The following is a 55,771-nucleotide window of genomic DNA, read 5'->3' on the forward strand; positions in this document are numbered from 1 at the left end:
CTCCCCCAGGGCGCGGATCTGTGCCCCACGGGGCCCGAGATCCACCCCTTCGGCGAAGGCGCCGGCCAGGGCCGCCGTGAGACCCTGAACCTCGCCGAACGGAACGATGGAATGGGGTCCCACAGTGCTCATCGTCGCCTCACGCTGCGCGCACGGTTGCGAGGAAGCGCCCGACCTCGGCCGCGAGGTGCTCGGACTGGCGCGACAGCTCCGAGGCCGCCCCCAGCACCTGGCTGGCCGCCGCGCCGGTCTCCTCGGCTGCGCCCGCCACCCCGGCGATGTTGTGCGTCACCTCGCCGGTGCCCTGCGCCGCTTGGCTGACGTTCCTGACGATCTCCTGGGTCGCCGCACCCTGCTCCTCCACCGCGGCCGCGATTGATGCCGCCACCCCGTTGATCTCGCGGATGCGTCCGGTGATGCCGCCGATCGATGTGACGGCCTGGCCGGTCGAGGCCTGGATCTGCGCGATCTGCCCGGAGATCTCGCTCGTGGCCTTCGCCGTCTGTTCGGCCAACGCCTTCACTTCGGACGCGACGACCGCGAAGCCCTTACCGGCCGCTCCAGCCCGGGCCGCCTCGATGGTAGCATTCAGCGCCAGCAGGTTGGTCTGCCCGGCGATGGTCGAGATCAGCCCGACCACGTCGCCGATCCGGGACACGGCGGCGCTCAGCTCCTGAACGAGTCTACCGGTCTGGTCAGCCTCGTGCACGGCACGCTGCGCTAGCTCGGCCGAGCCGGCGACCTGCCGGCTGATCTCCTGCACCGACGAGCCCAGTTCCTCGGCCGCCGCGGCGACCGTATTGACGTTGGAGGCGGCCTCCTCGGCCGCTGCCGCGACCGTGGTCGACTGGCTGGCGGTTTCCGTCGCCGTAGCGGTCATGGTCTGGGCGGTGGCCTGCAGCTCGGTGGCGGAGGACGACACCATGCCGATGATGCCGCCGACTGCGGCCTCGAACCCATCGGCCATTTGGCGCATCCCAGCCTTGCGCTGCTCCTCGGCGGCCAGGCGCGCCTGAGCGGTCTCGGTCTCCAGCTGCCGGGTGTGGATTAGGTTGTCCTTGAACACCTGGACGGCCGCCGCCATCGCGCCGATCTCGTCGCGACGTTCAGTCTCCGACACTTCAACCGCCGCATCGCCGGATGCGAGATGGCGCATGACGGCTTCGAGCCGTTTCAGCGGCTTGAGGCTCCGACGCACGAGGAACCAGAACGCAGCACTACAGACGCCGGCCAACAGGATGCTAATCAGGGTAGCTTCCGCCCGCATCCGGCTGACGACTGAGAGGTAGTCTTCCTGCTTCACCCCGGTGTAGAGTACGCCGATCGTGCTTCCGTCGGCCGCGGCGATCGGGTCGTAGGCGGTGAAATAGGGAACACCCAGAACCTCCGCCTTGCCTCGGAAAGGGCGCCCCTGCTTGACGACGGTGTCGTAGACGGGCCCAGCAGCCAAGCGAGTTCCTACGGCGCGTGTGCCGTCCGGCTTGGTAACGTTGGTGGCGATGCGTGTGTCGCCGAGGAAGACTGTGGCAGTCCCGCCGATGATAGCCTGGACGCGATCGACGGCTGGGTCATTCTGGCTGATGCGGTGGGATCCGACCTGCAGCTGCCCGTTCACGAGGCTGAAATGTTCAGAGCCGCCCTCGTCCACCAGGTTCTGGCGCAGCAGACGCATGTTGCTCTCCAGCACGGCAGACGCGTGCTGGGTCATATCGGTCTCGACGTCACGCAGGATGAGGCCGACCGTGCAAATGGAGGCTAGGCTCAGCAGAGTGGTTCCGACGAGACTCAGGCGGACCGGCAGCGAGAAGCTGGGCCAAGCAAGGCGGTAAGGCATTCAACGGCTCTCATGGCGTGAGGCCGATCTCATCGTGACAGACCGAAGCGTCATCCTCGTTTAGTGAACGAGATGAGCCGGCTGTGACAAAGGATCGCGGGACGAAACTAAATTGAGCGCTGGGAGCCGAACCTGCCCCAGTCATTTTGAAGTCGCTATTATCTAGCTTCGGGTTAAATACCTATTAAGTCCGCATCCTGTGGACACGTTACTGAGTAAGGTGCCCATTCTCGGTTGCATGCCAACTGGAAATTGTATAATCTATATCAAGTCTGGTTGGCATAATTCAGATTTGTAGAGAAGCATCGTGTGGGGGGGGGCATGCGCCTCGCGGCTGCTGCGCTGGCGGCCAAAACCCACGATAGAAATCAGGTGTTGCGCCTTGCACGGTCAACTTCCTCGGCCGCTACCGCCTCAACGGCCGCGATGACGTTCTCCAGTTCGGAGACCTGACGCAGTGCGCTCCCGGCCGGTAATCCAGCGTGCTCGGCCATCGCTAGAATGAGCATACGCTGCTGCGTCTTGAGGCGCTCAAGGAGGTCGTTCAGCTTGTCGGACATGGGCGGGCTGTAGCGGCGAGAGCTAGACCGGACAACTGAGGCATCTCGACAGCCGCCTAATCCGCGCCCATCTTGCCGCGATGCGCTACGTTCTCGCCGCCATGATCCTCGCCGCCGCCACCGTGGCGAACGCCGCCGGATCGGTGCCGAAGCTTCCGAAGGGCGCTTTCTACTACAACGTCCGGGACAGCCTGACGGCGCTAGGCTGGCAGCCGGCGCCACTCCCGGCGAACAAGCGCGGATGCACGGGCGGGCGTGAAGATGTCTGCGACCGCTACCCCGAGGCCGCGTCATGCTCGGGGACCGGGTTGGCGCTCTGCACCTTCCTGTGGAGGCGGGGCGACACCCTGGCCGAGGTGACAACCTACGGCGAGGAAGTCGACATGATCCGCGTCCGCTCCGTCGAGTGCCGAGCAGGGTGCTAGATTACCGCCGTCTGCGCATTCTCCAGCGCGAGACCATGCATCCGGTCGAAGACATCCGTCATCGTGCGCCCGGCCTCTTTAGCGTTCCTCGCCTCATGGATCGTGGTGTTGTTGTTGAAGGTCTGATGCACGGCCTTATTGCTGCTCGACGTGGTGTTGTTCGTCACAGGGCTGGCACCAACCGGCGCCGGCTGCATCACGTTACTTGGATCAATGCGGTTCGGATCGAACCCGCCCGGCGTCATGTTCGGCAGGCCACGCATCGTTGAGCTTGGCGGGACCGTGATTGAGGAACTTGCAGCCTCGGCCGGCGCAACCCCGGCCCCAGACCGCCGGAGCGCGTGCAGATTTGGCAAGCGGAAGTCATAAGCCTTCTGCTTAAACTTGGGATTTTCGTAGCCGTCGATCCCAGCGCGAAGCTTATCCTCTCCGGTCGCAGCTCCCTTAATCTGGTTCCACACGCCCCGATACCGGCCGCGTAGAAATTCGTCACGCAAGAACTGCTGCTGCGCGCCCACGTCAGTCCAATCTGTCCCCATACGGGCCGCGAAAGCCTTAAGCTGGGTGAACCGCTCGGCGTGCCACTGCGCGGTGCCGAAGCTTGTCGGCCGGCCGCTCGGGTCAAGATCGCCCTTGATCGTCGGATCAAGGTTCGCGGTGGACTCGCCCTGCATCATTGCGACCATGGCCCGCGAGGTTTCGAGATCGGCACCCATGCCGCCATCAGACACGGGGGCCTGAAAGAACTTCAGCCAGGACGCGACCCGCTCCTTGCCGCCCGCAGAATTGGCGCCGGGTTTCCAGCGGTGTCCGTGTGTCGTGATCGTGCCGTCATCCTCCGCAGGCAGTCCGCCATCGCCACCGTGCGCGTCCGCCGAGCCGCCCGAGAATGCCCGCTTCACCGCACGGGCCGCCCTCCTGAACATGCCGGGCTGATCCTCGGCGGCACGCTCGCGCTGTTCATCAAACGAGACGCCATTGCGCACGCCGCCCGAGCTACCCGCCGGCATCAGGCCCATCTTCTCAAGCAACCACGTTGAGAGCGAGCCAGCGCCGGAGACCTCTACGCTGTTGAATTTATCCAAGAGGCTAGACACCTGAGATGAGGCTTTGGCGATACGCTCAACCGCCGTCGCCAACCGCTCAGCGCGCTCGCTGAATGCATCCCACTTCTTAATAAACTCGTCACCGTTGCTGCCGGTAACGCTCTCAATCAGGGCGCCGATCTTATCCACCACCCACACAAGGGCTTTGGAGATCCCGTCCATGATATGCTCGACCTTCTGAGGGTTTGAGCGGATCCAATCCTGAAACCGATCAACGATGCGCTGAATGGCCGGCGCGAGACTGACAATCAGCTTGTCGCCGAGGGCCGAGGCTGTCGCCTGCAACCGGGTCAATGAACGCTGGAACGCCATAGAGGCTTCGGTCGCCTCTTTGCTGTTGACCCCTAGCGATTTGGTGAGGTTGTCGTATTCCGCACGGTAGCGGTCGATCTGGTCAATGTACTTCACCAAAAGCGCATAGGTTTCCTCAGAGATGCCAGCGAGACCGGCCTCACGAGACCCCGAGTCATAGCCGTGCGTCTGTAGGATCCGCACCGTGTCTAAAAGCTGATCTACCTTATCCTTGTCCATGTCGACGCCGAGTCCGGCCACGAAGCCTTTGACGCCGCTGTTCTCGCGCATTGCCTTGGTGAAGCTTTCGACCGCCGAGACGGCCTGCTCTGCCGTGCCGCCGGTCTGCTTGAAGGCGTAGCCCAAGCTGTTGAGGCTCTGCACGCTGGCACCGGTTCGCGCCGAGACAAAGCCGAGATGATCGAACGCACCGGCGACGCGGGTCACGGCATAGGTGATGGCCGTCGCCGCAGCGGTCGCGGCCAAGGCCATTTTCTCGACGCCCGCGACGAACGCCTTGTTGCGCTCATCCCGCTTGTGAGCGGCTTCCTTCTCAAGCTTCTCCCGGGCCTGCGCGTCGGAAAGGGCTTGCTTGGCCTCCTTTAGGGCGGTCTCGCGACTGAGCTTAGCGATTTGCTCCTCAGTCTTGGCCTCTTCCCATAGCGCATCATCAATCCGCTTCTGAGCGGCTTTTACAGCGTTTTCATAGTCGTCAAGGGTCTTTTTACCATCGTTGAATGAAGCCTTATCGATATCGAACCCGAGGGCGATGGCAAAAGACTTGATCGTATCGCCCATGCTCATGGCCGCCCCCTCAATGCAGCTTCGACATCGCGGCGCGGATCTCGGCGGGGACAGTATCGCCGCCGCCGTCGATCCACCGCTTGACCACGAACCCGAGCGCTCGGCCCAATAGGAGGCTCATCACGGCCCCGTCGATGTCGGGGAATGCGGGCTCGGCTTCGCCCTTCGGCCATACCGAGTGCCAGTCGGGGCCGACTTCGCGCAACAGGGCGCCGAGGCTCGCGCGCTCGATCATATCGAGATCGTCGTCGGACAGCTTGCCCCAGCCGGCAAAGACGGTCTGTCCGACCTTCACCACGTCGATATTCTGGCGAAGGGCGAGCCTAGGGCCGGGCATCAGCACGAGCGGCACCGCCTCGCCGATCAACGGCGCGAACCGGCGCAGGATCCGGGTTTCCGTCTGCGCGGGCATCCCCTCGAAACGATAGCGGCTGCCTGCGATCTCAAAGTCTGCCGCCATCTCAGTTCCTCCGGATCTCGCTGGCCCGCACAACGATGTCGCGCAGTCGTTCCAAGCTTTCCGGCTCAAGACCGCCTGAGAGCGCAAAAGCCGTCAGGACTGATATGGCAACTTGAGAACAAATCTCGTCATCGGCTTCGATCCCGAACACGCCAAGTCCAGCCCTTGCCCCAAGCATCGCACCCCGGAAAATACCTTCGTCTAGGTTATCTTGATCCGTCACGCCTTGCATCCTCTAATAGTTCGGTAGCGAGACGCCGCGCGAAGCATATTGCGGGGGGACTACGCCGACCGCCGCCGAGACCGCGACAAAGCTGGTATAGAACGGGTTACCGCGGGTCTCTCCCTCATGCGAGGCGTAGAACACCTTATACGTGCCATCGCTCGACAATGCGCCATACTGCGCGAGAAGCTGATTATTCGGCTCGCCCGCGATGCTAGGATCTATCTCGGCCCGTTGGATTGAGCCGTTGTCGATCTGCACGGTTGATGTCGGCACGATTAGTCCGTTGAGAAGGCTTTTCCCCTCAATGCCGCCGATCGTCTGCACCGCCTGTCCGATAAGACCAGTTCTGCCATTCAAGGCGATCGTGCTGCCGGGTTTTAGCTTGTCGTTGGCGACGACCTGAAACACTCCGTTTTGAATGCTCCAAGATGTTTTCGTTGCATTACAGACTTCGCGCAGCAGTGATTTTGCCATACCGTGAGCGGCATAACCACGAGAAAACTGCGTTTTGGTCAAACGGTCTTTGTCGATATATCCGACCTCAACGCCTAGTTCTTTCAAGGCATCTGCGCAGACCATCACTTGGTCATAATAGGTATGACCAGCCGAAAGCGATTTATTCACTACGGCAAAATTGCGCGCCTGGCTGCTGTCAGTGGCGAGGATCGCCAAATAACTATCGGGATCCATCGTGTCATCGCGGACATTCGCTCGCGCCTGCCGAATTTGTCCCTTGAACAGGATATGCGCAGGACCGTCACCGTAACCGGCCGAGAGCGTGACCTGTTTCCCCGTCATCAGCGTAGCCGCGACACTACTCGGCGACACGTTGTAAATGTCGATCCTCGCCACATTCGGCGTGCTGGCGTCCTTTTGCTGAGTACGGAACCGGATATGCAGGCCGGGGACTTGGGTTCGCCCGTCCGCATTGCTCTCCGGCAACGTGCCGTCATAGGTCCAGGTGCGGCCACCCTCGACCGCGACTTGGACCTTGCGGAGATACAATTCGGTCACGAGCCCGACCCCTCGCCGTCAATGGAATACGTGACAGCCCTGCGCATTTGCGCGGAGTCGATGAGGGGGCGCTCGCCCGTCCGGCCGCGGGCACGGCGGGCCGCCAGGGTGCGCGCGTTCAGCGGGGCGAAGGTGCCATCCGTCATCCGCTCTTGCACCGCGGCCACGCCGATTAGGCCCACTTGATTGAGGGCCTTCACGGGTGCGGACAGATCGCCGGAGAAGGCCGCTACCGCCCCCTGCTTCAACCGCTCGGCCGCTTGCTTGGTGATGCTCTCGATACCCGGCACGAGGAACGGGCGGGCCGGGATGTTCTGATCCGGCGCACCGTACTCGTTGAGGTACGCCAGCATGGCGTTCGTCGGCGGGTTGGGCTCGCCGGGCTCGGGCTGGCGGCCGGCCCCGTCTGCCGGGAAGCCGATGGCGACGCGCTTGCCCAGCTCGCGCAGGACGCTCTGCGAGAAGGGAGAGAGCTTGGCGGGCGTGGCCGTGAACTTCGATTTCATCGCCATGGCGAACCTGCGGTGGTGGTGGCCGGCGCCAGCCTCCGAGAGGGAGCCGCGCCGGCATGCGGGGTTAGGTTTTCGAAGCACTCGCCGCATTGCCTCGCCCGGCCACGGAAAGCCGGGAACCGCACCGGGGAGGACTCACCCGAGCGCGGCGTCTGCATCCGCTTCAAGTGCCCGGTGGAACGCCTGCCACGTCGCCGAGGCACGTGAGAGTGAGTCGGGCGGTTCGTTGCGACCGTGGGGGACGAAGGCGTTGGCAAGCGCAGCCGTGTCGGGCTTGAGCCGATAGAGAGGCGCCGCCGCCAGGCCGGCCTGCATGCGCTGCAGAGCGACCGCCGCCAGTTCGGCGCGCCGATGGATCTCACCGGCCTTCCGACCCTCGCTGGCGATATCCTCGGCTACCATCTCGACCACGCCGCGGGCGGCAGCCTGAACCCGCGTCTCGGCCTCGGCCAGGGCGGCACGCTTAGCCTCGACCACCTCGCCGATCGCCGCGACGGCCTGTCGAGCATGGGCAGCCTTCACCCTGGCGCGGTCACGCTCATGGCGGGCATCGAGGCTCGCGGCGTCGGGGGCGAGATCCGGTTCATCGCCACCCTTCTCAGCCCACTCGACCACCCGCCGGGCGAAGTCATCTCCACCGTCCAGTTCGGCGAGGCGCGACTGGCTCTCCGCGATGATGGCCGCGTGCTCCACGGCCTGAGCCTTCGCCATGGCCGCTTCCTTCGCGGCTAGAGCCTCACGGGCGCCAGCGCGAACGTTCTGGGCATCGCGGAGCCTGCTGCGGGCCTCGGCCACGAGGGGCGTGATTTCGGCCACCGGACGGGCGGCATGCTGATGCGCGTCGAGTACCGTGAGGGCAGAGCCGGTTTGAGCCGCTGGCGAGAGTGCAGCGGGCCGGCGAGCAAGGTCGGCATCCGCCTTGGCCCGCTCGGCGATGAAGGCGTTCAGTTCGGCGTGATTGCGGGGCGCTTCACGCAGCACGGACGCCGAGGCCGGCCGGGAAGGCAGGGCCGTGACGGTATGGCCGCCCGGCTGATGCAACGTGCGATCGACCGCAGGCACGGGCGCGGCGACCGGCTCGGGGCCGGCCTGGCGCGAATGGCCCCGGCGGTCCACCTCGGCGACAGACACGGCACCGTCACGCCGCGGAACCTGAGGGGCGAAATCGTGGATGGCGCTGCTCATCGGCCGGTCCTCCCGTAAAACTCAGCGGCCCGCTTGTTCATGTCCCGAAGCTGCTGGCGCTGATGCTCGGCACGATCGGCCCAAGCCTGATCGAAGGCGGCCCGGTCGCACTGAGCCTGAGCCACGGCATCCCGGGCGGCACGGTCGCGAGCGGCGGCGCGGTCTCGCGCGAGCTTCACCTCGGCCAGCTTCTCGCCGACCTCATCCATCATCTCCATGATGCCGGACCGGTCGATGGCATCCCGCATCAACTCGCCAAAGCGCTTTGTCGTGATGTGGACCGGAGTTGCCGAGTCCTTGAACTTGATGCTGATCGTATCGTTCGAGGCCGGCCTGCGTGCGGGACGCGCAAGAGACCTACGTGGTGCGCTGTCTCGCGTTGGAATATCGAAAACTAAACTCTGCGGCATTGCTATTGCTCACTTTCAGGATGTGGGCGGAGCCGTCCAAGACGGGGCTATAGTTCCAAGGCTTCGATAATCTTCAATGGATCCGCCGTTATCAGCAAAAGTCGCGACCACGACCAAAGCGAGATAGCTGGCAATGTCTGTGTTGGTGTGGCCCATGGTCGGGAAAGTCATCCCACAGTCCCCAAGAACGGCCAGGACGGCCCGGCCGGCCGCGAACAGAGCCTTGTCCGATGCAAAGTCCGCCGGGGTGAAGTGCCGGGACTGGTCAGTCATCGCGGCGGCCTCCGGAGGTGCGCTCGCCGACCGGGAGCGACGCGGCGGGCGATTGCCGCGCGCTCGACCGGCTGGCTCGCACCGGACGCAAGGTCGGGAAGGAACCCACGTCCGATCCGGGGATGGCGTCGGCCGTGGCTCGGCCGGTGGTAGCGGCGCTAGTCATCCAGCAGCCTCGCCCACATGTCGGGGTCGTAGTCGCCGGGCTGCTTCTGCAAGGCGACCAGCACTCCTGCCGCGGCGTTTGCCACGTCATCATGACCGCCCGGCGCGTGATCGATGCTGTCTCGCCCGCCGCGGGCCGTCCGACGCTCCAGCGTGATGAGCTGCGTCGCCAGCACCGGCACGTCGAGTAGCTCAACCTGGCCGGAGTTCAGCCGCGGCAGCAGGTCGACGTAGATCTGGCTCTTCGACTTGTCGGCCGGCGTGTAGGTGATCCCGTGCCGCTGGAAGCTCTCGGAAGGCCAAGAGCCGGCATAGCGGTCGCCGGCGACCTGAGAGATCCGATAGCGTTTCAGCAGGTCGGAGAACTCGCTCACCACCGATTCGGGCGAGAACGGCGCTTTGCGCTCCCGCACCGCATCGAGAACAATACGCTCGTCTTCCCGGTGGCCGATCGCCAGCGTCATCGAGTCCGATGCACCACCGGACGGATCGCAGAACGCGCTGTAGGTGACGCTGGTGATCGGTGCCTTCTCGACCACACCGGGCGGGGTGGCGGCCTCAACCACCTCCCGGGCGACGAAACTCTCCACATCGCTGCGGAACTGAGCGAGGTACTCGGCCGAGGCGCTCGGGAGATCACGCTCCAGCGCCTCGTCGACCACCGATTGCGGCACGCTGGGGTTCATGGTGCGGGTCGCAGCACGCCACACCAGCACTTGGGCATCGTCCCGCCCGTGATACCGCTGGAAGGCATCGTAGAGGGCACCACGCCGCGCGTAGGGCGAGGAGGCGCACAGCATCATCCCGTTCGGGATCGTGGCCATGGCCGGGCGCAGGGCGTCCAGGATCTCGTAGTCGGGGCTGGCCGAGGTATCGGAGGGCCAGAACGCCAGCTCGTCGCACAGGGCAGCAGCCAGGGTGCGCCCGCGGACGGCACGGTAGGAGGAGGTACCGACCTCGATGGTCACCCGATTGGTGAGGTCGAATTCGTCCGCCGTCTCCCGCTCGACCATGCGCGCCAGCATCGGCACCTCGGTGAGCAGACCCTTGATGTACCGGAAGATTGTCCGGGCCTGCCGTCGGTCGGTGGCGATGATCAGGATCGTCGCCCGCTCTCCCGGGGCGAGGTACCGCCGGTAATCGCGGAAGCAGGCGAGGTAGACGGCGATCAGAGCCAGCACGAAGGACTTACCGGCCCGGCGCCCGCAGATCAGCCACGCCTCGCTGTAGGCCTCTGCTGGGGCCTCAAAACGGCCCGTACAGGCTCGGTAGGTGTCAGCCTCGGTCACGTAAAGCGGCAGGCCGAACAGGGCGCCCACGAAGCCCCTCCAGGCTGCCCAGGTGTCGGCATCCTTGAACCAGGGCCCGAACAGCTTCGGGTCGGACATGGCCTGAAGCAGGTTCATGCGGCCGGCCTCGCATCGATGTGCTCGCGCAGGTCGGGTGTGACGTCGCGTGGGCGCCGCCGCAGGCCGAGCCCTTCAAGGATGCGTTTGAGCGTGCCAGCCTGCCGACCGTAGAGGTCCAGGGTCTCGGGATCGGCGGCTCCGGCAGCGGCGAACTGCGCCTCCAGCCGTTCCAGCTCAGTGGCCAAGGTGGCGGCCCGACGCACGAGGCTGCGCTCGGCTTCGGACATCTCGCTATCCCCGCCGAGGTCGGCCGTGTGCGCCTGGATGAGGTCGCGCATCCGCCTCGCCCAGACCGTCCGTCCGTCGACCTCGGGCAGGAGCCTGTTGCCGTTGGTAACCTTGCTGCGTCCCCGCGCCTTCATGGCACTGAGCCCACCCATTCCCGTGCTATCGGCTAACTAATATAGCACAAGCTATATGTTATTCCAGAGGCATGGATTGGATGGCGTTTGGGGATCACTAAGCCGTGGCGTTCGCCGTCAGGGCGCGGTGAACGGACCCGACACCAATCCCAAGCTCCTTGGCGATCTTGGCCATGCTGAGCCCCTGTGCGGACAGCGCCTTAATCTTGGTGGTCTTGGCTCTGGCGGTCGGCTTGCGTCCTTTGTAGCGACCTTCCTCCTTGGCCTTTGCGATGCCTTCCCGCTGGCGCTCCAGCATCATCTCCCGCTCGAACTGAGCCACCCCGCCGAGCACGTTCAGCATCAGCTTGCCGGTAGGGGTCGAGGTATCCACACCGAGGTTCTCAATGCGCATAGCGACGCCCTTCGCCTCCAGCCCCTCGATGATCTTGCCGAGGTGGGTGACGCTGCGGGCGAGCCTATCGAGCTTCGTCACCACCAAGGTGTCACCGGACCGGCAGAAGTCGACGGCAGCCTCCAGCTGCTTGCGTGTCGCCACAGAGGATACCTGCTCCTGGAAGACCTTCTCGCAGCCGAGCACCTTCAGATCGCGAAGCTGTACCTCTAGGCCGGCCTCCTGCTCCAGCGTGCTGGTTCTGGCGTAACCGACGAGCATGGCCGCAACCTCATTCCACTAGAGTCTATGAGGTTAGACCACGGACCATTCCAAAACGCAATGGCACATTGTGGAACAAGGATGGTCGTTCCAGCGACGGCACTCCACATGAGCCTGCCCTATTGGAATGACGGCGGGGTTCGGCATCCGTTGGATAGGCGGCCGGCGAAAGCATTCTGACGCCACGGTGCACGGGCAGTCGTAGTTATGCTGGCAGCCAACAGGTGCTCGAATCCCGCGCCAGAATTTTTCAGCAGATCGGGATATGCGAGCGCGTGCCCTTCCGCCCCCTCAGTCGACCAATCGCCCGGAGGTGCACTGCCAGTTCCGTCTGTCGATGATGCTCGACGGCCGTTCACCCGGTTCCGTTGCATCCCCTTCCGCAACTGACGCCGAAGCGATGCACCCCATGAGTTCCGAGGCTCGGGGCTTGGGTGGGGATCGGGGACACTCTCCGGCAACATGCAAGGCAGAAGAGTAGGGCAACCGCGCCACCGGCGAGATTGGGTTTCGATCTCCCAAGGTCGATGGGCTTACGCAAAAGGTTGATCATGCGTTCGATTAAGATCGCACTGCTTAGCGCCATTGCTGCTACCGGGGTCGGTACGGCGGTGTCCGCGCCCGCTCAAGCTCAAGAAGACTACGTTCCCGGCGCGGCCTATGTCAGCCGGCCTCTGCCGATCCGGGTTCGTCCACGTAGTTGGCTCGACAATGGTCACGTGCCGATCACGTCCAACGTCCCGGGTGCGGGCGGCTCAGGGAATCCTGCCTTGAACCCCTACCTGATCGCTGCCTCAAACCAGCTGAACCCGGTCTATGGCCCTAGTGACCGCTACGGCCGCGGCGTCCTGCCCGACCCGATCACCAACGGTCCATTCATCGGCGCACAGTCCTCCGCGATTCGCAACGTGGACCTCTCGTTCATAGACCGGCTGGACGCGACGTCGCCGCTCTACGGCCATTAGTCATCGCTGTGCAGGGTTCTAAGCCGAACCATCATTCAGCACTCAATGCGCTGGACTGGGATCGGCGATACCATGCGACTGCAATGTAAGCTGTAGCTGGTGATGCACCGGCCAGAGGGCATTGAGGGCAACGTAGATTGCCGGAGCCCTTATAGAATGACTGACAGGGATTGCTGGATCCACGAAAGCTGTGCAGTTCGACGGCAGTACGTCGCTTGATAAGAAGTGATCTGGCTCCACCCTTGCCCGCCAGCGTTGGGTCTGCATGGTGCGTCTCAACCCGAATCAGTGGAGCCACACCATGTCGAACGCGCATCAGCACGCCGATCTGTCGCCTCAGGGCATCGAGGACGTAATCGTGATGAGGTCACGCGCACCGATTGATTGGGCTGATCGCCTCTACGCAGGCGAGAAGCCCGTTCGAAAAGAGCCGATGCATCCGGTCGATCCCGATCTGGCTCAGGCTATGCGGATGACATGGCGCGGCCAGTCCGGCTCGGCTGTGACCTGGTAGTCTCGCTTACATTGGAAGCGGTTTTAGGGACCTGCATAACTCGACCATGACGACCGATGTACCACACCCTTATTCGATCACCGTCGAGCCGCTGAAGAAGCCGGAAGGCCAGTTCGGCTGGGCGCTGCGGAAGCATGGCAAGCTGGCTGAGCGATCGGACCGAGCGTTCCTCACGGAGGAGAAGGCCTTCGAGAACGCCTTGCGAGCGATTGAGAACGACGCGAAGCCGAGTGGTGGCGGCCGGCGCTAAAGCCCCGGCGCGGGCCGGTGCCTGCTAGCTGGGGTACAAGTCTCGGTTGCTGCAGTGCTCGGTCCGCAAGCATTTGTTTACCATGACGGTCTCCTGTGTATGGGCACGACCCAATTGAGATGTGGTCGGTTGATCTATCGCGACGGAGATCAGCGATGGACCAGCAGGCCGGGGACGATCACGAAGATCGCAGGCAGATGGAAGGATAGTGTATGACGTTACGGTGCCGTTCTCGCCCGTGACGTCGCCCACTCCTGATCGCGCTCAGCCTGCATGGCTCGTTGCTCCGCCTCGTAGGCGGCTTGCTCGGCCAACTCTTTCAACAGCCTGCGGTCCGCCGCGGCGGTAGCCCTACGCCTTTCTGCTTCAGCTTCCGCTCTCTGCCGGAGAACTTCCTCCAGAGTTGGCGGCTTCACAGGCCGCTTCGGTTTAGCCCTCGGCGGGGTCCGACGTGCCGCGCGGGGCGATGGGTACGGCCAATCCATTCTTGGCGGGGCTGGCCGTGAGCGCCCGACGGTAGCTTTCGCGTTCGCTAGCGTCATGCCGGCGGAGGCGGCGACACGCTCTGCGGCGGCAAGACCGGCGGCGCGCTCGCCAGCTGTAGCACCACGCTTGGCCAGGGCGAGGCACTTCTCGAAGCGATCGCGTTCGGCAGCCGTCACGACAGAGCCCTTTCTGCCCGGCGCTTCCGCTCCTCCTGCGCGTCGCCGAGGGCGATCGCGATATCGCTGGCCGGAACGTGCTTCAGTCTTGGGATGAGTTCGAGCAGCTTGGCGCGCGGGATCGCCTCGACAATCATCTCGGCGGCGCGTCTGCCAGCTTCCTTCCGGTCCGCGTCGGTCAGGTGAGCATAGTGCTTCGCCCAGACGCCGCGGATGATGTCGTTCCGCTGCGGCTTGGTGATGTAGCCGATGCGGAATAGCTCGCGGGCCGCCCCTTCCTGCCAATCGGGATTATCCTTCGCTTCATCCCAAACCTGCTTCAACTCGGTGAAGTCGTGCTCGGCTTCGGGTGTTGGCGGCTTCCGAGATGCAGTAGCCCGCTTCAGGCCCGTCGCCTCGGCCGCCGCCTCGCGCACGCTCAAACCCGCAACGCGTTGCGCTTTTGCCGGGTCGCCTTCGACGTGCCGGGCGATCCGCATGTAGAGCTGCGCCGTCCTAGGCGAGACGGTGGTGTTCAGCCGAAGCCAGGCGTCCCAGCCGCCGTGCGGGACGGTGTCCTTGGCTTGGGCCAGCAACCGGCCGCATTCGACGGCGTAGCGGGCGCCCTCCCGCTTGGCTGCCTCCACACCGGCATGAGCCGCGTTGATCGCCCCGGCGATATTCGACTTCGTCAAGATGACCTCCTTCATCGGCATGGACCGGCCGGACCAATCTGAGATCGCCCGGCCCTCGGGGTTCAATCACGGCGTGTCAGACTGACCTGCTGAATGTTGATGCACTTCACGACTGTGATGCCGCCACCGAGCATCTTGGCGGCCTGCTCCAGCACGTTGTCGACCTCCACGAGATGGACCATCGCGTGCTGAGCTGCGGGTGATGGCGCGTCGTGCCTGCGCTCATCGGTGGTCAGGGCCTCTTCTGCCTCGCCGAGCGCGCCCTGCGCCTGCTCGATGAAATTCAGTGCCTTGGCCTTCAGGGCCTCGGCCCGGCCCATGGCGGTCGGCAGCTTGGTGACGTTGGTCAAGGTCGATTCCTTTTCCTGGGTAAGGCCGTAGGTCCGCACGGCAGGCGGTCAGGGAGGCGACGGCGAGCACCGCCACCGTGATCTCAGTGGAGAGTGGCCGGCCGCGGCCCGAACGCGGCTAACGTCTCGTCCAGCGCCAACCGCTCAGCCTCGGCGCGGGCGATGCCGCCCTCGAATTCCCGTATCGCGGCGCGTTCCTCGAAGTGGGCGAGCCAATCCGCCTGATTGCTGCCCGAGGCTGTCACACGTTCTGTCACCACCGCCGTCACACCCGGTGACGTGTGACGGAAATCTCTACCTCCCGGTTTTGTAGGTGTGACACGTGTGACAAGTGTGACACGTTGATTTTGTTGATCTTTCTCGGGCGCCAAACGTGTGACGGCGACGTGTGACGGTGTGTGGCCGACGGGGTCTGCGGTGCGTGTCACACGTGTCACGCGTTTTTCGGTGGTAGAGAGGGACTTCGTGATTTCACGAAGCCGGAGTCGAAGGTCAGGGCGCATCAGAGCCTCCGTCGAACACTGATGCCGTGATCACATAAACTCTGAGAGTGGCACCGCCCGGGGTACGCTCTGACCGCTGCAGCCTGCTGTTCGGATCGCGCTTCAGCATCCCACGCTCGGCCAGGATCTTCGCGGTGGCTACCGGATCCAAACCGGTGCAGACCTCCGACTTCCACATCTCGGGTAGGACGAGCCAGACACGACCGTCGCCGTGACCGCGGCGCCAGCCGGCGCGGTTCGGGACCGGACGGGCGTCGGTATCGTCCACCGATTCGAAGCGGCTCTCGCCGTGCGCCTCGAAGAACCGGCGGACTTGGGCGATGGCTTCACGAACCTCAGCAGGCTCTGTACCGCCGCGCGAACCGATCCAGTCTGCCAGCGCCCGCGCCGCGGAGGCCTCAGCCTCACCCTCCTCCCACGGCACAACGTTGAAGGTGCGGGCCAACTCGCCCGCCGCAGCGATCATGCCGAGCCGCGCGGCAGCCCGCCGAATCTGTCCATCTGCGTCGGCCGGCGCGTGCTCCAAGACGAAGCTATCCACGAGGTCGACGACGAGGGTCCGAGCTTCTTCCTGGCCCATGTCCATCAGGGCGCGGACGAAGGCCGGTCCGGCCTCGCCGTAAGCCGACAGGGCGGCCTTCTGCAGGGATTCGGCAAGCCGGGCAGGATCCCCCTCTGGCCCGGCGTGGTCGAACAGGCCGAAGCCGCGTCCAGCATCGGCGGGGACATCGAGCAGACGCACCGCCTGACCCGCGTAGGCCTTGCGCTGTTTGTCCTCGGCGATCTTCGCCGCCATCGGTAGCTCGCCGGTCGAGAGCGTCAGCACCCGCCATGTCATCGGCGCGCGCATTGAGCCGTCCCGGGCGGAGCGGCCCTTACCGACACCGGAGGCCAACTGGTAGACGGCCGCCGCCGCATCCCGACCTTCCGCTACCCCGATCTCGTCGAGGCACAACAGGGTGTCGGTGACGATCGCCGCGGTGGCCTCCTGCGCGTTGGCCGTCGCCCGCCAGGACCGAACGAACCCGGGATCGGAAGCGCCACGGCCCCAGACGCTCGCCGCCGCCTTCAAAGCTGTGGTTTTTCCGCGGCTGGACTGGCCGTAGAGATTCACCCCACCGCCCTCGCCGCCGACGAGATCGACGAGCGGCCCCGCAAAGGCGGTCGCCAACGCCAGGATGAGGCGACCGTGCCCAGCAGTCAGCCGGCCGACGCTATCGCGCCAGCCCTGCAGCGTACCCCGCCGGGAGTATGGTGCCGCGGCCGCGCCGGTCAGGATCACCGTCTCTGTCTCGGGCTGGCCGATCACCGCATCCGGCAGCACGAACACCCGCTGCTCGCCGATCAGATGCCAGCCCGTGCGATTCACCGTGGTGACGCGGGCCTTCACCGTCACGCGGTTCAGGTATTCGCAGAGCTGCGCACGACCCCCGCGGCTGACGACAAGGCCGCGTGATGCGAGGTCGGCGGCGAGCGCTCCGAGGTCGCCGTGGAGTGCGGCATCCGGCACGGCATGTTCGTGACGGCGGCCATCCGGATCGCGCCAGCGCAACCAGCGCGCCCAGCCGTAGCCGTGCGGATCGCGAGCGCGCCCGATCACCTCGAAGGCTGCCGATACCCACACGGTTTCGGTGGTGGCACTCTCGCCCCTGCCTTTGACGATCTCGGCGATCAGACCGCCAGAGTTCATGGAGTAGCTATCGAAGGAGATGTAGGCCGGTGCGGCCTCCACCGGGTCGACATGCTGAAGCACCAGGGCAGCGAGTGCCTCGGGCTGCCAGCCGTCCTCGTCGAGGCCATTGGCGGCGTCCCACCCCTCGGGCGGCTGACGCTCCTCACCGGTGGGTGTGGCCGCAGCAACCCGCATGGCGTCGACCGTGGTGACCGTGCCGGCACCGACCGCGGCCAACTCACGCTCAACGTCGAGGGCGTAGCCGAGGCCGGGTGCGTCGTTGTCCGGCCAGATCATTACCTGCTTGCCAGCGAGCGGCGTCCAGTCCGCGGACTTAGCCGCCTTGGCCCCGCCGGGGCTGGTCACCACCACGCTGTTCGGGAACACGTCCTGCGCGGCGTCGGCGGCCTTCTCGCCCTCACACACGATGACGGATGCGTTCGGGCGAGCGGCGAGCTTATCGCGGCCGTAGAGAGGGCGTGGCTTAGGCCAAGACTTGGTGAGCCAGGACGGCCCGTCCGGCGTCTGCCACAGGGTCGTGGGCAGGAAGGTCTTGCCGTCGACTGTCTCAAACCGAGCGATGTAGCCGAGATCGCGGCCCTCACCGTCACGATAGGTATAGACCGCCACCGGCTCGCCGAGCTTAGGCGAGCGGAAGTTGTTGGGGCGCTTCCCGATCGGGATCGGCAGGACGATCGTCGCCGCGGCCGGATCACCCACCTGCTCAGGCTGCGCGGCTCCAGCGGCACCTTGCTGCCGCACCCGCACCGAGCTGCGCTTAATGCCGGAATCGTCATTGACGCTCTTCGGCTCCCACGGCGGCAAACCGATCTTCGAGCGGGCGTAGTCCTTGCACAGTAACTTACCGTCATTGGCGAAGCTGTCGACCGTGATGTCGGATCCGTCGTCGGTAAGCCAGACCGTCAAGGACCGATCTGCTGGGGAGTGCCCAGGACCAGGTGCACGAACCTTGTTCCCGCGAACCTCGCCGCCGAGGGCGCGAGCGATACCGTCGAGGCTCAGCATGATGTGCCGCCCTCCTGTGCTTGGATGAGAGCTTGGATGAGTTCGGGCAGGCGATCGCGACCGAGGCACACGCCGCGCTTGGTCGGCATCGGCTCTCCGTGCGTACCGATCAGCCGGGCGAAGGTCCGGATGTCGACGAGGTCGAACCCGTTGAAGGTGGTCAGGCTGACCCTGACCTCCTCCACGTTGTTCTTCTTCACGGTCGCGATGAGAGAGGGGGCGCTCATGCGCGCCTCCAAGTCTCAGGCAACTCGAAGGCGTGAGCCGCGATGACTGCGGCGACGGCTGGGCTGCATTTCAGGCGCGCGGTGATCCGGCGCGCTTGAAGGTCGACGTGGGGTGCTGTATCTCTGAGATCGTCAGCCGCCAAGCAGACATTTCCCAGAGCCCTCGGCGTTCCCGCGCCGGGGGTTCTGACGTTGTAAGTCAATCTATGCGGCCTCCATCTTGGTGGCCTGCCGAGCCTCGAAGGCTTGCAGGTCGGCCAGCCGCCAGTAGCGGCGCCCATTGATGCGGATCGGCTGCGGAAAGCAGAGCTTGGGGTCGGCCAACCATCGAAAGATCGTCATGTCCGATACACTGTAGCGTGCGCGGGTGGCGGTAGCCGGCAGCAGGTCTTCGTTAGATTTCTGGACAGCAAGAGGCATTGCGTGGCTCCTTGTTGGAACACGCTCAGTGTGGTCGTTTGTTTGACGAAGTCATTGAATTTGAATGCAGCCTACAAATCTCTGCATTCCACTACACCATTCAGGAGAGCTTCTTTCGGTCGGCATTGTAAAGGTTTGCAACGCGCCGGGCTCGACTCTCAGGAGTACCTTCGCCGGCGATCTTGTCAGCGATTTTTAAAGCGGCGCCGAAAGCTCCTTGAGCTTTGCCAGCTTCGAGTATGTTCTTTATCTCGTCGAATAATTTCCGGTCCAGCTTGGCGAAGCCAGTGCCGGGGCCTCGGCCTTTAGTTTTAGCGGCTTTCGCTACAACTGAATTTTCGTTAGTAAGAGATAAGCCGTTGAGAAACAGGGCAGCCATCTTTGGAACAAGATACTCGTAGTTAGGATCAGCTAGAAGCCAGCAGGTCATCGCTCGTCGATCAACTTCTATTTTGCCTCCCAATATAAAGCGCGAAAAATCACTGTTCTCGAAAAGGCCGCTGCACAGGGGCGATGTGTCGCCGTGCAGCCATATCTCCCCCCTTTTCGCGGCATCAATAATTGCTCGATAGATGGGCCTTTCGAATGCGCGGTTAATGAAAGCCAGTCTGAGGTCTCTGTCGGAGCGCCCCTCAAGGTTATTTTTTGCGTTGTGTGCTGCAAGCAATTCCACAAATGAACCCAAATCTTCATGTTCACCAGTCAGCCAGTATTCCCAATATCTTTGGCCGGTAGGGTCATCAAAATACTTTTCTAATAGCGCTTTTTCTGTAATGTTTGTACCATGCAACAGCTTCAGGGAATTTTTTAATTCTGCTTTGAAGGCGCGTCTGCGCTGGTCAGGAGGAAGGCTGAGAAATGACTGCTTAGGCATTGATTAGCCTCACAATTTGACTTGCCCACGCGTCCAGCGCTGCCCGTTTCTCGTCCAAGTACTGGTACCTGTTGTAGATGCCGGCCACGCCGCTTACGGCGCCCGTTGCGTGGTTCAGCACGGCCTCGGTGACGTGGACCGGCTGCCGAAGGCGAGCCATGCCCGTGCTGGCGGTCCGCCGCAGGTCGTGCAGCCGCCAGGGTGCGAATTCGACACCATCAGGATCGTGCCCTGCCTCAACCGCCTCCCGTCGAGCGAGGGTCAACATGGCGGCGTCGAGCCTGACCTTGTTCTTCGCGAAATTGCTCGACGCGGTTATGCCGTCGGTGGTCAGCACGAAGCCGGCCCGGCCAGCGATGCGCGGGGCGGTTGCGAGGATCTCGCACGCGGAGAAGGGGAGGGGTACTAGGTGCTCGCGGCTGTTCTTCGTCCGCGCGGACGGCAACGTCCACAGCCCATCCGCATCGACCTCGGCCCACGTCATCCGGGCGACCTCGTCGCGGCGCTGGGCGGTCAGCAGCAGGAGCTGCACGAGTGTACCGAAGGGATAGCCGACCTTCTCGGCAGCAAGCCACACGAGGCGCACCTCGGCGTCGCTCAGAACGCGCTCCCGGCTCGCCTCGGCCAGCGGCGGCTTAAGCCGGAGGAACGGGGTCGTCTCGATGACCTCGCGCTCCAGGGCCCAATTGAACAGGGCACGGGCCGCCGAGAACACGCGGTTGGTGCCGACGCCCATGCCGGCATCCGTGAGCGCGTCCGTGAGGGCGATGGCGTCCTTGCGGGTGATCTCGCCGATGCGCCGGTCGCCCCAGCGGGCGACGACGTGGTTGCGGAGTAGGGCCTCGGCCTCCGCGGCGTATCGGGGCTTGCTGTTCGGCTTCAGGTGCCGCTCGACGTACTCGGCTGCGACCGCCCGCACCGTGTCGCGCTCGGCGGCCTGGGCAGCCTCCACGGCGGCCTTCTTCTCGAGGATCGGGTCCCGGCCACGGGCCGCCATCTGCAGCGCTTCTCGAGCGGCCGCACGCGCTGCCGACAGGTCGAACAGCGGATACGGCCCAATCGTGAACTTCCGGGTTTTGCCACCGAATCGGTAGCGCACCGCCCAGGATTTCGCGCCGCTCGGCTGCACGACCAGATAGAAGCCAGGGAGCGCGGCATCAGGGATTTCGAGCCGGCCGGCGGGCTGCGGCTTATGGCGTTCGACGCTCTGCATGGTCAGGACCTTCGCGACCACCAGACTTTTCCCTCCGGGTAACAGCAGGGTATCGCAAAACGCCCGTTAAGGACCGTTCGCGGCTGTTAGCCATTGTGGGTATATCTGGCCGGAAAGCCAAGCGACGACAGTGCCTTGCGGTCGAAAATCTGATCCGGAACGTTTGGGACTGTTATCCCCGTCTACCAGACTACGAATCTGGGGGTCAGAGGTTCGAATCCTTTCGGGCGCGCCAATAAACTCAGTCTCACAGTTCGACTCTACCGGCACAGTCGCTCGGTAAGCACCATGGCGCATGTCGGGTCGTGGGTGGCTCGAGGTTCAACAAGCTCCCCGCCCGTACGGCCGATCCAGACGCCCGGCGCGGCGTGTCGGCTGTCGCCCAAAGGAGGAAGCCGGTGGCCTGTCGGAGCCCGGCGGACGTGTGGGCAATGCCGGCTACGGGCGCTCCTCATCGTGGCGATCGGGGTCAGTCTCAGCCAGGATCGCCGACCTCAGCGCGCTCCCGAGGCTCAGGACCGGGTCCGATCCCATGGCGCGCGTGGCCGGGACGGGCCGGAGGAAGCCGGGCCGCTTCCAGGCGACTCGACCAGCCAAGCTGTCGCGTCGCGGATCCGCGCAGGCACAACAGGTGCCCACACTCCCACGCGGAACCAGAGCGCAGCGCCGGACACCGCTTGCGCGAAGGGGCGTCTGGCAGCCCGAATCCGGGGCGCCGACGCGCCGAAACGTCCTGGGTGAGGCGTTGGTGCCGGTCCGCTTCTTGCTCGCCTTTCGCCTCAGGGGTGCATTCAAGGCTACAGAACCGGGAGATCCTGTATGCGTCGATCCCTGCACACGGACGAGGAGATCGCCTTCCTGTTGGACGAGGCCGCGCGGGGCATATCGATCGCCGATATCTGCGCGAGCGCCCATGTCTCGCTCGGCACCTTCTATCGCTGGCGCCGGCGGCTCGGCGGGCTGAAGCCCGCCGGCGTGGCCCGGCTCACGCAAGTCGAGCGGGAAAATGCCGGTCTCCGGGCCGAGGTGCAGCGGCTCCGGGCCGCTCTGCTGCTGCACCCCCTACGGGCGGAGCCGGTGCGGCCGAGCCAGACCGGGCATGCGGGCTCGCAGTCCGGGCCGCAGCATCGCGGCGCCGATGCCTGTGTCGGCCGGTTCGCCTTCGGGCGAAGCGCGAATTGAGGCGTCCGAGCGCGGCGCAGCCGTGTGCGACCTGTCTCCGCCCGCCCTATGACGCCGATGCGAGGGCAGTCTTGGGCATGAGCATGTGCACGCCCTTGTTGCCGTCCACCGTCTGGGTGATCCGCAGGTTCCCGGCGAGCGAACACAGCATGTAGGCTTGGTTGCGGGTGAGGCTGGTCCGGGCGCAGACGAGGCGCACCATCTCGCGCACGGCCTGGCGCATCGCCTCGTCGAGGCTCTCGTGCAGGCCGATCGACATCAGGTCGGTGGGCGTCTCGGCGAAGGGCCACGCACCCGGGAGATCCTTGCGCACGGTGAGCCGGAACGTGCCGGTCAGGCCCGTCTCCAGCGCCGTGATGCAGACCTCGCCGTCGCCCTGCACGCCGTGGCCGTCGCCCGCGTAGAACCCGCCACCGGCGTTGAACACGGGCAGGTAGAGGGTCGTGCCAACTCGCAGCTCCTTGTTGTCCATGTTGCCGCCGAAGGCCCGGGGCACCGGCGTGCCGACCCGGCCCCAGGCGGCGGGCGGGGCGGTGCCCAGGATGCCGAAGAACGGGTCGAGGGGCAGCTCCGTCCCCCAGGGCAGGCGGCAGACGCCGGAGGTGGTATCGATGTCGGCGTGGACGGTCTCGTAATCGGTGAACTCGTCCGGCAGGGTTCCGAGCAGCGGCAGGATCGCCACGAAGCCCCAGTCGAGGCGGAACTTCAGATCGAGGATGTCGACCTGCAGCATGTCGCCGGGCTCGGCGCCCGCCACGTGGACCGGGCCGGTGACGAAGTGCGGGCCGGGGCCGCGCTGCAGCGTGTCGAGGGCGTGGAGCAGGTCGGCCGGCACCCGGGCCGGATCGGGGTGAAGCGACTCGCGCCCGCCCGCCGGATGCGAGTGCAGGGTGACGGTGTCGCCCGACTGCACCGTCAGCACCGGCGGCAGGGCGGCGTCGAAATAGCCGAGCACCATCGTCTCGGGGGTGGCGGGGATCTCGTGATGGGTCGACATGGCGGCTCCTGTGCGGATGTCAGACGGCGATGTGACGGGTGAGGGCTTCGTGGCTCAGCGCCCCGGGATCGCCGCGCGCGACGACGCTGCCGCGCGACAGCACCACCACGGTGTCGGCGACCCGGAGGGCGAAGTCGAGATACTGCTCCACGAGGAGCACGGTGATCCGGCCCTTGAGCCCGGCGATCACCGCCTCGATGGCGGCGACGATCGAGGGCTGGATGCCCTCGGTCGGCTCGTCGAGCAGGAGCGCGCGGGGCCGCGTCGCCAGCGCCCGGGCGATGGCGAGCTGCTGCTGCTGGCCGCCCGAGAGGTTGCCCCCCGGGCGATGCCAGAGGCCGCGCAGCGCCGGGAACAGGGCGACCGCCTCGTCGACCGCCCCGGTCCGCTCCAGCCCGTGGGCCCGGGCCGCCACCCGCAGGTTCTCGGCGACGGTCAGATCCGAGAAGATCTCGCGGCCCTGCGGCACGTAGGCGAGCCCCGAGCGGGCGCGCCGGTCGGGCGAGAGGCGCGTCAGGTCCGCCCCGTCGAGGGCGATCCGGCCGCGGCTTTCCGGGATCAGGCCGGTGAGGCAGCGCAGCAGCGTGGTCTTGCCGGCACCGTTGCGGCCGAGCACGGCGAGGCAGGCCCCCGGCTCGACTGCGAGGGCGACATCCCGGAGCACCTGCGCGCTGCCGTAATGCTGGTCGAGCCCCTCGACGGCGAGGCGGGCGGGCGGCGCGGCGTGCGTCATCGGCCGAGGAATACCTCGATCACCCGGGCATCGGCCCGCGCGCCCGCCATGCTGCCCTCGTAGAGGGTCCGGCCCTCGTGCAGGACCGTCACCCGGTCGGCGATGGCCTCGACGAAACCCATGTCGTGCTCGATCACGAGGATCGCCCGGTCCGGCCGGCGCAAGCGCCGGATCAGCGCGGCGGTCTGGGCGGTCTCGGCGTCGGAGAGCCCGGCCACGGGCTCGTCGAGGAGGAGCAGCGCCGGCTCGGCGGCCAGCACCATGCCGATCTCCAGCCACTGCTTCTCGCCGTGGGCGAGGCGGCCGGCCGGCACCGCGGCCCGGGGGCCGAGGCCGATCTCGCCGAGGATCGCGGCGATGCGGGCGGGACGGTCCCGGCTGGGGAGGGCGGGTCCGCAGCCGATCTCCAGATTCTCATGCACGGTGAGCGCCGGGAAGACGCTGGGCTTCTGGAACTTGCGCCGGACGCCGGCCTTCGCGATCTCCGCCTCGGAGCGCTGGGTGAGATCGACATGATCGCCCAGCATCACCCGGCCGGAGACCGGCTTGGTGACGCCTGAGATCACGTCGAGCAGCGTGGTCTTGCCGGCCCCGTTCGGGCCGATCACCGCCCGCACCTCGCCGGGATCCACGGCGAGCGAGACGGCGTCGAGGGCCGTGAACCGGCCGAAGGCGACGGTGAGGGCCTCGACCACGAGGGCGGTCATCGGGCGCCCCGCAGCCAGGTCGGGCGCGGGCGCAAGCCCACGAGATCGAGGAGCCCGTTCGGCAGGACCAGCACCACGAGGAGCACCAGCCCCGACAGGATGAACGGCCACGCCTCCGGCATCGCGGCGCTGAGCCAGAACTTCAGGCCGTTGACGAGGATCGCGCCGATCACCGCTCCGCCGAGCCGCCCCAGGCCGCCGATCGCCACCCAGACGGCAATCTCGATGGACAGGTCGGGCGCCAGCACCCGCGGGTTGATGATGCCGACCTGCGGCACGTAGAGGATGCCGGCGAGCGCCGCGATCATCGCCGAGAGGCACCAGATCCCGAGCTTGAGCCGGGTGGTGCTGAAGCCCAGCGTGCGCAGGCGGGTCTCGTCGTCGCGGCAGGCGAGCATCCGCCGCCCGATCGCGCTGCCGACGAGGAGCCGCGTGCCCATGAGCACCGCCGCCAGCGTCAGGAGGGCGGCGACGGCGAGGCCCGTGACCACGCCGGGGGACCCCATCGGCCAGCCGAACAGCAGCGGGAAGCCGGTCATGCCGTTGTTGCCGCCGAGGCCGGTATCGTTGCGGTACATCAGCAGCATCGCGACGTAGACGAGCGCCTGGCTGATGATCGAGAAGTAGACGCCGTTCACCCGCGAGCGGAACGAGGCGAGCCCGAACACGAAGGCCACGAGGCCGGCGACTGCCAGGGCGAGGACGAAGGCGTACGGCGCGTGGTCGAGGCCCGCCCAGTAGGCCGGCAGGCGCGTCCAGCCCATGAACTGCACGAAGTCCGGCAGCACGCCGGTGGCGGCCACGCCCTGGGCCAGCAGATGCATGGCGCAGACATAGCCGCCGATGGCGAAGAACAGCCCGTGCCCCAGGCTGAGGATCCCGAGATAGCCCCAGACCAGATCCAGCGACACGGCGAGGATCGCGAAGGCGGCGAGCTGGCCGAGCGCGTTGACGAGGTACGGCGCGGGCGGCGCCACGAGGAGGGCCGCCGCGGCGGCGAGGCAGAGCCCGACGAGCCCGGCCACCAGGGGATCGCGTACGGCGCGCCCCGCCGGTCCGGCGGGGGCGGCGAGGGCGGTCTGCGCGGCGCCGCTCATCGCCGCCGCCGCACGGCGAACAAACCCTCGGGCCGGCGCTGCAGGAACAGGATGATGCCGACCAGCACGATCACCTTGGCGGCGACGGCCCCGGAGATCGGCTCGATCAGCACGTTGGCGCCTCCGACTCCGAGGGCCGCCACCAGCGTCCCGAGGAGGCTGCCGACGCCGCCCAGCACCACGACCATGAAGCTGTCGACGATGAAGCCCGCGCCCATGCCGGGATTGACGCTGTAGATCGGGCAGAGCGCCACCCCGGCGAGGCCTGCGAGCCCCGAGCCCAGCCCGAAGGCGAGCCGGTCGATGCGGCGGGTCGGCAGGCCGAGGCAGGCCGCCATGTCGCGGTTCTGGGTCACCGCGCGGATGTCGAGACCGAGCGGCGTGCGGCGCAGGATCAGGAGCGTCAGGACGAGGGTCGCCACTGCGAAGCCGATGGCGAAGAGGCGGTTCCAGGTCATGACGAAGTCGGCGTAAAGCGGCACGCCGCCGCTGACATAGGCCGGCATGACGAATTGCAGGTTCTGGGTGCCGACCGTCACGCGCACGAGGTTCACCAGGAACAGGCTCACCGCCCAGGTGGCCAGCAGGCTCATGAGCGGCCGCCGGTAGAGGTGGCGCAGGATCAGCGCCTCGACCGTGATCCCCACCAGGGCGACCGCTCCGAAGGCGACCGGGATGGCGGCGAACAGGTAGAGGTCGAGCAGGCCGGGGGCGAAGCGCCGGAAGGCCTCCTGCACACCGTAGGTGGCATAGGCGCCGAGCATGATGAACTCGCCCTGGGCGAGGTTGATCACGCCCATCAGCCCGAAGATGATCGCGAGCCCGGCCGCCGCCATGAACAGGATGCTGGCGAAGCTCAGGCCGTTATAGACGACCGCGAGGCCGTCGCCGATCGCCACCGCCCGGGAGACCTTGGCGAGCCCCGCATCCAGCGCCGCCCGGAAGGCCGGGTCGGCGGCGTAGGCGGGATCGCCCTTGAGGGCCGCGAGCCGCGCCTGCGCGGTCCCCGAGGGGCTCGCGGCCACGGCCGCGATGGCCGCCCGACGCCGGGCCGGATCGGGCGACGACAGGGCGGTCGCCTGGGCGAGGCCGGCGATCGTCGCTTTCAGCCCAGCATCCGTCTCCGCGTCCCGCGCCCGGTCGAGCAAAGCCGCCGGGACGGTGGCGATGCGGCGCTCCACCACCGCCAGCCCGGCGGCGCGGGCGGCCGGATCCGGGCCGGTCAGCAGGGCGACGGCGCCGCGCGCGGTCTCGATTACGGCGCGCTGGCGCAGGCCGAGGACCGGCGCGCGCGCCTCCGGGGCCGGCCGGACCGCGCCGGTGAGCGCGTCATGTCCCTCCGGCGCGCCGGGCCGGTCGAGCAGGAGGGCGCCGTCCGCCGGGCAGGACAGGCGGCGCTCGGCCAGCGCACCGAGGAGCCGGCCAGCGAAGGTGAGATCGTCCGCCGGCAGATCCCCGCCGGCCTGGACGAGGCCCTCGGCCCCGCGAACCTGCGCGGCGCCGTCCCCGCACAGATCCGCCGCGAAGCGCGCTCGATCGAGGGGCGCGGCGGCGGCCGGAGCCGTCAGCAGCGCGAGACAGCAGAGGGCCAGGAGCGCGCGGAGCGGCTCAACCATAGGGGCTGAACGGGACCGGCGCGGGGGCGTTCGGGGATTGCCAGAGCACGTCGAAGCCGCGCTTCTCGTTGACCGAGCCGATGAACACGCCGCGAGAGACGTAATTGTTCTCCCCCGTCATGGTCAGCGTGTAGCCGGACGGGTCGTCGAAGCTCAGCCCCGCGAAGGCCTTGCGCACCTCCGGCACCGCGAAGGAGCCGGCCTTGGCGGCGGCGAGCGCCCAGAGGTTGACGCTGTCATAGGCCGAGACCATCGGGTCGATCACCGTGTCGGCGCTGAACGGGACGTTCTTGGCCTTCACGTAGGCGGCCCAGTCGGCGAGGAATTTCCGGTTGCGCTCGCCCTTGGCGGCCTGGAGATAGGCCCAGCAATTCAGGTGGCCGACGAGCTTTCCGGTATCGAGCCCTTCGAGATCGGCCTCCACCATGTCGAGGCCGAGGATCGGCACGTCGGTGGCGCTGATGCCCTGGTTGGCGAATTCGCGCAGGAAGTCGGGGATCGAGGAGCCCACGACGGTGAGCACCACGATCGCCTGACCGCCCGGCTGGCTGGCGAAGCTGCGGACCTGATTCACCAGCGTCTGGAAGTTCGAGAAGCCGAACGGCACGTATTCCTCGCGCCACGCGCTCTCGGGGATGCCCTTGCTCTTCCAGTAACCCTTGAGCTGCTTGTTGATCGTGCGCGGCCAGACGTAGTCCGAGCCGATCATGAAGAAGCGCTTCGCCCCGACCCCGTCCGGGCCCATCAGGTAATCGACCGCCGGCAGCACCGAACTCGCGGGCGGCGAGTTCACGTAGACGACGTTCTTGGAGTTCTCGTCGCCCTCGAAATGGAGCGGGTAGAACAGCAGCCCGTCATTCTGCTCGACCACCGGCAGCACCGACTTGCGCGACACGGAGGTCCAGCACCCGAACAGGGCCGCGACCTTCTCCTGTTGCAGCATCTGACGGCCGACCTGGGCGTAGAGCGGCCAGTCGGAGGCGGGATCGGAGGTCAGCACCTCGATCTGGCGGCCGTTGACGCCGCCGCGCCCGTTGATCTCGTCGGCGGCCATGCGGACCACGTGGTTCAGCCGGCCCTCGAGATTGGCCATCGTGCCCGATGACGAGAACAGGCAGCCGAGCTTGACGGTGTCGGCCGCGAAGGCCGGGCGGATGAGGGCCGGGGCCGCCAGCAGCGCCGCCGTGCCGACGAAGCCGCGCCGCGTGAGATGCGTCATCAGACCCGAAGCTCCTGTGAACGACGGGTCGATTGTCGGCCGAGGTCCGGGGGACGGGAAGGTCAAAGAGGCTGCAGGCCGGTGGTGACCTTGCGCATATTGGCGGCATTTGTGCGCGCTGCGGGCGGTCATCCGGCGAGAACGTCAAAATTCTCGTATGGCGTCGCAGATCTGTGCCGCCCGGAGCGTAATGGCGACGGCAGGCCTGCACCCTGCAACGGGGTCGATCGGAGGTCGGGTCGGATTGCGTGCGGGGCGGCGGCCGGGGTGCCTCCAATGTGTGCCGCGCCGGCATGGAAGTGGCAAGGTGGCGCCGTCGCGGTCCGCCCCGGACCCGCGCACCGGGAGCGGCGGGATGAACACGGTATCGGCGATCGGCACGGCGGTCCGTGCGCAGCGGGGCCGGGTGGAGGCGCTGTTCGACGCCCTCGCCCGGTGCGGCCGGACCGATCCCGGGTTCACGCGGCCCTCCTACAGCCCTGAGGAGACCGAGGCGCACGCGGTGGTGACGCGCTGCGCCGCCGATCTCGGCCTCGCGATCGGGCGCGACGCGGCCGCCAACACAACCCTGACGCTGCCGGGGCGGGACCGGAGCCTGCCGCCGATCCTGATCGGCTCCCACCTCGACACCGTCGCCCGGGGCGGCAACTTCGACGGCGCCGCCGGGGTGGTGGCCGGGCTCGCCGCCGTCGCGGCGCTCGGCGCGCTGGAACTGACCCCGGCGCGCGACATCACCGTCATGGGCATCCGCGCCGAGGAGAGCGTCTGGTTCCAGGTCTCCTACATCGGCAGCCGGGCGGCGCTGGGCACCCTGCCGGAGGGGGCGCTCGACGTCGCCCGGATTGACGACGGCCTGAGCCTCGCCACGCATATCGCCCGCGCAGGCGGCGACGTCGATGCGCTGCGGCGCGGGCCGCCCGCCCTCGACGCCGCCGCGATCCACGCGTTCCTGGAGGTTCATATCGAGCAGGCGCCGAGCCTGGAGGAGGCCGGGATCCCGGTCGGCCTCTGCACCGGGATTCCCGGCAACGTCCGCTATCCCGATGTCCGGATCGTCGGGCGCCCCGATCATGTCGGCACGCCCCGCCGTTTCCGCCGCGATGCCGCCATGGCAGGTGCCGAGATCGCCCTGGCCCTCGACCGGGTCTGGGCTGCGCGCGAGGCAGAGGGCTGCCCGATGGCCGTCACCTTCGGCCGGTTCCACACCGATGCCGCGGTCCATGGCCTGACCACCGTCCCAGGCGCGTTCCGCTTCAGCCTCGATATGCGCGCCTATACGGCCGTGGTTCTGGCGGAGCTGGAGACGGCGTTCCTCGCGGCCGTGGCGGAGGTCTCCGAGCGCCGCGGCGTGACGGTGGCGCTCGGCCCCCGCGCCGAGGCGGGGGTCGGCGCGGTCTGTCCCCGGATCCGCGATGGCCTCGCGGCGGCCGCGGAGGCGCTCGGCATCGCCATCCGGCCCCTCGGCAGCCCGGCCTCGCACGACGCGGCCGCCTTCGCCAAGGCCGGCGTGCCGATGGCCATGCTGTTCGTGCGCAATGCCAACGGCAGCCACAACCCCGACGAGGCCATGGCGACCGACGATCTCCTCGACGCCGCCGCGATCCTCACCGCCTGGCTGGTGGCGGAGACCTGCGGGGGCTGAGAAAGTGCCCGTCAGGCGGCAAAGCACGCGAGGGCGCCGGTCGGCGTGCCGAGCACCGTGTCGTCGCGCATCACGAGGCGGCCGCGTACGATCGTGGCCATCGGCCAGCCGGTGACATCGGTGCCGGCAAACGGCGTCCAGCCGCAGGGCGAGACGATCCAGGATTCCTCGATCCGGCGGCGGGCTTTCAGGTCCACGAGGGTGAAGTCGGCGTCGTAGCCGGCGGCGATCCGGCCCTTGCCGGCGAGGCCGTAGACCCGGGCCGGGCCGGCCGCCATCAGGTCGACGAGGCGCGCCAGCGACAGGCGCCCGGCCGCCACGTGGTCGAGCATGATCGGCACCAGGGTCTGGACCCCGGTGAGGCCGGCCGGGCAATCCGGCCAGGGCTGCTCCTTGGCGGCCCGCGCGTGGGGCGCGTGATCGCTGCCGACCGTGTCGACGGTCCCGTCGCGGATCGCCGCCCACGCCGCCGCCCGATGCCGCTCGCCGCGGATCGGCGGGTTCATCACGCCGAAGCCGCCCAGCGTGTCGTAGCAGTCCGGGGCCACCTGGGTGAGGTGATTGACCAGAACCTCGACGGTGGCGACGTCGCGGAAGTCGCGGAGATAGGCGAGTTCCTCGGCGGTGGAGACGTGCAGGATGTGGGTCGCCCGCCCGGTCTCCCGCGCAAGTGCCATGAGGCGCCGCGTGCCCAGGAAGGCGCATTCCTCGTCCCGCCATTCCATGTGGGTCCGGTAGGGCTGGCCCCGGCTGAACAGCGCCTTGCGGGCCTGGAGCCGGTCCTCGTCCTCGCTGTGGAAGGCCATGCGCCGATGGCCCGAACGCATCGCCCGCTCGAGATGGGCGTCGTCCTCGATCATCAGCGCGGCCGTGGAGCTGCCGGCAAAGACCTTGACGGCACAGACCCCCGGCTCCCGCTCCAGGGCCGCGAGGGCATCGATGTTGGTCTTGGTGCCCGCCACGTAGAGGCCGATGTCGCACCAGCTCCGGCCTGCCACGTAGGTGCGCTTCCAGGCGAGGCGCTCGTTATCGGCGATCGGCGGGACGGTGTTGGGCATGTCGAACAGGGTGGCGATCCCGCCCAGCACCGCGGCCCGCGTGCCGGTCTCGATCGTCTCCACCGCCGGGTCGCCGGGATCGCGCAGGTGGACGTGGCTGTCGATCAGGCCGGGCAGGACATGCAGGCCCGCGGCGTCGATCACCGTTTCCGCGGTGGCCTCGGCCGACGTCGCGAGGTCCGCGATGCGCCCGTCGCGGACACCGAGATCGATCGCCTCGGTGCCCCAGGGGGTGACGCAGGTGCCGCCGCGGATCAGCAGGTCGTAGTGCATCGCCGGGTCCTTCCTAGGGGGCCGTCTTGAGCAGCACCGCCCCGAGGGCGGCCGCCACCGCCTGCTGGCAGGGCTCGATCACCGGACACCCGGCCGCCCGCTCGACCGCGGCCCGGTGCGGCGCCATGCCGGCGCAGCCCAGCACGAGGACGTCGGCACCGTCGCGCGCGACCAGGAGCCGTGCCGCCGCGATCAGGCGATCCCGGATGGCCTCACCCGCGGTCTCCTTTGCCTGCGCCTCCACCGGCCGGCTGCCGGCGTAGCGCGCGCCGAGGCCCATCTGGCGGACCATCCGGCGCTGGCGCCGCACGCTGCCCTCCGACAGGGCGATGATCCCGAAGCGTTCGCCGAGGGTGAGCGACCGGAGGAGGCCCCACTCGGCGATGCCCATCACGGGCCGGCCGCCGGCGACCTCGCGGGCGGTGTGCAGGCCCGGGTCGCTGAAGCAGGCGATGACGAAGGCGTCCGCCCCGTCGGCCGCGATGCGCCGGGCGAGCGGCATCACCACGGAATCGGCGTCCTGCTGGGACCCGATGCTGGCCGGCCCCTTGGGCAGGTCCGTCACGGCGATGGCGGGGCCGCCGGCGAGGCGCAGCGGGTCCAGCGCCGCGTCGATGGCGGCCGTCACCGCCCGGGAGGAATTGGGGTTGATCACCAGGATGCGCGTGGATCTGACCGCGCCGGGCTGTTGCATGCCACCTCCTGCGGAACCGGCGCGAAGGCCCGCCGCTGACGAGAGTGGCCGGCGCGATGCGAAACCCGGGCCGTCCCCCCGGTGCAACCCGGAAGGCACCGATCTTGCCCATTCCAGCGACCCAGAGGAGAGGTGATCGATGCACGACGCAGCGGACGGATCGACCGGTGTCACCCGGGTGACGGGAGCCCGGTGGGTCGTCGCCTGGGATCCCGACAGCGGCGGCCACGTCTACCGGACCGGCGCGGATGTGGTCTTCGCGGACGGCATCCTCACCCATGTCGGGCCGGGCTATGCGGGGCCGCCGCCGGACCGGACCATCGACGCCGCCGGCTGCCTGGTCATGCCCGGCCTCGTGGACATCCACACCCACCTGTTCTCGGAGCCGATGAACAAGGGCATGTGGGACGAGGTGGGCAGCCAGCGCCTCTACAACACCTCGCTCTACGAGTACCTGCCGATCCTGCGGCCCGACGCGGAGGGAACACGGGCCGCCTACGGGGTGGCGCTCGCCGAACTGGCGCTCTCGGGCGTCACCACCGTCTGCGACCTCGCCCTGCCGAGCGAGGGCTGGCTCGACCGCCTCGGCGCCTCGGGCCTGCGGGTCTGCATCGCCCCGATGTTCCGGTCGGGTCGCTGGCTCACCCGGAACGGCCACAGCGTGGAATACGAATGGGACGAAGCGGCGGGCGAGCGGGGCCTGGAGCAGGCGCTCACCGAGATCGAGGCGGCACAGGCGCACCCGAGCGGGCGCCTCTCCGGCATGCTCTGCCCGGCGCAGGTCGATACCTGCACGGCGGAGCTGCTGCGGGACGCCCATGCCGAGGCGGTCGCGCGCGACCTGCGCTTCCACACGCACGCGGCGCAGTCCCTGTCGGAATTCCACGAGATCACCCGCCGCACCGGGATGACGCCGATCGAGTGGCTCGACGACCTCGGCGTGCTGACCGAGCGCACCATCGTGGGCCACGGGATCTTCCTCGACGACCATCCCTGGACCCATTGGCACAGCCCAGGCTCGGACATGCGGCGCCTGGCCGAGCGCGGCGCGACCGTCGCCCATTGCCCGACGGTCTTCGCCCGGCGCGGCATCGCGCTCCATCATTTCGGCCGCTACCTGCAGGCCGGCGTCAACATGGGCATCGGCACGGACGTCTACCCGCACAACATGCTGGATGAGATGCGCCTCGTCTCGTACCTCGCCCGGGTCGTGGCCGAGAATCCCCGCGATACCCGGGCGGCGGACGTGTTCCACGCCGCCACGGTGGGGGGTGCGAAGGCCCTCGGGCGCAGCGACATCGGCCGGCTGGAGCCAGGCTGCAAGGCCGATTTCGTCCTCGTCGACTGCGCGCACCCGGCCATGCGCCCGTGCCGCGATCCCGTGCAGTCGCTGATCTACTCGGCGGGTGACCGCGCGGTCCGGCAAGTCTTCGTCGGCGGCCGCGAGATCGTGCGCGATGGCCGCGCCCTGACGATCGACTATGCCGCCGCCGCGGCCGCCCTGGAGGAGGCGCAGGGCCGCGCGCTGGCGCAGATCCGGCAGCTCGACTGGGCCGGGCGCGGCCCCGACGCCGTCGCGCCGCCGACCTTCCCGGGGCTGTGACGCCCCGGGCGACTCAGGCGGGCCGGACGTTCCAGAAGGTCGGGAACCCGTCGAGGATCCCGGTCAGGCCGGAGCGGAAGGCGGTCGGCTGCAGGTACTGGCCGAGGGGGTAGTAGGGCACGTCCTGCATCGCCTGGAGCTGGATGTCCCGGCAGAGCGCGGCGCGGGCCGCCTCGTCCGGGGCGGTGAACCACGCGTCGCGCAGGGCCTCGATCCGCGGGGTCGTGGCCCAGCCGGCATAGCCGGTCTCGCCGGTGCCGCGCAGGGCGATGTAGCCGGCGGGGTTCAGCCAATCCATGCCGGACCAGTTGGTCACGAAGGCGCTCCAGCCGCCCTCTGAGACCGGCCCTTTGCGGTTGCGCCGCTGCAGCATCGCGTTGAACTCGACCGCGTAGACCTCGACCTTCATGCCGACCCGCTGCAGCAGGTCGGCCGCGACTTGCCCGAGCGCCAGCAGGGGTGCCGAGTTCGACGGCACCATCAACAAGACGGTCTCGCCATTGTAGCCGGCGGCCTTCAATTCGGCGCGCACCTTGGCCGGATCGCGTGGGCCGCTGAGCGGCCCGAGGCCCTCCGTGGAGGCCATCGGGGTGTCGGGGCAGAAGAAGCCGAGGGGGACGTGGAACAGGCTGGGATCGTCCACGCCCACGACGCCCTGCATGCAGGCGGTCTGGTCGATCCCGCCCCAGAGCGCCCGCCGGATCGCCGGGTTGTTGAAGGGGGGCTGCAGATGGTTGACCCGCAGCATCGTGACGAACCCCGTCGTGTCGAGCACGCGGGTGGTCACGCCCTTCGCGGCCTTCAGCAGGCCGAGCTGGTCGTGCGAGGCGTATTCCTGCCAGTCGGCCTCGCCGGCGATCAGCGCCGAGGTCGCCGTGGAGGTGTCGCCGATCACGCGCCACTCGACCCGGTCGTAGTGGACGACCTTCGGACCCGAGGTCCAGGTGAGCGCTCCGTCCTTGCGGGGCACGTAGCCCTCGAAGCGGGTGTAGACCGTGCGGTCGCCGGGCACGCGCTCGTCCGCCTTGAAGCGGAACGGCCCCGAGCCGATCAGCTCGGGCACCTGCTGGAACGGATCGGTGACGGCGAGGCGCTCCGGCATCATGGCGCAGACCGGCACCGAGGCCTTGCCCAGCGCAATCGGCAGGAGCGGGAACGGCTGCTTGAGCTGGAACCGGATGGTCCGGTCATCGGGCGCCGAGAGTTCGTCGGTCATCGCCATCAGCGAGCCGCCGAACGGATCGCGCTTGGCCCAGCGCCGCAGGGAGGCGACGCAGTCGCGGGCGAGAACCGGCGTGCCGTCGTGGAAGCGCAGGCCCTCGCGCAGGGTCAGGTCCCAGCGGCAGCCGTCCTGTTCGATCCGGTGACCCTCGACCATCTGCGGCGTGGCGCGATAGGCGCCGTCCATGCCGTAGAGGGTGTCGAACACCATGTAGCCGTGGTTGCGGGTGATGTACGCGAAGGTCGTCACCGGATCGAGGGTGACGAGGTCCTGCTGCGGGATGAAGCGCAGGGTCGTGGCGGCCGCCGCGCGGACCAGGGATGGCGCCGCGACCGCGCTCGCCACCACGGCTCCGGCTCCCTGCAACAGCGTACGCCGCTTCATCGGACAACTCCCACTCTGCTCAGCCGGCCACGTTCAGCCGCGCGCGGTGGTCCGGTGCGATCACCGAACCCCGGCAACCGGAGGCTTGCAGGAACGAGGCCGCGGCCCAGCTGAAGAGAAATCGCCTTGGCGATCCGGTCGGTCTGCCGGCATCGGGGGCTTGAGCGCCTGTGCGGACTGCTCAAGCCGGGGCGGCGCAGGAGGTCCGAGCCTGGCCGGAAGCAGCGTGTCCGCACTCTCGGCGTGCAGTGGCGCCTCGACGCCGTCCTCCGACATCGATGACGTTGAGGCTGGCGGGACCCGGCCCGTCACGGATCAGGCGGTGCTTCGCCCTGACCGATGAAGGGAATTCCCTCGATCGGGCATTCCTCCGTGCCGACGCTCTGCCGGGTGATGGCCCGCACCGCATCGCGGGTTCCGTCGGGATCCTCGATCCAGCGCCGGTAGAAGTCGTAGGGGCATTCCGACATCCCGTGCCGGTTCTCCTTCGAGTTGATCATGCCCGTGTAGCCGCGGTGCAGCAGCTTGAAGAGGTGGTTCTCCGACTGGCCGTGGGCACGGAAATCCCGGATCAGGAATTTGGAGAGGGCCGCGTACTGGATGCCCATCTCCTCCTCGCCGCATTCGCCGAGCGTCCGGCCGTCGAAGCCGATGATCGCCGAGTGGCCGAAATAGGTGTAGACGCCGTCGAAGCCGGCGGCATTCGAGACGGCAACGTAGACGTTGTTGGCGAAGGCCATCGCCTTCGAGATGACGACCTGCTGCTCCTTGGCCGGATACATGTAGCCCTGGCAGCGAATGATCAGCTCGGCGCCGCGCATGGCGCAGTCGCGCCAGATCTCGGGATAGTTGCCATCGTCGCAGATGATCAGGCTGATCTTCAGGCCTTTCGGCCCGTCCGACACGTAGGTGCGGTCGCCCGGATACCAGCCCTCGATCGGGGTCCAGGGCATGATCTTGCGGTACTTCTGGACGATCTCGCCCTGGTCGTTCATCAGGATCAGGGTGTTGTAGGGCGCCTTGTTCGGGTGCTCCTCGTGGCGCTCGCCGGTGAGCGAGAACACGCCCCAGACCTTGGCCTCCCGGCAGGCGGCGGCGAACACCTCGGTCTCCGCGCCCGGGACCGTCGAGGCGGTCTCGTACATCTCGGCGGCGTCGTACATGATGCCGTGGGTCGAGTATTCGGGGAAGATCACGAGGTCGAGGCCGGGCAGGCCGGTCTTCATCCCGACGATCATCCTGCCGATCGCCTTGGCGTTCTCCAGCACCTCCGCGCGGGTGTGCAGGCGCGGCATCTTGTAGTTCACGACGGCGACGCCGACGCTGTCCTGGCTGGACGAGATGTCTCCGTGCATCATGGCGTGTTGTCCTCCTGATCGTGATTATCCCTGGGACGCGCGGCTCAGTGGCTGATCATCCAGGGCCGCGCCTTCGGGAAGCTCTTGGCGGCGGCAGGTGCCGCGGCTGTCCTCTTCGGCGCGCAGCAGCCGCAGCCGGCCCCGTGACTGCCCGAGCGCCTGGGCGCATGGCGGCTGCGCTCGTTGGTGGCGTGGGCGGCCCGCAGCCCCGCATCCATGCCGGCGATGCGCGGCGCGGTGAGGAAGGCGCGCTGGCTCGTGCCCCCGCAATCCGGGCAGGCATGCGGATCGCGGAACTCGGACATCGGCCGCATCACCGTGAAGGGACCGCAGGCCTCGCAGGCGTAGTCGTAGACGGGCATGGGGTGCTTCCAGAAGGGCTGCCGGGTCAAGCGCGGGTCCCCTCTCCCGTGCGGGAGAGGGACAGGGTGAGGGGCGAGACCTGTCCGGAGAGGTCGCATCCCTCACCCCAACCCTCTCCCGCACGGGAGAGGGGGCAGGTCGCGTCCGGCTGGACCGAGGTGCCCGCCGGACGATGGATCATTTACAGATCCGGCGAGAGCGGCATCTGAATCGAGCCGTCGAGGAACTTGGTCGGCCCGTCGGCGCCCGGGTTGATGTCGAACTCGAAGATCTTGGTCGGTATCCAGAGCGTCGCGCAGGCGTTCGGGATGTCGACGACGCCCGAGATGTGGCCCTGCACCGGTGCCGTGCCGAGGATCGAGTAGGCCTGCGCGCCCGAATAGCCGAACTTCTTCAGGTACTCGATCGCGTTCAGGCAGGCCTGCCGGTAGGCGATGTGGACGTCGAGGTAATGCTGGCCGCCATGCTCGTCGACTGAAATCCCCTCGAAGATCAGGTGATCGTCGAATTTCGGCGTGATCGGCGAAGGCTTGAAGATCGGGTTCTTGATCCCGTACTTGGCCATGCCGTCCTTGATCAGCTCGACCTTGAGATGCACCCAGCCGGCCATCTCGATCGCGCCGCAGAAGGTGATCTCGCCGTCGCCCTGGCTGAAGTGCAGGTCGCCCATGGAGAGGCCGGCCCCGGGCACGTAGACCGGGAAGTAGATCTTCGAGCCGCGCGACAGGTCCTTGATGTCGCAATTGCCGCCGTGCTCGCGGGGCGGAACCGTCCGGGCACCGGTGGCGGCGGCCGCGTCCTTCGCGTCGCCCTTGAGCCGGCCCATATGGGCGGTCGGCCCGAAGGGGAGGGTGGCCAGCGCCGGTACGCGCTCGGGATTGGTGTCGTAGAGCGCCTTCTCGCGGGTGTTCCAGGTCTCCAGCATCTTCGGATCGGGCAGGCAGCCGATCAGGCCGGGATGGATCAGGCCCGGGAAGCGCACGCCCGGAACGTGCCGGGACTTGGTGAACATCCCCTCGAAGTCCCAGATCGACTTCTGAGCCTGCGGGAAGTGCTCGTCCAGGAAGCCGCCGCCGTTCTTCTTCGAGAAGAAGCCGTTGAAGCCCCACTGGCTCTCGGGCTTGGCGCCGATGTCGAGGAGGTCGACCACCAGCAGGTCGCCGGGCTCGGCGCCCTCGACGCCGATCGGGCCCGAGAGGAAGTGCACGATCGACAGGTCGATGTCGCGCACGTCGTCGGCGGAATCGTTGTTCTTGATGAAGCCGCCGGTCCAGTCGTAGGTCTCGACGATGAAGTCGGCGCCCGGCTTCACGTAGGCGACCATCGGAATGTCGGGGTGCCAGCGGTTGTGCACCATGTCGTTGTCGTAGGCCGATTGCGTGAGATCGACCTTGATCAGCGTCTCGGGCATCTCGTGTCTCCAGCTCCCTGAAACTCCGGGGCAGGCCCCGTCCGCGCGCCGCTGCGCGTCTCTCACCCGCTCGCGAGCAGCTCTTTCAGCGCGTCGTCGAGGACCTTGATGTCGTCCGGGCTGGTGCCGGGCCCGCCCGCGAAGTGGCCCCACCACGTGTCGATCACGCGCAGCTCCGCGTTCGGCATGGCGGCCGCCTCGATGGCGTTGTCCTCGGGCGGGAAATACAGGTCGGTCGAGGCGGGCATCAGGATCGCCCTGGCGCGGATGGCGCCGAGCGCGGCCTTGAAGTCGCCCTTGAAGGTGTCGTTGGCGCTGATGTCGCCGTGCTGCCAGGTCCACAGCATGGCGAGCAGGTTGTTGGCGTCGCGTTCGTAGAACAGGCCTTCCCAGAACCCGATCAGGAAGTCCTCCAGCGAGGCGTAGCCCATGTGGGTGATGTCGGCCTCGAGCCGGTAGAAGGTCTGCGACAGGCCCCAGCCGGCATAGACCCGGCCGAAGGCGCGCAGGCCCCGGGTCGGCGGGCTCGTGTACCAGCCCTCCGCCCAGGCGGCGTCGGCCTGGAGCGCCGCCTTGGCGCCCTCCAGGAAGACGTAATTGTGCCGGGAGCACTTGGCCGAGCCCTGAAACGGCAGGATCCTCGGCACCATGTCGGGGTACATCGACGCCCAATGGTAGGTCTGGAGCGCGCCCATCGACCAGCCGGTGACCAGAACCAGTTTCTCGATGCCGAAATGCTCGGTGACGAGGCGGTGCTGGGCGCGGACGTTGTCGTAGGCGGTGACGTTGGGGAAGCGTGGTCCGTTCCAGGGCGCGGGCGTGTTGCTCGGCGAGGACGAGAGCCCGTTGCCGAACATGTTCGGGATGATGATGAAGTACTTGTCCGGGTCGAGCGCCTTGCCGGGGCCGATCAGCCACTCGTTCTCGGTGTGCTGACCGGAATACCAGGTCGGGTAGACGATGGCGTTGTCCTTGGCTGGGCTCAGCGTGCCGAAGGTCTTGAAGGCGAGCTTGGCCGCACGCAGCGTCTTGCCGCACTGGAGCACGAAGTCGCCGAGTTCGAAGATGGCGTGATCGGCCATGCTGTGCCCCTAGACCGACAGGAACCGGGCGACGGCGGCCTCGTCGATCCCGTCGCGCGGGGCCTCGTGGACGATGGACCCGTTCTCCATGACGATCACCCGGTCGGCGACGTCGAGGGCGAAGCTCAGGACCTGCTCGGACACGACGATGGAGAGGCCGCGGGCGTCGCGGATCTTCTTGAGCGTCCGGCCCATCTCCCGGATGATCGAGGGCTGGATGCCCTCGGTGGGCTCGTCGAGGAGCAGCACCTTCGGGCGGCTCGCGAGCGCCCGGGCGATGGCGAGCTGCTGCTGCTGGCCGCCCGAGAGGTTGCCACCGCGCCGGCCCTTCATCTCCAAGAGGACGGGGAACATGTCGTAGAGGTCCTGCGGCACCTTGCGGGTGCCCGTGACGGTCAGGCCGGTCTCGATGTTCTCCTGCACCGTCATGGTCGAGAAGATCATGCGGCCCTGCGGCACGTAGGCGAGGCCCTTGGCGACCCGGGCATGGCTCTTGAGCCCGGCGACGTCCGCGCCCTCGACCTGGATCGACCCGGCCTTGACGGGCACGAGGCCCATCAGGGTCTTCATCAGCGTGGTCTTGCCCATGCCGTTGCGGCCCATCACGGCGACGATCTCGCCCGGCGCCACCGAGAAGGTGAGCCCGTGCAGGACCTCGCTCTGGCCGTAGGCGGCGTGCAGGTCCTCGACGGCGAGCGCTGGCGTCGCTGATGGGATCGTGGCGAGGGGCGGTGCCTGGATTCCAGGGGGATGCGCGGTCTGAAGAGACGCCATCGTCAATGTCCCAAATACACTTCGATGACCTTCGGGTCGTTCTTGACCCGCTCCATCGAGCCCTCAGACAGCACCTTGCCCTGGTGCAGGACGGTCACCCGGTGGGCGATGTCCTCGACGAACTTCATGTCGTGCTCGATCACCAGCACCGAGCGGCCCTTGATGATCTGGTTGAGCAGCTCTGCGGTCTTGATCCGCTCGCCGACGCTCATCCCGGCCACCGGCTCGTCGAGCATCAGCAGTTCCGGGTCCTGGATCAGCAGCATGCCGATCTCCAGCCACTGCTTCTGGCCGTGGCTCAGGAACTCGGCCCGCTCCTTCAACTGATCCTTCAGGAAGATCGTCTCGGCGATGGCGTGGATGCGGTCGCGGACCTCGGCGTCGCGCTTGAACGTCAGGGCGCCGAAGACCGAGCGCCCGCGGGGGAACGAGATTTCCAGGTTCTCGAACACCGTCAGGTCGTCGTAGATCGACGGTGTCTGGAACTTGCGGCCGACGCCGGCCTGCACGATCGCGCTCTCGGAGAGCTTGGTCAGCTCCTGGCCCTTGTACTTGATCGAGCCGGCGCTGGCCTTGGTCCGCCCGCAGATCAGGTCGAGGACCGTGGTCTTGCCGGCCCCGTTCGGGCCGATGATCACCCGGATCTCGTCGGGTTCGACGTAGAACGACACGTCGTTCACCGCCTTGAACCCATCGAAGGAGACCGTCAGCGCCTCGACGGCAAGGAGGTGATCGGGCGGAGCCGCCTCGGCGCCGACCACGGGTGAGGAGAGGATCGCGGCGTTCATTCAGGTCCTCACTCGGCCGGAGCGCCAACGGGCGTACTTTTGGGCGGGACGATGGCGGGCGGCGGGGCGCGCAGGCCCTTCACCCGGCGGGTGAGGCGCGACTCGATCTGCTCCCGCCAGATCCCTGCGAGGCCGTTCGGGAAGGCCAGCACCACCGCGATGAACAGGGCGCCGAGGCCGAACAGCCAGAGATCCGGAAAACTCTCGGAGAAGCTGGTCTTGGCCCAGTTGACCAAGAGCGTGCCCCAGACCGCGCCGAACAGGGAGAGGCGCCCGCCGACCGCGGCGTAGATCACCATCTCGATCGAGGGCACGATGCCCACGAAGGAGGGCGACATGAACCCGACCTGCAGGGTGAACATCGCCCCGCCGATCGCCGCCAGCCCTGCGGCGAAGCAGAAGGCGAAGACCTTGAACCCCGCCACCGAGTAGCCGGAGAAGCGGACCCGGTCCTCCTTGTCGCGCATGGCGACGAGGATGCGGCCGAGCTTCGACTTCTTCACGTACTGTGCCGCCAGGATGCAGGCGATCAGCAGGCCGCCATTGACGAAATACAGGATGGTCTTGGCGCCGTCGGTGCGGATGTCCCAGCCGTGGAGGGTGCGCAGGTCGGTGATGCCGTTGATGCCGCCGGTATAGCCCTGCTGGCCGACGATCAGGATCGTCAGGATCGCGGCGATCGCCTGGGTGATGATGGCGAAATAGGTGCCGCCGACCCGGCGCTTGAACATCGCGAAGGAGATCAGCATCGCGAACAGGACCGGGACGGCGACCACCAGGATCAGCGTCAGCGGCAGGCTCTTGAACGGCTGCCAGAACCACGGAATCGCGGTGATCTGGTTCCAGTCCATGAAGTCCGGGATGCCGGGCGTCGACTGGATCTTGGTGTTGGCGACGCTCGAAGCCTCCAGCTTCAAGTACATCGCCATGCAGTAGCCGCCGAGGCCGAAGAACACGCCCTGGCCCAGCGACAGGATGCCCGCGTAGCCCCAGCAGATCACCAGCCCGAGGGCGACGAAGGCATAGGTGAGGTACTTGCCGACGAGGTTGAGGCGGAAGCTGTCGAGCATCAGCGGCAGGACGACCAGGATCACCCCGGCCAGGAGGACGAGGCTCAGCCACTCCACCGGCTTCATGAACGGGTTGTCGTTGACGGTGACCGACTTGGTGAGGGTCTGGACCGGGTTCGTCATCGCGAAAACATCCTCAGCGCCGGACCTTGAGGGTGAAGAGGCCCTGGGGCCTCAGCATCAGGATGCCGACCACCGCGAGCAGGGTGATCACCTTGGCCATCGAGCCGGAGAGGAAGAATTCCAGGGTCGACTGGGTCTGGGAGATCGAGAAGGCCGACGCGATGGTGCCGAGGAGGCTCGCGGCGCCGCCGAACACGACGATCAGGAAGGTGTCGACGATGTAGAGCTGGCCGGAGGTCGGCCCGGTGGAGCCGATCATCGTGAAGGCCGAGCCGGCGATCCCCGCGATGCCGCAGCCGAGGCCGAACGTGTAGCGGTCGACCTTCTCGGTATCGATGCCCACTGCCCCCGCCATGGCGCGGTTCGACATCACGGCGCGGACCTGCTGGCCGAAGCGCGAGCGGTAGATCAGCAGCGCGACGCTGACGGTGATCAGGATGGTGACGGCCATGACGAACAGGCCGTTGATCGGGATCTCGATCGTGTCGGTGACCTGCACCGAGCCGATCAGCCAGGACGGCAATTCGACGCCGACCTCGCGGGCGCCGAAGATCGACCGGTAGGCCTGCTGGAGGATCAGCGACAGGCCCCAGGTGGCGAGCAGCGTGTCGAGCGGGCGCTTGTAGAGGAACCGGATCAGGCCCCATTCCACCAGCATCCCCAGGGCCCCGGAGGCGAGGAACGCCAGCCCCATCGCGATGAAGAAGTAGATCGGGAACAGCGCCGGCAGGTAGGTCTGGAAGAAGGTCGAGCAGAGATAGGTGACGTAGGCGCCGAGGATCATGAACTCCCCGTGGGCCATGTTGATCACGCCCATCTGGCCGAAGATGATCGCGAGCCCGAGCGCCATCAGCAGGTAGACGGAGAACAGGATCAGGCCGGCAAAACCCTGCATGGCGAAGATCGCGCCGAGGTCGCCGAGGGAATAGTCGCCGAGCATGGTCCCGTAATCTCCGATCCGAGATGCGCTCCGCCCGCGGCGGAGGCCCGTGATCCCACTCAGATCACCTCATCCTGAGGTGCCGGAGCGCAGCGGAGGCCTCGAAGGAGGGCCCCAGTAGCTGCGCGGGTCCTGGAGGGCTCCTTCGAGGCAGGGCGATCGATGATCGCCCTGCGCCTCAGGATGAGGTCGCGTGTTGGAGGCGCACGTTTCGCGCGACTACTGATATCCCTTCGGGAACGGATCCGGCTTGATCAGTTCGGGGCTCGTGTAGACGATCTCGAACTGGCCGTCAGTCTTGGCCCGGCCGACCCGGGTCTTCGACCAGAGGTGGTGGTTCGGGTCGATCTTCACGTAGCCTTCCGGCGCAGCCTTGAACTCGATCCCGGGCGAGGCCGCCACCACCTTGTCGACGTCGAACGAGCCGGCCTTCTCGCAGGCCATCTTCCACAGGAAGGGCCCGAGATAGGCGGCCTGCGTCACGTCGCCGATGACGGTCTTCTCGCCCCACATTTTCTTGAAGGCCGCGACGAAGGCCTTGTTGTTCTCGTTGTCGATCGACTGGAAGTACTTCATGCAGGCATAGGCCCCGGCGATGTTCTCGCCGCCGATGCCGTCGATCTCGTCCTCGGTGACCGAGATCGTCATCAGCACCTGCTTCGACAGGTCGATGCCGGCCGCCTTGAGCTGCTTGTAGAACGCCACGTTCGAGCCGCCGACGACGTCGGCGAAGATCACCTTCGGCTTGGTCAGCTTGATCTTGTTGATCACCGAGTTGAACTGGGTGTGGCCGAGGGGGAAGTACTCCTCGCCGACCACCTTGCCCTTGAGCACGTTCTCGACATGCTTGCGGGCGATCTTGTTGGAGGTGCGCGGCCAGATGTAGTCCGAGCCGATGAAGTAGAAGCTGTCGCCGCCCTTCTCCTTGTGGACCCAGTCGAGGCCGGCGAGGATCTGCTGCGTCGCTTCCTGGCCGGTGTAGAAGACGTTCTTCGACTGCTCCAGGCCCTCGTAAAAGGTCGGGTAGTAGAGGAGGCCGTTATACTGCTCGAAGACCGGCAGCACCGCCTTGCGCGAGGCCGAGGTCCAGCAGCCCATCACGGCGGCACAATGGTCGTTGACGAGGAGCTTCTTGGCCTTCTCGGCGAAGGTCGGCCAGTCGGAGGCGCCGTCCTCCTGGATGATCTTGATCTTGCGGCCGAGGACGCCGCCGGCATCGTTGATCTGCTGGATCGCGAGCTTTTCCGCTTCCTGCGCGCCCGTCTCGGAGATCGCCATCGTGCCGGTGATCGAGTGCAGGATGCCGACCGTCACCTCGCTGTCCGTCACCGCCAAGCCGGTGGTGTTGACCGCTGATGTCGTGGGCGCGGCCCAGACCTTCCGCGGCATCAACGCCAACGCCGAGGCGCCGGCTAGCCCCATGAGCAGCTTGCGCCGCAACGGGGAGTGCAAGCCGTGATCCGCGCCCATGTCGGTGTCGTCTGCCATCTGCCTGACCCTGTTCGCGTCCGGGGCCTTGCGAGGCGGCCGCGGATCGACGAGCGCAGGCTAGGTCGGCTGCGGCGGTGCAGCATATACGCTGTTTTGCGTATGGCCGGTCTCTTGCCTCTCCAGCACTGTCGATCCGTCTAGTCCGGGAACCGATGGCGTTCAGGGTCGAGTATCCACGCCGCGCAAAAGCGCATCGTACCGCGCGTCATCACGCACGCGCGGTCGCATCCGCTTGTCCTGTCGGGAGCGGCCGGGGCTGGACCGGCGGCCGATGAGCGGCCCGCAGCGCATCATCCCGATCCGGCGCGATTACAATCGCTTCGTCGCGGACGAGACACTCGAGGATTACGCGCTGCGCTTCACGGCCAAGAAGGCCCGGCGCTGGTCCGGCTTCGAGGTCGCGCAGACGGCGCTCGGCTCGATCTCGTTTCTCGCGCTGGAGGCGATCGGCGGCACGCTCGTCCTCACCGCCGGCTTCGTCAATGCGCTGGCGGCGATCCTCGTCGTCGGCCTGATCATCTTCGCCACCGCGGCGCCGATTACCACCTACGCGGCGCGCTACGGCGTCGACATGGATCTGCTCACCCGCGGCGCCGGCTTCGGCTATCTCGGCTCGACGGTGACGTCGCTGATCTACGCGAGCTTCACCTTCCTGTTCTTCGCCATCGAGGCGGCGATCATGGCGCTCGCGCTGCAACTCTGCCTCGGGTTGCCGCTCTGGATCGGCTATCTCGTCTGCGCGAGCGCGGTGATCCCGCTCGTGGCCTACGGCATCCGGCTGATCAGCCGGCTCCAGATCTGGACGCAGCCGCTCTGGCTCGGCCTCGGCCTGCTGCCCCTCGTCTGCATCGCCGCCCGGGATCCCGCCGCGTTGCACGCAATGGCCGTCTTCCCCGGTCTCGACGGCACGGCAGACCGGTTCGACCTCACACGGTTCGGCACCGCCACCGGCGTGCTGCTCGCCTTGCTGGCGCAGGTCGGCGAGCAGGTGGATTTTTTGCGCTTCGTGCCCGAGCCGGTGGCCGGGCGCGACCGGGCCTGGTGGCTGGCCGTGCTGGCGGGCGGCGCCGGCTGGATCCTGCCCGGCATGGTCAAGATCCTGCTCGGCGCCGGGCTCGCCGTCCTCGCCCTGGCGCACGGCGTCCCGCCCGACGAGGCCGCCGAGCCGACCCAGATGTACCGCGTCGCCTTCGGCTACGTGACCGGCGGAAACGACCGGGCGGCGCTCCTGCTGATGGGGGCCTTCGTCCTCGTCTCGCAGCTCAAGATCAACCTGACCAACGCCTATGCGGGCTCGATCGCGTGGTCGAACTTCTTCTCGCGTCTCACGCACAGCCATCCGGGCCGGGTCGTCTGGCTCGTCTTCAACGTCGCCATCGCCGTGCTGCTGATGATGCTCGGCATCGACAAGACGATCGAGAGCACCCTGCCGCTCTATGCCTGCGTCGTCTCGGCCTGGGTCGGGGCGCTCGCCGCCGATCTCGCCGTCAACAAGCCGCTGGGCCTGTCGCCGCCGGGCATCGAGTTCAAGCGGGCGCATCTCTACGCGGTCAACCCGGTCGGCACCGGGGCGATGCTGCTCGCCCTGGCGGCGGGCTGCCTGCTCCACCTCGGTCTCCTGGGCGCGGGGCCGCAGGCCTTCGCCCCGATGCTGACGCTCGCCCTGGCGTTCGCCGCGGCCCCCGCCCTGGCCTGGGCGACCCGCGGGCGCTGGTATCTGGCCCGGACCCCGCGCACGGACTGGGGCGCGGGTGAGATCACCTGCCGGGTCTGCGAACTTCCGTTCGAGGGCGAGGACATGGCCCATTGCCCGGCCTACGACGCCCCGATCTGCTCGCTCTGCTGCTCCCTCGACGCACGCTGCGGCGACCTGTGCAAGCCGCACGGCCGGCTGGAGGTCCAGGCGCAGGACGCCCTCGGGCGTATCCTGCCGCGCCGCACGGCCGCCTGGATCGGTGCGCCGCTCGGACGCTATCTCGCGGTGATGCTGACGCTCTGCACGGTGATCGGCCTGATCCTCGGCGTCGTGCATGCGGGCGCGAGCATCGCCCATCCGGACCACCGGGAGGTCCTGCGCGCGGCGCTGACCAGCGTGTTCTTCATCCTCGTCGTCATCCTCGGGGTCGTCGCCTGGCTGTTCGTGCTCGCGCAGGAGAGCCGGCGGGTCGCCCAGGCCGAGACGCGGCGCCAGACCGTCCTCTACGAGGCCGAGATCGCGGCCCACAAGGTGACCGACGCGAAGCTCCAGGACGCCAAGGAGCGGGCCGAGGCCGCCAACCAGGCCAAGAGCCGCTACGTCGTCGGCCTCAGCCACGAATTGCGGACCCCGCTCTCCAGTGTGCTCGGTTACGCCCAGCTCCTTGAGACGGATCCGACGATCCCCACGGCGCGCCTCAACGGCATCCGGGTGATCCGGCGCAGTGCCCAGCACCTCTCGGGCCTGATCGACGGGCTCCTCGACATCTCGCGGATGGAGGCCGGCCGCCTCCAGATCAACCGCGACGAGATCCGGCTCGCGGATTTCCTCGACCAACTCACCGACATGATCCGGCTCCAGGCGCGGGAGGCCGGGCTCGACTTCCGCTTCACGCGTCCCGAGATCCTGCCGCAGGTCGTCGCCACCGACGAGAAGCGCCTGAGACAGGTGCTCCTCAACCTGCTCTCGAACGCCATCAAGTTCACGCCGCGCGGGACGGTCTCGCTCGATCTGAGCTACCGCAGCCAGGTCGCGGTCTTCACGATCCGCGACACGGGCCCCGGCATCCCGGAGGCCGATCTGGCCCGGATCTTCGAGCCGTTCGAGCGCGGCTCGACGCCGGCGGCCCGCAGCACGCTCGGGACCGGGCTCGGGCTGACCATCGCCAACCTGCTGGCGCAACTCCTCGGCGGCGAGATCACCCTGACGCCCGCACCGGGCGGCGGGACGCAGGCGCGGCTGCGCCTGATGCTGGCCGCGGTGACGCAGCCGGCCCTCACGCCCGCATCCGCCGCCGCGCCCGTGTCCCGCCCGGAGCCCGCCTATGCGGGGCCGCGCCGGACCGTGCTCGTGGTCGATGACGACACCGCGCACCGCACCCTGATGCGCGCCATCCTGGAGCCGCGGGGGCTCACGGTGCGCGAGGCCGCGACGGGACCGGCCTGCCTCGCGGCCGTCGCGGAGACGACGGAGTCGGACGGCATCGACTTGATCTTCCTCGACATCGCGATGCCGGGCCTGAGCGGCTGGGACGTGGCGGCGGCGCTACGCGCGCAGGGCTATGCCGGGCCGATCGCGATGATGTCCGCCAACGTCCACGAACTCGGCCCCCTCCGGGGCGACAGCCCGCCCCATGACGCGATCCTCACCAAGCCCTTCGACCTGCGCGACGTGCTGGACCGGACCGGCGCCCTGCTGCGCCTCGACTGGACGGAGGCGCCGGGGATGGCTCCCCCGGCGAAGCCGGAGGAGCAGCGCGCGACGGCCCGTCCTGGCGCCGGCCATGTCGGCGAATTGCTGCGGCTCGGTCGCATCGGCCATATCCGGGGCATCGAGGCGAAGCTTGCCGCGATGGAGCAGGACGAGGCCGTGCCGCCGGCCTTCGTGGTGCAGATGCGCGGCTTGATCGCCGGCTACGATCTGCGCCGCTACCTCACGGTTCTGAAGGAACTCGCCGGCGATGAGTGAGCCCGGCCGCGACGTCGTCCTCGTGGTCGACGATTCGCCCGAGACGCTGAGCTTCCTGACGGAGGCGATCGAGCGCTCGGGCGCGACGGTGCTGATCGCGGTGGCGGGCGACCTCGCCCTCGCCCTCGTCGACGAGGTCACCCCCGACGTGATCCTGCTCGATGCGGTCATGCCCGGCCTCGACGGCTTCGAAACCTGCCGCCGCCTCAAGGCGAAGCCGCACCTCGCCGGCGTGCCGGTGATCTTCATGACGGGCCTGAGCGAGACCGAGCACATCGTCCGCGGCCTCGATGCCGGCGGCGTCGATTACGTGACGAAGCCCATCGTCCCCGACGAACTCCTGGCCCGCATCCGCACTCACCTCGCCGGGGCACGGTCCGCCCGCAGCGCCCGCACGGCCCTCGACGCGATGGGCCGGACCCTGCTGGCGGTCTCAGGCACCGGACGGGTCCTGTGGTGTACGCCGCAGGCGGGGCAGGTCATCGCCGCCCTGGCGCCCACGCGCGACGGCGTGCTGTCCCTGCCGCCCGAGGCTGTCGACTGGCTGCGGACCTGTCTCGCCGGGACGGCCGCCGGCTCCCTGATTCTGAAGGGGGCGAGCGGGCCCCCGCATACGCTCACGTTCGTCGGCGGTGCGGCCGAGGAGATCCTGCTGCGCCTCTCGCAGGACGATCCGGCCCTGAGCCTCGCCCGGCTGCGCGCGAGCCTGCCCATCACCGCGCGCGAGGCAGAAGTGCTGTTCTGGCTCTCCCAAGGCAAGTCGAGCCGGGACATCGGGGAGATCCTGGGCCTCAGCCACCGGACCGTGACCAAGCATCTCGAAGCCATCTATGCCAAGCTCGGTGTTGAGAACCGGACTGCGGCCTCCATCATCGCCAATCGTTACCTGCAAGGCGGCGGGTGAAACGTTTCTTCGAGGTGGGAACGACGACGGATCCGCCCACGCGCAATCCGCGTCGCGATGACCGAACGCCTGGATCGGCCTCTGTCGGATCGCGTGGCTGTGCGCACGAGTTTTGCTCTGCCTCCCGCCTCGGCTGATCACGGTTGGAAGGCGTAGGCGTGGGCGAGGCGATCGATTGGGCAGAGCGTCGCCGCATTGCCGAGCAGGCGCGCGGCGAGCGGCCATGGTCCCTCTGGGGGCCGTATCTCAGCGAACGGCAATGGGGCACCGTGCGCGAGGATTACAGCCGCGACGGCAATGCGTGGCGCGCGCTGACCCATGACGAGGCGCGCTGGCGCGCCTACCGCTGGGGTGAGGATGGACTCGCCGGCATCTGCGACGAGCGGGGCCTGCTCTGCCTCGCGCTCGGCCTGTGGAACGGGCGCGACCACATCCTCAAGGAGCGCCTGTTCGGCCTGACCAACGAACAGGGCAACCACGGCGAGGACGTCAAGGAGCACTATCACTATCTCGACGCGGTCCCGAGCCACGCCTACCTCAAGTTCCTCTACCGCTATCCGCAAGCCGCCTATCCCTACGAGGATCTCGTGCGCGAGGGCCTGCAGCGCGGTCGCGACAGGCCCGAATACGAGATCGACGACACCGGGATCTTCGACGGCGACCGCTTCTTCGACGTGACGGTGGAATACGCCAAGGCCGATGTCCACGACATCCACGTCCTCGTCTCCGCGACGAACCGCGGCCCGGACGCCGCCGACCTCCACCTCGTGCCGCAGCTCTGGTTCCGCAACACGTGGTCGTGGCGGGAGAACGGCCAGCAGCCGCACCCGCGTCTCGCGGCCGACCCCGAGGGCGGCGTCACCTGCGAGCATCCCCGCCTCGGCCGCTACCGACTGGCTTTCGACGGCGCGCCGGACGTCCTGTTCTGCGAGAACGAGACGAACCTGCACCGCCATGCCGGACAGCCGGAGGCGCAAGGTCCGTTCAAGGACGGACTCCACGCGGCGATCGTCGGGGGCGACGCGACCGCGATCCGGCGCGATGCCGGAACCAAGCTCGGCCTGCACTACGCGTTCCGCCTGCAGGCCGGCGAAACCAAGCGGATTCACTTGCGGCTGTCAGCGGGAACGCGGGCGCGCCCGATCGATGCGGATGGCAGCCTCCGCGACCTGCGCGTCGCCGAGGCCGACGCCTTCTACGACGACCTCATGGACGGGATCGGCGACCCCGACGCCCGCGCGATCTTCCGGCAGGCCGCCGCGGGGCTGATCTGGTCGAAGCAGCTCTACACCTACGACGTGCAGCTTTGGCTCAAGGGCGATCCCCTCCTGCCGCCGCCACCCCAGGAGCGCAGCGGCGGCCGCAACACCCACTGGCGCCACTTCGCGGCCTCCGACGTGCTCTCGATGCCGGACAAGTGGGAATATCCCTGGTTCGCCGCCTGGGATCTTGCCTTCCACTGCCTGCCGCTGGCCTTGCTCGATCCGGATTTCGCCAAGAAGCAGCTCCTGCTGCTGACGCGCGAATGGTACATGCACCCGAATGGCCAGCTCCCGGCCTACGAGTGGGAGTTTTCCGACACCAACCCGCCGGTCCATGCCTGGGCGACCTACCGGGTGTTCGAGATCGACCGCCGCCGCCGCGGCGGGCGTGGCGACCTCGCCTTCCTTGAAGGCGTCTTCCACAAGCTGCTGATCAACTTCACGTGGTGGGTGAACCGCAAGGATGCGGGTGGCCGCAACGTCTTCCAGGGCGGCTTCCTCGGCCTCGACAATGTCGGCGTGTTCGACCGGTCGCGGCCGCCGCCGGGCTTCGGCATGGTGCATCAGGCCGACGGCACCGCCTGGATGGCGATGTATGCGCTTAACATGATGCGCATCGCCCTCGAACTCGCGCTCCACAACGACGTGTACGAGAGCACCGCCTCGAAGTTCTTCGAGCATTTCCTCCTCATTGCCGAGGCCATGACCGACATGGGCGGCGAAGGCTTCGGGCTGTGGGACGAGGATGACGAATTCTACTACGACGAGGTCGATATTCCCGGCACCGGGCTGCTTCCCATGCGGGTCCGCTCCATGGTCGGCCTGGTGCCGCTCTTCGCCGTCGAGGTGATCGAGCCCTCCGTGCTCCAGCGGCTGCCGGACTTCGCCCGGCGCCTCAACTGGCTGCTGGAGAACCGCCCGTACCTCGCCCGCCTCGTTTCGCGCTGGGACGAGGGTGGCGTCAAGGACCGCAAGCTGCTGTCCCTGCTGCGTGGCCATCGCATGAAGGCGCTGCTGCGGCGGATGCTCGACGAGGCGGAGTTCCTCTCGCCCTTCGGCATCCGATCGCTGTCGAAGGCGCATCGCGACCAGCCCTATTCCCTCAACGAGTTCGGCGCCTCCTTCACGGTCCGCTACGATCCGGCCGATTCCACCTCGAACCTGTTCGGCGGCAACTCCAACTGGCGCGGACCTGTGTGGATGCCGATGAACTACTTGATCATCGAGGCTTTACGCCGCTTCTACACCTATTACGGCGACGATTTCCTCGTCGAGTTCCCCACCGGCTCGGGGGAGATGCGCACCCTTGATGCGATCGCCGATGCGCTCCAGGATCGGCTGATCACCCTCTTCACGAAGGATGAGGCCGGGCGTCGGCCGGCTCTCGGCGACCGACCGCCGATTCCCGCGGGGGCCGGTGCCGAGGAGGCCCTGCTGTTCCACGAGTTCTTCGACGGCGACACCGGTCGCGGCCTCGGCGCCTCCCACCAGACCGGCTGGACGGGACTGATCCTCAATCTCCTGCACGCGCGTGCCAAGCCGGATTCATAGGCGTCGTGGCGCTGCGGTGGTGGTCGGCGTGGTGTGTTTCAACGCTCCGCGGAGGGGCTGCAGCCGAACTGAGCCCGATAGCTCCGCGCGAAATGGGCCGCGCTCGAGAAGCCGCAGGCCGTCGCGATCTCCCCGATCCTGAGGGGGCTCTGGCGCAGCAGGCGCCGTCCATGGGCGAGGCGGAGGGCCCTGTACTGCGCCGAGAAGCTCAGCCCGAGCTTCTCGAGGAACAGACGGTCGAGGTGGCGCGGGCTGATCGCCGCGAGGCGCGCCATGGCCTGCCGGCCGAGCGGCGCCTCCACCGTCTTCTCCATGGTTTCGAGCACCGTCAGCAGGCTCGGATGGTGGATCCCGTACCGCTCGACCGCGGAGGCCCGCTGGGGGGCGTCGGCGGCGCCGATGGCGGTGTGGAGGAACCAGTCGGAGACGCGGCGGGCGAAGGCCTCACCCATGCGCTCGGCGATCAGGGCGTGCGCCATCTCCAAGGGGGCGACGCCGCCGCCGCAGGTCAGGCGATCGCCGTCGGCGACGTAGCGCGCCCGGCTCAGGCGCGCGTCCGGGAAGGTCTCGACCGTGGCGCCGGCATATTCCCAGTGGAGCGTGAAGGCACGATCGGCCAGCAGGCCCGCCGCGGCCATGAGATAGGGGCCGCCCGAGATGCCGCCGATGCGGACGCCGAGCCGGGCCATCCGCCGCAGGGTCGCGTGGATCTCGGGCCTGTCCCACCCAGTCGGCTCGCCGCCGGCACAGACGAACAGCGTGTGAAGACGGCCGCGTCGGCGCGGCAGCGCCTCGGTGGGGATCTCGGCGCCCGATGAGGCGGCCACGCAACCCTCAGCCTCGCCGAAATAGCGCAGGTGGTAGAGGGGCCGCCCGGCGAGATCGTTGGCCGCGCGGAACGGCTCGCACCCCGAGGCGAAGGACATCAGCGCGAAGCCGGGCACGAGGATGAATCCGATCTCCTGCGGGTGGTCCTCGGTCTGTGCATCCATTCCGCCAACACATTCCGCAGCCTGACGGCCCGAATGTGCAAGAAACCGTCTGCCCTGGTCAAACGCGTGGCTCGGCATGCACCATTCTGACTATCGTCTTCCTATTCCGTGCGAGACCGCCTCCGGATGCCTCGACCTGCCGACCTGCTCTCGTTCCGCACCGCGCTGTCGTCCCGGGCCGGTGCCGTGCCGGAGTGTCGGCCGTGAGCCACCGCTACGACGTCGCCGTCCTGGGCCTCGGCGCCATGGGCAGCGCCGCGCTTTACCAGTTGGCGAAGCGGGGCAGCGCGGTCATCGGGCTCGATCGCTTCGCGCCGCCCCACGCCCTCGGGTCCAGCCATGGCGAGACGCGGATCACCCGGCAGGCGGTCGGCGAGGGCGCCGATTACGTGCCCTTCGTCACCGCCTCGCACCGCATCTGGCGCGAACTGGAGACCGAGACCGGCGAGACCCTGCTGAACGCCTGCGGGGCCCTCGTCATGGCCCCGGGCCACGGCGTCTCGTCCCATCACGGCAAGCCGGATTTCGTCGGACGCTCGATCAGCGCCGCGGAAGGGGCCGGCATCGTCCATGAGGTGCTCGACGGTGCGGCGGTGGCGCGCCGGTTCCCACAGTTCCTGAACCTCGCGGGCGACGAGAAGGCCTATTTCGAGCCGGGCGGCGGCTACGTGTTTCCGGAGCGCTGTCTGGCGGCGCAGCTCGGCCGCGCGGGTGCCGCCGGCGCCGAGATCCGCACGAACTGCGTCGTCACCGGGCTGCAGCAGGACGGGGGCGGCGTCCGCATCGAGACGGCGGACGGCACCATCCTGGCCGACCGCGCCGTCGTGGCCGCGGGCGCCTGGACGGCCCCGCTGCTCGGAAGCCCGTTCGACCGGCTCCTCACCGTCCGCCGTCAGCTCCTGCACTGGTACGCCCTGGCGGACGAGACCGCCTATGGGCCGCATGCGCCGGTCTTCATCTGGATGTACGGGACGAGTGACACGGACTACCTCTACGGCTTCCCGCCGCTCGACGGGTCCATCAAGGTCGCGACCGAGCAGTACAGCAGCACCACCAGCGCCGACGGGGTCGAGCGCCGCGTCGACCCGTCCGAATCCGACGCGATGTATCGGCTGCGCGTGGCGGACCGGCTGGCCGGCGCGACCCCGGAGGTCGTCCGGGCCGCGGCCTGTGTCTACACGGTGACCCCGGACCGCGGCTTCATCATCGACCGGCATCCCGCGATGGACCGGGTCACGGTGGTCTCCGCCTGCTCGGGGCACGGCTTCAAGCACTCGGCCGGCATCGGCGAGGCCGTCGCGGCGGAGCTGGCCGGCACTGGCAGCACGGTCGATCTCACGTCCTTCGCCCTGGCACGTTTCAGGTGATGCGCCGGCTGATGGCTCGTGGATTGCTTGAAACCATGCCAAGATCCGTCGACCCGAGCAGGAAAGATCCGATGCGCCGCACGATCCGCACCCTTCTGACCACCGGGGCGATGGCCGCGCTCGCGGCGTTGTCGACCGTCGCGCTGCCCGGCCGGGCCACGGCCGCCGACGGCGTCGACGCGATCAAGACGCGCGGGACGCTGATCGTCGGCGTGAAGGCGGATTACAAGCCGTTCGGCTTCCGCGACCCGAGCGGGGCGATCATCGGCCTCGAGCCCGACCTCGCCGCCGACCTCGCCAAGCGGCTGGGCGTGAAGCTCGAACTCGTGCCGGTCGTCTCGGCCAACCGGATCGAGTTCCTGCAGCAGGGCAAGGTCGATCTGCTGATCGCCACCCTGTCGGACAAGCCGGAGCGCCGCCGCGTCGTGCAGGCGATCGACCCGAACTACTATTCCGACTTCGTGAACGTCCTGCTGCCGAAGTCGTCCGGCATCACCGACTGGGCGCAGCTCAAGGGCAAGCCGCTCTGCGCCACCTCGGGGGCGTGGTACAACAAGGACGTCGCGCGGACCTACGGGGCGGAGATCGTCGCCTTCGACGGGTCCGAGAAGCCGCTCTTCGCGCTCAAGCAGGGCAACTGCATCGGCTACGTCTACGACCAGAGCATGCTGCAGGGTAAGCTGCTCGACGACGACTGGAAGGCCAACTACGCGCTGCCGCTCAAGGGCATCCTCGACGCCCCGTGGATGATGGCGGTGGCGCAGGGCAACGCCACGCTCCAGGCCGCGGTCGAGGACGCCACCAAGGACTGGATGAAGACCGGCTTCATCGTCAACGAGGAGACAAAGTGGGGCATCGAGCCGACCGCTTACTCGAAGGCGATGCACGAGAAGTACAAGAACGCGACCAACTGATGCCCGCCCGCACGATGAAGCCGGGCGTTCGCCCGCGATGATCGCCACGATCCAGGCGTGGTTCCAGCAGCTCTACGAGACTACGGGCTTCAACTTCACGGTCTTCTACGATCCCTACGACTGGGACCGCTACGTGGCCGGCCTGCGGATGACGCTGCTCCTCGGGATCAGCACGATCCTGTTGAGCCTCGTCATCGGCGCCGTCGGGGCGCTCCTGCAGAGCGGGCCGTCGCGCCTCCTGCGGGCGCT

53 protein-coding genes and 1 tRNA gene (1 of these 54 cut by a window edge) are annotated in these 55,771 nt (G+C 67.7%); 14 read left to right on the plus strand and 40 right to left on the minus strand.

Annotated elements, in window-relative coordinates:
- Positions 1-139 precede the first annotated feature (139 nt).
- Positions 140-1,834 (minus strand): methyl-accepting chemotaxis protein, encoded by a 1,695-nt coding sequence (locus tag MKK88_RS16165; protein ID WP_244001395.1) that lies wholly within the window; start codon positions 1,832-1,834, stop codon positions 140-142.
- Between the two features lie 368 nt (positions 1,835-2,202).
- Positions 2,203-2,394: a hypothetical protein gene (locus MKK88_RS16170; RefSeq protein WP_244001397.1), complete on the minus strand. Its 192-nt coding sequence runs from the start codon at positions 2,392-2,394 to the stop codon at positions 2,203-2,205.
- Between the two features lie 80 nt (positions 2,395-2,474).
- Here MKK88_RS16170 and MKK88_RS16175 point away from each other — a divergent pair, with 80 nt between their 5' ends.
- Positions 2,475-2,819, plus strand: a complete 345-nt coding sequence (locus tag MKK88_RS16175) for a hypothetical protein (protein ID WP_244001399.1) — start codon at positions 2,475-2,477, stop codon at positions 2,817-2,819.
- Here MKK88_RS16175 and MKK88_RS16180 read toward each other — a convergent pair.
- The 11 genes from MKK88_RS16180 to MKK88_RS16230 form a co-directional block, all read right to left on the minus strand.
- Positions 2,816-5,020, minus strand: coding sequence for a phage tail tip lysozyme (locus MKK88_RS16180; RefSeq protein ID WP_244001401.1), 2,205 nt, complete (start codon positions 5,018-5,020; stop codon positions 2,816-2,818). The genes MKK88_RS16175 and MKK88_RS16180 overlap by 4 nt on opposite strands.
- Before the next feature lie 10 nt (positions 5,021-5,030).
- On the minus strand, positions 5,031-5,480 hold the full coding sequence (locus tag MKK88_RS16185; protein WP_244001403.1) for a hypothetical protein: 450 nt from the start codon (positions 5,478-5,480) through the stop codon (positions 5,031-5,033).
- Between the two features lies 1 nt (position 5,481).
- Positions 5,482-5,703, minus strand: coding sequence for a hypothetical protein (locus tag MKK88_RS16190; protein WP_244001405.1), 222 nt, complete (start codon positions 5,701-5,703; stop codon positions 5,482-5,484).
- Positions 5,704-5,715: 12 nt separating this feature from the next.
- Positions 5,716-6,720 (minus strand): hypothetical protein, encoded by a 1,005-nt coding sequence (locus MKK88_RS16195; RefSeq protein WP_244001407.1) that lies wholly within the window; start codon positions 6,718-6,720, stop codon positions 5,716-5,718.
- Complete coding sequence (locus MKK88_RS16200; RefSeq protein ID WP_244001409.1) at positions 6,717-7,232, minus strand: hypothetical protein; 516 nt, start codon at positions 7,230-7,232, stop codon at positions 6,717-6,719. The genes MKK88_RS16195 and MKK88_RS16200 overlap by 4 nt, the downstream gene beginning before the upstream one ends.
- A gap of 135 nt (positions 7,233-7,367) precedes the next feature.
- The gene (locus MKK88_RS16205; RefSeq protein WP_244001411.1) at positions 7,368-8,417 is read right to left on the minus strand and encodes a hypothetical protein; all 1,050 of its coding nucleotides are present in this window, start codon (positions 8,415-8,417) and stop codon (positions 7,368-7,370) included.
- Positions 8,414-8,665: a hypothetical protein gene (locus MKK88_RS16210; RefSeq protein WP_244001413.1), complete on the minus strand. Its 252-nt coding sequence runs from the start codon at positions 8,663-8,665 to the stop codon at positions 8,414-8,416. Before MKK88_RS16210 ends, MKK88_RS16205 begins: the two co-directional genes overlap by 4 nt.
- 177 nt (positions 8,666-8,842) lie before the next feature.
- Positions 8,843-9,100: a hypothetical protein gene (locus MKK88_RS16215; protein WP_244001415.1), complete on the minus strand. Its 258-nt coding sequence runs from the start codon at positions 9,098-9,100 to the stop codon at positions 8,843-8,845.
- Positions 9,101-9,258: 158 nt separating this feature from the next.
- Positions 9,259-10,671, minus strand: coding sequence for a hypothetical protein (locus tag MKK88_RS16220; protein ID WP_244001417.1), 1,413 nt, complete (start codon positions 10,669-10,671; stop codon positions 9,259-9,261).
- Entirely contained in the window at positions 10,668-11,054 is a 387-nt protein-coding gene (locus tag MKK88_RS16225) for a hypothetical protein (protein ID WP_244001419.1), read from the minus strand. Before MKK88_RS16225 ends, MKK88_RS16220 begins: the two co-directional genes overlap by 4 nt.
- Before the next feature lie 79 nt (positions 11,055-11,133).
- Positions 11,134-11,691 (minus strand): recombinase family protein, encoded by a 558-nt coding sequence (locus tag MKK88_RS16230; RefSeq protein ID WP_244001421.1) that lies wholly within the window; start codon positions 11,689-11,691, stop codon positions 11,134-11,136.
- 551 nt (positions 11,692-12,242) lie between these two features.
- Between MKK88_RS16230 and MKK88_RS16235 the strand changes: the two genes are divergently transcribed.
- The 3 genes from MKK88_RS16235 (at position 12,243) to MKK88_RS16245 (ending at position 13,420) form a co-directional block, all read left to right on the plus strand.
- Positions 12,243-12,656: a hypothetical protein gene (locus MKK88_RS16235; RefSeq protein WP_244001655.1), complete on the plus strand. Its 414-nt coding sequence runs from the start codon at positions 12,243-12,245 to the stop codon at positions 12,654-12,656.
- Positions 12,657-12,957: 301 nt separating this feature from the next.
- On the plus strand, positions 12,958-13,170 hold the full coding sequence (locus MKK88_RS16240; protein ID WP_244001423.1) for a hypothetical protein: 213 nt from the start codon (positions 12,958-12,960) through the stop codon (positions 13,168-13,170).
- 46 nt (positions 13,171-13,216) lie between these two features.
- Positions 13,217-13,420, plus strand: coding sequence for a hypothetical protein (locus MKK88_RS16245; protein ID WP_244001425.1), 204 nt, complete (start codon positions 13,217-13,219; stop codon positions 13,418-13,420).
- 658 nt (positions 13,421-14,078) lie between these two features.
- Here the strand turns inward: MKK88_RS16245 and MKK88_RS16250 are convergent.
- From MKK88_RS16250 to MKK88_RS16285, 8 genes are all read right to left on the minus strand, one after another.
- Positions 14,079-14,756, minus strand: a complete 678-nt coding sequence (locus MKK88_RS16250) for a DUF3102 domain-containing protein (RefSeq protein WP_244001427.1) — start codon at positions 14,754-14,756, stop codon at positions 14,079-14,081.
- 62 nt (positions 14,757-14,818) lie between these two features.
- The gene (locus MKK88_RS16255) at positions 14,819-15,106 is read right to left on the minus strand and encodes a hypothetical protein (protein WP_244001429.1); all 288 of its coding nucleotides are present in this window, start codon (positions 15,104-15,106) and stop codon (positions 14,819-14,821) included.
- An 83-nt stretch (positions 15,107-15,189) separates the two neighbouring features.
- Positions 15,190-15,363 carry a hypothetical protein gene (locus MKK88_RS16260; RefSeq protein ID WP_244001431.1) on the minus strand — a complete coding sequence of 58 codons (174 nt, stop codon included), beginning with the start codon at positions 15,361-15,363 and terminating at the stop codon, positions 15,190-15,192.
- 235 nt (positions 15,364-15,598) lie between these two features.
- Positions 15,599-18,208, minus strand: coding sequence for a DUF927 domain-containing protein (locus tag MKK88_RS16265; protein WP_244001432.1), 2,610 nt, complete (start codon positions 18,206-18,208; stop codon positions 15,599-15,601).
- Between the two features lie 92 nt (positions 18,209-18,300).
- Positions 18,301-18,534, minus strand: a complete 234-nt coding sequence (locus tag MKK88_RS16270) for a transcriptional coactivator p15/PC4 family protein (RefSeq protein ID WP_244001434.1) — start codon at positions 18,532-18,534, stop codon at positions 18,301-18,303.
- Between the two features lie 204 nt (positions 18,535-18,738).
- Positions 18,739-18,954, minus strand: a complete 216-nt coding sequence (locus MKK88_RS16275) for a helix-turn-helix transcriptional regulator (RefSeq protein ID WP_244001436.1) — start codon at positions 18,952-18,954, stop codon at positions 18,739-18,741.
- Positions 18,955-19,054: 100 nt separating this feature from the next.
- On the minus strand, positions 19,055-19,828 hold the full coding sequence (locus MKK88_RS16280) for a hypothetical protein (RefSeq protein ID WP_244001438.1): 774 nt from the start codon (positions 19,826-19,828) through the stop codon (positions 19,055-19,057).
- Entirely contained in the window at positions 19,821-21,062 is a 1,242-nt protein-coding gene (locus MKK88_RS16285) for a tyrosine-type recombinase/integrase (protein WP_244001440.1), read from the minus strand. The genes MKK88_RS16280 and MKK88_RS16285 overlap by 8 nt, the downstream gene beginning before the upstream one ends.
- Before the next feature lie 100 nt (positions 21,063-21,162).
- Between MKK88_RS16285 and MKK88_RS16290 the strand changes: the two genes are divergently transcribed.
- Positions 21,163-21,276 (plus strand) — tRNA-Arg (locus MKK88_RS16290).
- Between the two features lie 584 nt (positions 21,277-21,860).
- Entirely contained in the window at positions 21,861-22,223 is a 363-nt protein-coding gene (locus tag MKK88_RS16295) for a transposase (RefSeq protein ID WP_244001442.1), read from the plus strand.
- Positions 22,224-22,269: 46 nt separating this feature from the next.
- Here the strand turns inward: MKK88_RS16295 and MKK88_RS16300 are convergent, their stop codons facing one another.
- Genes MKK88_RS16300 through MKK88_RS16325 form a run of 6 tightly spaced genes read right to left on the minus strand, consistent with a single transcriptional unit; the run spans position 22,270 to position 28,592 of the window.
- Positions 22,270-23,220: an acetamidase/formamidase family protein gene (locus MKK88_RS16300; RefSeq protein WP_244001444.1), complete on the minus strand. Its 951-nt coding sequence runs from the start codon at positions 23,218-23,220 to the stop codon at positions 22,270-22,272.
- A gap of 19 nt (positions 23,221-23,239) precedes the next feature.
- Entirely contained in the window at positions 23,240-23,953 is a 714-nt protein-coding gene (gene urtE / locus MKK88_RS16305; protein ID WP_244001446.1) for an urea ABC transporter ATP-binding subunit UrtE, read from the minus strand.
- On the minus strand, positions 23,950-24,660 hold the full coding sequence (locus MKK88_RS16310) for an ATP-binding cassette domain-containing protein (RefSeq protein WP_244001447.1): 711 nt from the start codon (positions 24,658-24,660) through the stop codon (positions 23,950-23,952). The genes urtE (MKK88_RS16305) and MKK88_RS16310 overlap by 4 nt, the downstream gene beginning before the upstream one ends.
- Positions 24,657-25,757, minus strand: a complete 1,101-nt coding sequence (gene urtC, locus MKK88_RS16315) for an urea ABC transporter permease subunit UrtC (RefSeq protein WP_244001449.1) — start codon at positions 25,755-25,757, stop codon at positions 24,657-24,659. Before urtC (MKK88_RS16315) ends, MKK88_RS16310 begins: the two co-directional genes overlap by 4 nt.
- Positions 25,754-27,373, minus strand: a complete 1,620-nt coding sequence (gene urtB / locus MKK88_RS16320; RefSeq protein WP_244001451.1) for an urea ABC transporter permease subunit UrtB — start codon at positions 27,371-27,373, stop codon at positions 25,754-25,756. The genes urtC (MKK88_RS16315) and urtB (MKK88_RS16320) overlap by 4 nt, the downstream gene beginning before the upstream one ends.
- Positions 27,366-28,592, minus strand: a complete 1,227-nt coding sequence (locus MKK88_RS16325) for a transporter substrate-binding protein (RefSeq protein WP_244001453.1) — start codon at positions 28,590-28,592, stop codon at positions 27,366-27,368. Before MKK88_RS16325 ends, urtB (MKK88_RS16320) begins: the two co-directional genes overlap by 8 nt.
- Before the next feature lie 355 nt (positions 28,593-28,947).
- Between MKK88_RS16325 and MKK88_RS16330 the strand changes: the two genes are divergently transcribed.
- A complete protein-coding gene (locus tag MKK88_RS16330) occupies positions 28,948-30,234 on the plus strand; it encodes a hydantoinase/carbamoylase family amidase (RefSeq protein ID WP_244001455.1) in 1,287 nt (428 codons plus the stop codon).
- An 11-nt stretch (positions 30,235-30,245) separates the two neighbouring features.
- Here MKK88_RS16330 and MKK88_RS16335 read toward each other — a convergent pair whose 3' ends face one another.
- Both MKK88_RS16335 and MKK88_RS16340 read right to left on the minus strand, forming a co-directional pair.
- Entirely contained in the window at positions 30,246-31,565 is a 1,320-nt protein-coding gene (locus MKK88_RS16335) for a dihydroorotase (RefSeq protein ID WP_244001457.1), read from the minus strand.
- Between the two features lie 13 nt (positions 31,566-31,578).
- Positions 31,579-32,259 (minus strand): aspartate/glutamate racemase family protein, encoded by a 681-nt coding sequence (locus tag MKK88_RS16340; RefSeq protein ID WP_244001459.1) that lies wholly within the window; start codon positions 32,257-32,259, stop codon positions 31,579-31,581.
- 139 nt (positions 32,260-32,398) lie between these two features.
- Here MKK88_RS16340 and MKK88_RS16345 point away from each other — a divergent pair, with 139 nt between their 5' ends.
- Positions 32,399-33,862, plus strand: a complete 1,464-nt coding sequence (locus MKK88_RS16345; protein WP_244001461.1) for an amidohydrolase family protein — start codon at positions 32,399-32,401, stop codon at positions 33,860-33,862.
- A 13-nt stretch (positions 33,863-33,875) separates the two neighbouring features.
- Here the strand turns inward: MKK88_RS16345 and MKK88_RS16350 are convergent, their stop codons facing one another.
- From MKK88_RS16350 to urtA, 10 genes are all read right to left on the minus strand, one after another.
- Positions 33,876-35,468, minus strand: a complete 1,593-nt coding sequence (locus tag MKK88_RS16350; protein WP_244001463.1) for an ABC transporter substrate-binding protein — start codon at positions 35,466-35,468, stop codon at positions 33,876-33,878.
- Positions 35,469-35,776: 308 nt separating this feature from the next.
- A complete protein-coding gene (locus MKK88_RS16355; RefSeq protein ID WP_244001465.1) occupies positions 35,777-36,826 on the minus strand; it encodes an aliphatic amidase in 1,050 nt (349 codons plus the stop codon).
- Between the two features lie 44 nt (positions 36,827-36,870).
- Positions 36,871-37,188 (minus strand): FmdB family zinc ribbon protein, encoded by a 318-nt coding sequence (locus MKK88_RS16360; protein ID WP_244001467.1) that lies wholly within the window; start codon positions 37,186-37,188, stop codon positions 36,871-36,873.
- Positions 37,189-37,370: 182 nt separating this feature from the next.
- Entirely contained in the window at positions 37,371-38,600 is a 1,230-nt protein-coding gene (gene fmdA, locus MKK88_RS16365) for a formamidase (protein WP_050733158.1), read from the minus strand.
- A 62-nt stretch (positions 38,601-38,662) separates the two neighbouring features.
- A complete protein-coding gene (locus tag MKK88_RS16370; protein WP_244001470.1) occupies positions 38,663-39,682 on the minus strand; it encodes an alpha/beta fold hydrolase in 1,020 nt (339 codons plus the stop codon).
- Between the two features lie 9 nt (positions 39,683-39,691).
- Positions 39,692-40,456 (minus strand): urea ABC transporter ATP-binding subunit UrtE, encoded by a 765-nt coding sequence (gene urtE / locus MKK88_RS16375; protein WP_244001472.1) that lies wholly within the window; start codon positions 40,454-40,456, stop codon positions 39,692-39,694.
- 2 nt (positions 40,457-40,458) lie between these two features.
- Positions 40,459-41,244 carry an urea ABC transporter ATP-binding protein UrtD gene (urtD, locus tag MKK88_RS16380; protein ID WP_243966584.1) on the minus strand — a complete coding sequence of 262 codons (786 nt, stop codon included), beginning with the start codon at positions 41,242-41,244 and terminating at the stop codon, positions 40,459-40,461.
- Between the two features lie 8 nt (positions 41,245-41,252).
- Complete coding sequence (urtC, locus tag MKK88_RS16385) at positions 41,253-42,437, minus strand: urea ABC transporter permease subunit UrtC (RefSeq protein ID WP_244001474.1); 1,185 nt, start codon at positions 42,435-42,437, stop codon at positions 41,253-41,255.
- A gap of 13 nt (positions 42,438-42,450) precedes the next feature.
- The gene (gene urtB, locus MKK88_RS16390) at positions 42,451-43,377 is read right to left on the minus strand and encodes an urea ABC transporter permease subunit UrtB (RefSeq protein ID WP_244001475.1); all 927 of its coding nucleotides are present in this window, start codon (positions 43,375-43,377) and stop codon (positions 42,451-42,453) included.
- A 219-nt stretch (positions 43,378-43,596) separates the two neighbouring features.
- Entirely contained in the window at positions 43,597-44,865 is a 1,269-nt protein-coding gene (urtA, locus tag MKK88_RS16395; RefSeq protein ID WP_244001477.1) for an urea ABC transporter substrate-binding protein, read from the minus strand.
- 274 nt (positions 44,866-45,139) lie between these two features.
- On the opposite strand from urtA, the gene MKK88_RS16400 reads away from it, so the two are divergent.
- From MKK88_RS16400 to MKK88_RS16410, 3 genes are all read left to right on the plus strand, one after another.
- Positions 45,140-48,532, plus strand: a complete 3,393-nt coding sequence (locus MKK88_RS16400; protein ID WP_244001479.1) for an ATP-binding protein — start codon at positions 45,140-45,142, stop codon at positions 48,530-48,532.
- Positions 48,525-49,436 carry a DNA-binding response regulator gene (locus MKK88_RS16405; RefSeq protein ID WP_244001481.1) on the plus strand — a complete coding sequence of 304 codons (912 nt, stop codon included), beginning with the start codon at positions 48,525-48,527 and terminating at the stop codon, positions 49,434-49,436. Before MKK88_RS16400 ends, MKK88_RS16405 begins: the two co-directional genes overlap by 8 nt.
- A gap of 158 nt (positions 49,437-49,594) precedes the next feature.
- Positions 49,595-52,249 (plus strand): MGH1-like glycoside hydrolase domain-containing protein, encoded by a 2,655-nt coding sequence (locus MKK88_RS16410; RefSeq protein ID WP_244001483.1) that lies wholly within the window; start codon positions 49,595-49,597, stop codon positions 52,247-52,249.
- Positions 52,250-52,287: 38 nt separating this feature from the next.
- Here the strand turns inward: MKK88_RS16410 and MKK88_RS16415 are convergent, their stop codons facing one another.
- Positions 52,288-53,241, minus strand: a complete 954-nt coding sequence (locus tag MKK88_RS16415; RefSeq protein ID WP_244001485.1) for a GlxA family transcriptional regulator — start codon at positions 53,239-53,241, stop codon at positions 52,288-52,290.
- Positions 53,242-53,444: 203 nt separating this feature from the next.
- Here MKK88_RS16415 and solA point away from each other — a divergent pair, with 203 nt between their 5' ends.
- The 3 genes from solA to MKK88_RS16430 all read left to right on the plus strand — a co-directional run.
- Positions 53,445-54,608, plus strand: a complete 1,164-nt coding sequence (gene solA / locus MKK88_RS16420) for an N-methyl-L-tryptophan oxidase (RefSeq protein WP_244001487.1) — start codon at positions 53,445-53,447, stop codon at positions 54,606-54,608.
- A 71-nt stretch (positions 54,609-54,679) separates the two neighbouring features.
- Entirely contained in the window at positions 54,680-55,522 is an 843-nt protein-coding gene (locus tag MKK88_RS16425) for a transporter substrate-binding domain-containing protein (protein WP_244001489.1), read from the plus strand.
- Between the two features lie 37 nt (positions 55,523-55,559).
- Positions 55,560-55,771: the beginning of an amino acid ABC transporter permease gene (locus MKK88_RS16430; protein ID WP_244001491.1), read on the plus strand. The gene runs 538 nt beyond the window's last position; only the first 212 of its 750 coding nucleotides appear in the window; it begins with the start codon at positions 55,560-55,562; its stop codon lies off the right edge, out of view.

Origin of the sequence: Methylobacterium sp. E-005, assembly GCF_022829725.1 — a bacterium.
Lineage (GTDB): Bacteria > Pseudomonadota > Alphaproteobacteria > Rhizobiales > Beijerinckiaceae > Methylobacterium.

Excerpts from the sequence above, each read along its gene's own strand:
- MKK88_RS16165 (WP_244001395.1), bottom strand. The coding sequence starts at position 1,834 with ATGCCTTACCGCCTTGCTTGGCCCAGCTTCTCGCTGCCGGTCCGCCTG.
- MKK88_RS16170 (WP_244001397.1), bottom strand. The coding sequence starts at position 2,394 with ATGTCCGACAAGCTGAACGACCTCCTTGAGCGCCTCAAGACGCAGCAG.
- MKK88_RS16175 (WP_244001399.1), top strand. The coding sequence starts at position 2,475 with ATGCGCTACGTTCTCGCCGCCATGATCCTCGCCGCCGCCACCGTGGCG.
- MKK88_RS16180 (WP_244001401.1), bottom strand. The coding sequence starts at position 5,020 with ATGAGCATGGGCGATACGATCAAGTCTTTTGCCATCGCCCTCGGGTTC.
- MKK88_RS16185 (WP_244001403.1), bottom strand. The coding sequence starts at position 5,480 with ATGGCGGCAGACTTTGAGATCGCAGGCAGCCGCTATCGTTTCGAGGGG.
- MKK88_RS16200 (WP_244001409.1), bottom strand. The coding sequence starts at position 7,232 with ATGGCGATGAAATCGAAGTTCACGGCCACGCCCGCCAAGCTCTCTCCC.
- MKK88_RS16205 (WP_244001411.1), bottom strand. The coding sequence starts at position 8,417 with ATGAGCAGCGCCATCCACGATTTCGCCCCTCAGGTTCCGCGGCGTGAC.
- MKK88_RS16210 (WP_244001413.1), bottom strand. The coding sequence starts at position 8,665 with ATGCGGGATGCCATCGACCGGTCCGGCATCATGGAGATGATGGATGAG.
- MKK88_RS16215 (WP_244001415.1), bottom strand. The coding sequence starts at position 9,100 with ATGACTGACCAGTCCCGGCACTTCACCCCGGCGGACTTTGCATCGGAC.
- MKK88_RS16220 (WP_244001417.1), bottom strand. The coding sequence starts at position 10,671 with ATGAACCTGCTTCAGGCCATGTCCGACCCGAAGCTGTTCGGGCCCTGG.
- MKK88_RS16225 (WP_244001419.1), bottom strand. The coding sequence starts at position 11,054 with ATGGGTGGGCTCAGTGCCATGAAGGCGCGGGGACGCAGCAAGGTTACC.
- MKK88_RS16230 (WP_244001421.1), bottom strand. The coding sequence starts at position 11,691 with ATGCTCGTCGGTTACGCCAGAACCAGCACGCTGGAGCAGGAGGCCGGC.
- MKK88_RS16235 (WP_244001655.1), top strand. The coding sequence starts at position 12,243 with ATGCGTTCGATTAAGATCGCACTGCTTAGCGCCATTGCTGCTACCGGG.
- MKK88_RS16240 (WP_244001423.1), top strand. The coding sequence starts at position 12,958 with ATGTCGAACGCGCATCAGCACGCCGATCTGTCGCCTCAGGGCATCGAG.
- MKK88_RS16245 (WP_244001425.1), top strand. The coding sequence starts at position 13,217 with ATGACGACCGATGTACCACACCCTTATTCGATCACCGTCGAGCCGCTG.
- MKK88_RS16270 (WP_244001434.1), bottom strand. The coding sequence starts at position 18,534 with ATGAGCGCCCCCTCTCTCATCGCGACCGTGAAGAAGAACAACGTGGAG.
- MKK88_RS16275 (WP_244001436.1), bottom strand. The coding sequence starts at position 18,954 with ATGCCTCTTGCTGTCCAGAAATCTAACGAAGACCTGCTGCCGGCTACC.
- MKK88_RS16280 (WP_244001438.1), bottom strand. The coding sequence starts at position 19,828 with ATGCCTAAGCAGTCATTTCTCAGCCTTCCTCCTGACCAGCGCAGACGC.
- MKK88_RS16295 (WP_244001442.1), top strand. The coding sequence starts at position 21,861 with ATGCGTCGATCCCTGCACACGGACGAGGAGATCGCCTTCCTGTTGGAC.
- MKK88_RS16300 (WP_244001444.1), bottom strand. The coding sequence starts at position 23,220 with ATGTCGACCCATCACGAGATCCCCGCCACCCCCGAGACGATGGTGCTC.
- urtE (WP_244001446.1), bottom strand. The coding sequence starts at position 23,953 with ATGACGCACGCCGCGCCGCCCGCCCGCCTCGCCGTCGAGGGGCTCGAC.
- MKK88_RS16310 (WP_244001447.1), bottom strand. The coding sequence starts at position 24,660 with ATGACCGCCCTCGTGGTCGAGGCCCTCACCGTCGCCTTCGGCCGGTTC.
- urtC (WP_244001449.1), bottom strand. The coding sequence starts at position 25,757 with ATGAGCGGCGCCGCGCAGACCGCCCTCGCCGCCCCCGCCGGACCGGCG.
- urtB (WP_244001451.1), bottom strand. The coding sequence starts at position 27,373 with ATGGTTGAGCCGCTCCGCGCGCTCCTGGCCCTCTGCTGTCTCGCGCTG.
- MKK88_RS16325 (WP_244001453.1), bottom strand. The coding sequence starts at position 28,592 with ATGACGCATCTCACGCGGCGCGGCTTCGTCGGCACGGCGGCGCTGCTG.
- MKK88_RS16330 (WP_244001455.1), top strand. The coding sequence starts at position 28,948 with ATGAACACGGTATCGGCGATCGGCACGGCGGTCCGTGCGCAGCGGGGC.
- MKK88_RS16335 (WP_244001457.1), bottom strand. The coding sequence starts at position 31,565 with ATGCACTACGACCTGCTGATCCGCGGCGGCACCTGCGTCACCCCCTGG.
- MKK88_RS16340 (WP_244001459.1), bottom strand. The coding sequence starts at position 32,259 with ATGCAACAGCCCGGCGCGGTCAGATCCACGCGCATCCTGGTGATCAAC.
- MKK88_RS16345 (WP_244001461.1), top strand. The coding sequence starts at position 32,399 with ATGCACGACGCAGCGGACGGATCGACCGGTGTCACCCGGGTGACGGGA.
- MKK88_RS16350 (WP_244001463.1), bottom strand. The coding sequence starts at position 35,468 with ATGAAGCGGCGTACGCTGTTGCAGGGAGCCGGAGCCGTGGTGGCGAGC.
- MKK88_RS16355 (WP_244001465.1), bottom strand. The coding sequence starts at position 36,826 with ATGATGCACGGAGACATCTCGTCCAGCCAGGACAGCGTCGGCGTCGCC.
- MKK88_RS16360 (WP_244001467.1), bottom strand. The coding sequence starts at position 37,188 with ATGCCCGTCTACGACTACGCCTGCGAGGCCTGCGGTCCCTTCACGGTG.
- fmdA (WP_050733158.1), bottom strand. The coding sequence starts at position 38,600 with ATGCCCGAGACGCTGATCAAGGTCGATCTCACGCAATCGGCCTACGAC.
- MKK88_RS16370 (WP_244001470.1), bottom strand. The coding sequence starts at position 39,682 with ATGGCCGATCACGCCATCTTCGAACTCGGCGACTTCGTGCTCCAGTGC.
- urtE (WP_244001472.1), bottom strand. The coding sequence starts at position 40,456 with ATGGCGTCTCTTCAGACCGCGCATCCCCCTGGAATCCAGGCACCGCCC.
- urtD (WP_243966584.1), bottom strand. The coding sequence starts at position 41,244 with ATGAACGCCGCGATCCTCTCCTCACCCGTGGTCGGCGCCGAGGCGGCT.
- urtC (WP_244001474.1), bottom strand. The coding sequence starts at position 42,437 with ATGACGAACCCGGTCCAGACCCTCACCAAGTCGGTCACCGTCAACGAC.
- urtB (WP_244001475.1), bottom strand. The coding sequence starts at position 43,377 with ATGCTCGGCGACTATTCCCTCGGCGACCTCGGCGCGATCTTCGCCATG.
- urtA (WP_244001477.1), bottom strand. The coding sequence starts at position 44,865 with ATGGCAGACGACACCGACATGGGCGCGGATCACGGCTTGCACTCCCCG.
- MKK88_RS16400 (WP_244001479.1), top strand. The coding sequence starts at position 45,140 with ATGAGCGGCCCGCAGCGCATCATCCCGATCCGGCGCGATTACAATCGC.
- MKK88_RS16405 (WP_244001481.1), top strand. The coding sequence starts at position 48,525 with ATGAGTGAGCCCGGCCGCGACGTCGTCCTCGTGGTCGACGATTCGCCC.
- MKK88_RS16415 (WP_244001485.1), bottom strand. The coding sequence starts at position 53,241 with ATGGATGCACAGACCGAGGACCACCCGCAGGAGATCGGATTCATCCTC.
- MKK88_RS16425 (WP_244001489.1), top strand. The coding sequence starts at position 54,680 with ATGCGCCGCACGATCCGCACCCTTCTGACCACCGGGGCGATGGCCGCG.